Genomic DNA, 57,671 nt, shown 5'->3' on the forward strand with positions numbered 1-57,671 from the left:
AAACAGGTAAAGCCGATTTTGTCAATGGCAAAATGATTTTCTTGCAAGGAAGTCCGATTTTAGAAGAGAAAAACGGCATCAAACTGGGAAGACTTTCAGGAATTGTGGCTCATTATGTGCCAAACTATTTACTTAAAAATAGAATGCCTTCGTGGGAAACGAATTGTATTGACGATTGGGAAACCAAAGTCAATGCCATTGTAGAAGAAACTTTTCATGAAAATATGACGGTAATTTCAGGCATTCCAGCTTGGGTTCAAATGTATTTTGAAAAATTACAGCAAAAAGGAAATAAAAAAGTAGGCGACTTGTTTAAAAACTTTCAGTTATTTATTTACGGCGGCGTAAATTATGAACCTTATCGTGCTAAATTTGAAAATTTAATAGGAAGAAAAGTTGATTCCATTGAGCTTTTTCCAGCTTCTGAAGGTTTTTTTGCTTACCAAGACAAACAAACTGAAAAAGGAATGTTACTTTTATTAAATTCAGGTATGTTTTATGAATTCATTAAAGCAGATGAATTCATATCAAGTTCGGAAACGTCAGAATCCAAACGGTATACCATTGGTGAAGTAGAATTAGGGGTGAATTATGTACTTATAATTTCGTCTAACGCTGGGCTTTGGGCTTATAATATTGGTGATACGATACAATTTACAAGTCTAAAACCGTATCGCATTATCGTTTCTGGTCGAATTAAGCATTTTATTTCTGCTTTTGGCGAACATGTTATTGGAAAAGAAGTGGAACAAGCTTTAAAAGAGGCGATGCAAAACACAGCAATTCGTATCAATGAATTTACGGTGGCACCTCAAATTGCTCCAGAAACGGGTTTACCTTATCATGAATGGTTTATTGAATTTCAAAATGAACCTGCTGATTTGGAAGAATTTGCTTTAAAAATTGACCAAGCCATGCGAATTCAAAACGCATACTATGAAGATTTAATCGTCGGAAAAGTGCTTCGAACGGTTGTCATCACCAAAGTGGAAACGAATGGTTTTCAAAAATATATGAAATCCATCGGTAAATTAGGCGGTCAAAACAAACTGCCCCGATTGAGTAATGATAGAAAAATGGTTGAGAAATTAATGCAATGATAAAAATTGTACCTTTGCGGGTTATAAATTAGAATTTAATGAAAGAAATTAAAAATATATCGCGTTCACGAGCTCAAGAATCTTCTGCAGCAATCGAACGATTATACATTACGATACGGCATTTGTTTAACCGAGGTTTTTATAAACCAATGGGAATTTCTGGCGAAACCTTGCGAGAGGCTTTACTACAATTACGACCGGAAATTTATGGCTCTATTGCTGGAGAGAAAGTAGAACTCAATGGTTTATTATATGTAATTGAACGTTTACCTGTTGGAATTGAAGAATGTCGATACATTAATTTAACGTCTGACGAAGGTTATTCAAAATCGCATTTTCAAGCTATTGTTCCTCCAAAAAGAAGAAGAAATTGTTACCGTATTGACGAAGAACAAATGAATATTGAAATCACTAGAGGTCGCTCAGATATCTATGATATTTTAACGCATTTGACCTTTATTTTTATCGAATCGCATAAAATTAAAGACAGAATCTTATTAGATGAAAATCAATACGAAGTAACGAGAGATTGGCAAAAAGTTGAATATTATGCTTTACAATCAAAAAAACTAAGTCAAATTGATAAGGAAAAAGCTATTTCTCACGCTTCAAATGTATTAGGTCGAAGTTTTTCAGAAGTTTTGGCCATCTATGATTCGTTTGGAACAACCGATAAACCAGACCGTTTTTTACACGTGATTTATTGGTTAGGAAAATTAGCCTTAGAAGAGATTGTAGAAAACAATAAACGAACCATTACGTTCAGTCCGATTTTACGAGAACGACTTGGGCATCACATTCACGGAGAAATTTGGGCTACTCAAATTAAAGATATTTTAAAGAAAAACGATTTATTAGAACGTCCCATTCACATTATCAGCGCAAATATGCACAGTGTGATGAATTCTATTTTTGCAACTCATGTTTTAAAAACTAAATTTAAAGAAAAATCAGATTTCTTTATTTTTGAGGAATTAAGCAAATCAGGTGCAAATGATGTGCGAAATAAAGTGGAAGAAGTGGCCTTAAAATCAGGAATGATTTCGGTTTTAGATCAATCAGGAACTAATATTGATGTGCAAATTTTTGACACCGCAAAAATAGATTTTTCTAAAACAGCATTTCCATCCGCACAACTTGTCGACCAAAAACCAGTGCTTATCGTAATGGATTATGCTTTTGGCGAACAAGCTTATGAAACGATTGATGAATTATTAAAACCGTATAAAGAAGGTAAAAGTAAAGTAACATTTTTAAACGTCGCTTCCGTTTCTATTATGGGAAAAGCAGGTATTTTGCAAGGTGGAAAAGGCGATATAATGATTCCATCTGCACATATTAATGAAGGAACAGGCGATAATTATCCATTTCAAAATGAATTAAATGCAGCCATGTTTGAAGGAAATGGAATTCCTGTTTTTGCAGGACCTATGGTTACAGTTTTGGGAACTTCGTTACAAAATAAAGATTTGCTAAAATTCTTTCACGAATCTACTTGGGGCGTAATCGGATTAGAAATGGAAGGTGCATATTATCAAAAAGCAATACAGTCGGCTTCTAAAATTAGAAAAAGTATACCAGAACATGTTAAGGTTCGCTATGCTTATTATGCTTCAGATAATCCGTTAGAAACAGGCAGCACGCTAGCTTCAGGCGGTTTAGGAACTACCGGAGTTAAGCCTACTTATTTGATTACAATTAAAATATTAGAACAAATTTTTAATTCAAAATAGAAAATTATGAGCTCAAACTCATCTGCTGACCAGGAAATTGATTTAGGTCAAGTATCCAGAAAAATTGGAAAAACGTATAATTCTTTTTTAAATTGGATTTTTAGAGGGATATTATTTGTTAAACGAAACCTTATTTTGATTGTCATTTTGTTTGTAATTGGAGCAGCTTTAGGCTTTTATTTAGATAAGAAAAGCAATTCGTATGACCATCAAATTATTGTCAATCCAAATTTTGGAAGTACCGATTATGTCTATGCCAAAATTGATTTATTGCAATCTAAAATTAAAGAAAATGATACTGTTTTCTTAAAAGGAATAGGAATTCAAGATACAAAAAAAATCAAGACAATTAAGATTGAACCAATTGTAGATGTTTATCGGTTTATTGGGAATAGTACCGAGAATTTTGATATGATTAAATTATTAGCAGAAAATGGCAACATTGACAAAATTGTTGAAAATAAAGTAACGAGTAAAAACTATCCTTACCATACGATTTCTTTTTCCACGTCTAAACTTTCATCTAACGAAAAAACAGTTAATCCTATTTTAAATTTTTTGAATGACAGCGATTTTTATCAAGCCGTTCAAAAAGAATATGTCAATAATGTTAATGAAAAAATGAAAGCAAATGATTCTATTATTTCTCAAATTGATGCGTTAATGAATCAGTTTAAAAATAGAATTAGTGGCAGTCAAAGCGATAAATTAGTCTATTATAATGAAAATACGCAACTTAACGATGTGATTCAAACCAAAGATAAACTAGTTCGTGAACAGGGTTTATTGCGAATTGATTTAGTAAGTATTGATAAAATAGTGAAAGCAAACAGTTCTATTTTAAACAATAAAAATACAGAAGGAGCAAATGGTAAAATGAAACTAATCTTACCTATTTTCTTTATTTTATTGCTAATGATTTTCACTCGATTTAAACGTTTTTATCTAAATCAATTGACAAAAACAGTCTAAACTTAGAAGTTATTCGAATAAAACAGCAAAGCATGAAAGGAATTATCTTAGCCGGCGGATCGGGCACACGGTTACACCCGTTAACCTTAGCAGTAAGTAAACAACTGATGCCGATTTATGACAAACCCATGATTTATTATCCATTGTCCACGTTAATGTGGTCTGGAATTCATGAGATTTTAATCATTTCTACGCCGCATGATTTGCCTTTGTTTCGCCAGTTATTAGGCGATGGCAGTCAATTGGGCTGTCGTTTTGAGTATGCCGTTCAAGAACATCCTAACGGTTTAGCAGAAGCCTTTATTATTGGCAAAGAATTTGTTGGCAACGATAAAGTTGCTTTGATTTTGGGCGATAACATTTTTTACGGAACAGGTTTGGCCGAACTACTTCAAAACAATAGCAATCCAGAGGGCGGAATTATTTATGCTTATCATGTGCATGATCCTGAACGCTACGGCGTGGTCGATTTTGATAAAGACGGAAAGGTACTTTCAATAGAAGAAAAACCACTAAAACCGAAATCGAATTTTGCGGTACCTGGAATTTATTTTTATGATAATTCGGTACTTGAAATTGCAGCTAATATCCAACCAAGTCCTCGTGGTGAATTGGAAATTACCGACGTCAATAGAGCCTACCTAAAGAATGGAAATTTAAAAGTAAGTATTTTAGATAGAGGAACCGCTTGGTTAGACACTGGTACTTTTCAATCGCTAATGCAAGCTGGGCAATTTGTACAAGTAATTGAAGAACGTCAAGGATTGAAAATAGGAGCGATTGAAGAAGCCGCTTACAAGATGGGTTTTATTGATGCAAAACAATTGCAAAAAATAGCCGAACCGTTATTGAAAAGCGGTTATGGAAACCACTTAATGAGCCTGATAAAAGAAATAAACTAGAAATAAGAAAAATTCCTTTTTTTGCAAATGAGATTTACAGAAACCAAATTGAAAGGTTGTTTTATTCTTGAACCTAAAATAATACAGGATGAAAGAGGTTATTTTATGGAAAGTTTTAACGAAAAAGCTTTTCAAAATGCAATTGGAGCACCCATTCATTTTGTGCAAGACAATCAATCTTTTTCTACCAAAGGTGTTTTACGCGGACTTCATTATCAAACGGGAGAGTATGCTCAAGCTAAATTAGTTCGGGTTTTACAAGGAGAAGTTTTAGACCTAGCCGTTGATATTCGACCAGAATCTGCAACCTTTGGTCAATATGAAGCTGTTGTTTTGTCTGCAGAAAATCAGAAGCAATTCTTTGTGCCAAGAGGATTTGCTCATGGCTTTTTGGTTTTGAGTGACACCGCTACTTTTTTCTATAAATGTGATAATTTTTATAATAAAGAATCCGAAGGAGGAATCATTTATAATGATGAATCCATTGGCATCGATTGGTTATTTAAAACGGATGAACTACTCATTTCCGAAAAAGATAAGCACTTGCCTAACTTACAACAAGCAAAAAGAGCATGGTAGTTTTAGTAACAGGAGCCAAAGGACAATTAGGACAAAGTTTACAATTTATTGCATCCAATCATCCTGAAATTCAATTTGTTTTTACTGATGCGACTGAATTAGACATTACCAATAGCGAAAACTGTGAAAAGGTTTTTGAACAGTACAAACCCAATTTTTGTATTAATACAGCCGCATATACTGCGGTAGATAAAGCGGAAAGCGAACCCGAAAAAGCCTATTTAATTAATGTGGTAGGAGCTCAAAATGTAGCAGCGGTTTGCAAAAAACACGATACGATATTACTTCATATTTCTACCGATTTTGTTTTTGATGGCGATTACTCGAAACTCGGAACGACAACAGGTTACAAAGAGACCGATGTACCAAATCCAACCGGCGTTTATGGACAAACAAAATTAGACGGTGAAATTGCTATTCAGCAAACCTGGAAAAAACATTTTATCATTCGAACATCTTGGGTTTATTCGCAATTTGGCAATAATTTTATGAAAACCATCTTGCGTCTTGCTTCTGAACGCGATAAAGTATCGGTTGTAAACGACCAAATTGGAACCCCAACAAACGCTATAGATTTAGCAGAAGTTCTTTTAAAAATCATCATAACCTACAACCTGCAACCTACAACCTACAACCATTTTGGAATTTACAACTTCAGTAACGAAGGACAATGCAGTTGGTATTTCTTTGCCAAAAAAATAGTTGAATACAATGGAATAAAAATTAATTTAGAACCTATTCCAACTACGAGTTTTCCAACACCAGCCAAAAGACCAGCGTACAGTGTTTTGGATAAACATAAAATAAAAACTACTTTTGGAATCCAAATCAACTATTGGGAAACGAGTTTGAATAAAATTTGATTTTTATTTATCAAACCGTTTTTAGTTATAGTTTTATGATTTTTTTAATTTCTTTTTTACCATCAACTTCCAATTGAAGAATATATAGTCCTTTTTGAAGGGTGCTTATATTTATTTTTAAACCAGTTAAAGTCCCACTTTCTACTAATTTTCCATCAATAGAAAAGAGTTTGAAATCGACTGTTGGATAACTGTGAACAATATATAAGATTTCTGAGACCGGGTTTGGATATACATTAAATTTTAATGGAAGATTATCCGGTATTTTAAACGTGTAGGTACTTCCTTTTACGCTAAAATTATTGAAAGTTACCCTATCACCATTATCTAGTGTCATATTCTCACCATCAAAACGAAGACGCATTTTAAAATTCTGATTGTTATTAACCCCATCAATAGCTGAGAAGTCTATTTCATAGGTTTGGTAGTCATCTGACAAACTAAATGAAGAATTTTCAAGTCCGGCAGTTGTCCATTCTGTTGTGTTTTCAGTTATAGAATAATCAACCAAAATGGTATGAGCTGCATTTTCATTTTTGGCTGCAAATCCCATCAAAATATCCTGATAGGCAGTTGTTGATAATTCAAAAATAAGTTGGTTTTCAAAACCGTCATTTTGGAATGGTTGTTTGATTTGTAAACCTCGCATATTAGACAATTCAAATGGAATTTCATTATTTGCTTCTGGAATATAATTTAAATCGGTAGGACTATTTCTTCGTTCCATTGATGCTTTTCGCCAATTTGGGTGAGTGTTATCAAAAGGATAGCCAGCTAAACAAGACTCGTAACGAAGTAGACCTTGAGAAGCGAGATCAAAAGTAGAATAAATTTCGGTTAGAGCTTCGTTGTTAGGAACATTACTGTCAATTGTCCAAAAATAAATAGGTATATCTTCTACTACATCTTGAGAAGAGACAAAATGAGCCGTTATTTCAAAATCAGTAGCTGGAGTCAGTGTAATTTCCGATTCAGGACTAATAGAAGCTCCTGTCCAATGACTAAAAACATAACCGGGTTTGGCAATGGCTTTTAAAGTAATCGGAATATTTTTAAAATAGACACCATTCCAAGGATAGGGGTTTTCTTGAACGCCTGGAGTAGTAGCAAGAATTTCGATCGTATTGATTTGGATAAAACCTTGCGTTTCATCTAGTACATTTAAGTGAGCTTGTAGGGTAGAATCAATATTAAATTTTTCTAGAATATGATTTCTTTGGTAAGTTGGTCTCTCATTTGAAAATTCTATCATTACATCGATGTTAGACTGCCATTCTTCCATGGAGCCAATCGTGCTCCAACGAAAGCGGTGCTCTTGAATTTCTGCCTCTATACCACTTTTCATTTCATAGATAACACCCACTACGCGTTCAGGTAGAAAAGTAGTATTTAACATATCCGCAAACCGATTTATAAAACTGTTTTTAAAAGTAGTGTTTTCTAATAATTTTCTTAAAACTAAGGTTGACCATTCGGGGTTAAGGATTTCATCGCCACCTGTTGAGGTTGCAAAAGCTAGTGTGTTGTCCTCATAAGATTGTGGCACACCAGTACCACCAAAACCAAAATCAGTATCCTTTAAAACCCAACGCCATCTACCATCTTGCCCATAGGGTGCATCAGGTTGATATTGATCGGTTCTTTTCCGCCAAAATTCAATATTATTGTGCGGCCAATCGGTATTTGCCGCATATATATTAGCAATAAAATGGTCGATGAAATTATCAGGGTCCATTTGTGTTTTTACATAATTATAATGGTCAGTTTCTACAAGATTATGAGTTGAAATATAATCAAACATTGCCATATAATGTTCAGAATCGCCTTCTTCAACAATAGTACCATTATATTCTAAAAAGTCTAAATCGCCATCAATAATTCCAAAAACACGTTCAAAATAATGACGATCAAAACGTTCTCGCATATTTAAAATTCCCCAATATTCTCCATTTAAAAGCGTAATTACAGGTTGGTAGGCTTGGGTTTCAAAATTCATGTGCTTTACCATTCGCTGTATAAAAGCATCTCTAAAATAAGTGGAAGAAACATCATTTCCTGAGTTTCTGAGGATTAATCGTTTAAAACTTGAATAGGAAGATTCATCAAAAAAAGCATGATTAAAACTCCCGCTTCCATATTCTGAACGAGCATATAAACGCAAGGATTTATTGGGAGAAATACGGGTAAAATTACCGTTGAGTCGTATACCAATATCTTGGTTTAGAATTTCATTTCCATTTTCAAAAAAACTCAAATTAGCTTTTTTTTCAGTTATTTCCCCTTTTTGTTTATAATTTGCATCCGCCCAAACGGCGTCACCGTCAGGATTTTCTAATCGCCAATCGTCAAAGTCTTTGCCTGCTACATAGATTCCGTTATCATAATTAAAAAATTGTGATTCGTCTAAACTGATTGAAACTACTGGAATTGAAAACCGATTTGCTTCTTCGGGCGAAATAAAATAACTGCGAGTAATGGTTTCGCTAGAAAGTGTTCCTTCTTTAAGAGCTTTTGTTCGCACAACGGTTCCTTTAAAAATCGGATTAGTAGGAATGTAAAAAGGAACTTGATGAAAAGTAGAAGAGATGGATGCAATTTTATTAGGCAAGTTACTGCGATCTATAATTTCAATTGGTTCTTCATAAAGCTGCGTAGCATAAGATTGTTCTAGTAATTCTCCAGAAGATTGACCCGGAAATTCTTCATATTGATTTTTATAGAAATAGGATTTTCCATTCAAATTTTCTAGTGTTGGTTCTGAGCCATCTAAGGTATAAATAAGGGTAACTTCAGGGTCAGGATGAGTAAGTGTAAGGGTAAAACCTTCTGAATAAAATCCGGAATCAACGGATAATTCAGGTGGACTTAGAGTATCTGGAGCTCCATCAATTGAATTAAGAAATCCGGGAGTTGGTTCTTGAAAAATTGAAAAGGTAAGCGAACCACTCGGAGCTCTTCCATAGGAAAAATTTGGCGGAATAACGATAGCTGGAATTTGGTCCATCACCGTTCCGTCGGGATGGGTTAATGTGATGGTTTCTCCTCCAGAGCTAATACCAAAGTTGGTATGCAAAGGGAATTCTGGATTTGATCGGTTTTTACTAGAACACCAAACCAAAAGATGTTCACCAGGTTGCATTATAAAATCAGGAAAAACCCACTTAAAGAGGTTTGTGTTGTCTGATAATCCGTAACCCGAAAGGTTTATATTTGCAGCACTCGTATTATAAAGTTCAATCCAATCTTCATAACTACCATCCTCGTCAGTATTTACAGTTGAATTGGAAGTGACAAACTCGTTTATCACGACGTTTTGGGCCTTTGTACTTAAAAAAAGGAATAAAAAGCCAATTAAAAAATATTTTTTATGTGTTTTCATACGTAGATTGTTCAGTCTAAGAATTTTGCAAAAATAAGTAATTTTTTTATAATCAGTTTAATTACAATTAAATATATCCTAGAACTATGCCAAATAGCTTTAAAATGAATACATTTAACTAAGAATATCTTTGCCCTACATTGGTTTTTTTATAGCTAATTCAAAAATTATTCATACGATTTTTAAGTAGGAAAAAAATAAAAATAAGTATATATTTGGGTCATCAAATTAATTTTTATAAACCAGTATCAATCTTGAAATTATCAATAGTTTCTCCTGTTTACAGAGCTGAAAAAGAGCTTGAAGAACTTGTTACAAGAATAAAAAATGCAACACCAACTTCGGTTTTAGCTCTTGAGATTATTCTTGTAGACGATTATAGTCCAGATGAATCTTGGAGAGAAATAGAAAGGCTTTCCAGAATTTATCCAGAAATTATTGGGGTTAAATTAAGTAGAAATTTTGGTCAGCATTATGCCATTACAGCGGGATTAGATCAAGCAACAGGCGATTATATTGTAGTGATGGATTGTGATTTGCAAGACAAACCAGAAGAAATTTCTAAACTATTACAAAAAGCTCAAGAAGGTTATGATATTGTTTTGGCTAGACGTTTTAACAGACAAGATTCTTTCATGAAGAAATTGTTTTCAAAAACCTTTTATAAAACCTTGGGCTACTTAACGGGCTCTAAACAAGACGCAACTGTTGCTAATTTTGGAATTTATAAAAAGAATGTAATCAAAGAAGTTAGTAGCCTTAGAGAAAGTATTCGTTATTTTCCTACGATGGTTAAATGGGTTGGGTTTAAAACGGCTTATGTTGATGTAGAACACGCATCTAGGCAGCAAGGAGAATCTAACTATAACTTAAAAAAGATGCTTAACCTGGCGTTGGATATCATATTGGCATTTAGCGATAAACCACTGCGGTTAATTATCAAATTAGGAATGTCCATTGCCTTTATTTCTATTTTAATGGCGATTTATGCGATTTACAGTAAAATGACAGGCGAAGTTTCCGTTTCTGGTTATGCAAGTTTAATCACGAGTATATGGTTTTTAAGCGGTTGTATTTTAATAACGTTAGGTGTTATTGGTTTATATGTGGGTAAGATATTTGAAGGCGTTAAAAACAGACCACTTTATATTGTTGAAAAAAAAGTGAATTCGCAAGAAAATGACTGAGATTAAAAGATTAGATTGGGATTCGGATTTTTTTGGAATTGAAGTAGGTGAGTTATTCACAAATTCAACAAATTTTGTGGTTAATTCTGATTTTGATTTAATTTATGTAAAATCAGACATTAAAACGGATGTTGAAATTACAAGTTTTGAAAAATCGTTTACCGAAAACAAAGTAGTTTACCAAAAGGATTTAGTACTAGTAAACGATTCAAATTCAGCAATCAAAGAAATTTCAGAAATAGAGTATTCCATCGAAGAACTTTATGAACTAGCTTTTGAAAGCGGAAAACACAGCCGATTCAAATTAGATTATAAAATAGAGAAGCATAAGTTTTTTGAATTATATGAATTATGGGTAGTCAATTCGTTGAATAAAAAGTTTGCCGATGAAGTTTTGATTTATAAAGAAGATTCAAAAATCATTGGTTTTGTTTCTTATAAAATAACCGATACTTTTGCCACCATTGGTTTAATTGCAGTTAATCTGAACCATCAAGGTAAAGGAATTGGCAAAGGATTAATTCACCAAGTAGAAAATAAATTAATTCAAAAAAACATTTTCGAATTACGAATACCAACTCAAGAATCAAATGTACAAGCCTGTTTTTTTTATGAAAAATTGGGTTATGAAAAATTTCAAATAACAATTATAAACCATTTTTGGAAAAGATGATTCCATTTAACAAACCTTACTTAACCGGAAACGAAACGCATTATATTGAAGATGCTGTAAAATCAGGCAAAATTTCTGGCAATGGAAAATATACCCAAAAATGTCAACAATTTTTTGAAGATAAATACGGTTTCAAAAAAACGTTGTTAACCACTTCTTGTACCGATGCACTCGAAATGGCAGCCATTTTGATAAACATTAAAGAAGGAGATGAAGTAATTATGCCTTCTTACACTTTTGTTTCTACAGCCAATGCTTTTGTGCTACGTGGAGCCAAAATAGTTTTTGCAGACAGCAAAAAAGACCATCCTAATATAGATGAAACCAAAATAGAATCATTAATTACATCCAAAACAAAAGCCATTGTCCCCGTTCATTATGCAGGCGTTGCCTGTGAGATGGATACGATTATGGATTTGGCTGCAACGTATAATTTGTTTGTGATAGAAGATGCCGCTCAAGCCATCGATAGTTTTTATATTGGTGAAGATGGCGTAAAAAAAGCATTGGGTTCTATCGGACACTTGGCTGCTTTTTCATTTCATGAAACTAAAAATATTATTTCAGGTGAAGGTGGATTATTAGCAATAAACGATGAACAATTTATCAATAGAGCAGAAAGTATTTGGGAAAAAGGAACCAATCGTTCTTCGTTTTTTAGAGGAGAAGTAGATAAATACGGCTGGGTTGATGTGGGAAGTTCTTTTCTTCCTTCAGAAATTATTGCGGCTTTCTTATGGGCACAATTAGAAAATTTGGATAAAATTCAAAACCGAAGAAAAGAAATTTGGGAAAATTATCACAAAAATCTAAAGGAATGGGCCGCAAAAAACGAGATAAGCCTTCCAATTATTCCAAAATATGCAACCAATAATGCCCACATGTTTTACTTAGTTTGTAAAAATTTAGAACAACGAACAAGCTTAATTGAACACCTAAAAAAGAACGATATTTTAGCGGTTTTTCATTACATCAGCTTGCACGAAAGTCCTTTTTATGCTTCAAAATATGAGGGTGAACCATTGAAGGAAACAGATAGGTATACAGACACTTTGGTTAGATTACCTCTTTTTTATGAATTAAATTTTGATAAAGTAATCGAAGTACTTATTAAATCAGCACTTTAATTTCAATGGATATTTTCTAATTCGTTTATTCAAAATAAAGCCGCGAACCTTTTTCATTTCCTAGTTTTACCACAACCACATCATTAAACATTTTAATAGATTCTTGGTTGGGCCATATTGGCATTTTATTGATTGAATCTTTAAACGTATCAAACTTTTCTTTTGAGTCAATCATTTTATATTCTGCAACATCTGCACCTTTAAAAAAGTTAACAATTCGGTAATTATTACCATTATCCCACATAAAAATAGAACCACCAAAAATTTCAGATTTTCTCAGCCTAAATTTTTCGTGATATTCATATGGAAAATAGCCATAGAAGTAAATTACTTTTTCTGTTGTAAAAAATTCAGGATATTTAGTTTGAATAATAGCATCTATTTTCTCTGCTATTTTTTTATCGTGTTTAAATATTTTATTAGCAGAATAAAAAAGATTTGTAACAAAGTAAATATTAGTAATTACAATTAATATAACCACAATTTTAGAAGCTAATAAAGAGTTTAGTTTGAAATTATTAATTGAAAAAACAAGAATAAAAGCAAAAACTAAATTTGATGTTAGATATAAACGAGGAGGATGATAGCCATTTGTGATAATGGAAGACATTAAAAACGGCAAAATTAGTAGAATTATAAGTGAAATTAAACGAACAAATAGTAGTTTTTTATTAAATACAAATGATGCAATTAAAACTAGACTTGAAATTAAAATTAAAACAAAGGTTTGTGAACCATAATAAAAATTTCCCACAAGATTTTTTAGCCAAATGGAACAAAAATCTAGAAATTGATTGTTTGATTCTCCAGAAATAAAAGAAGAAAGATAGCCACTTCCTTCAATTGGAGGACAAATAATTTTGACAGATAAATAATATAATAATAAGGAAAGTAATATAATTCCCCCAAAAAGGATAAGATTTTTAAATTCATATTTAAAATTAAAGGAATCTTGAAAAGTGCTTTGAAAAAAAAGAAGTATGGCAATTACTACCGGTACAAATATAAATGCTTGATACATTGACAAGGTAAACATTAATAGTAATGCTACAGATAAAAAAACAAACCCTTTTTTTACAATTGATTTTTCATTTATACTTTTCAAAAATAACTCTACGCTCAAAACAGATAATAAAACTCCCAAAGCGGCAATATCGGCCATCATACCAAAAACGACTTGATAAGAGATTTGTGGGAAAGTGATAAATAAAGCACAAAAAAAGTAAGCTTGAATACCCTTAAATTTAAACAAATTAGATAGCCGAATCGCAGCTAAACTAAAAATAAAAAGACTTAGTAAAAGCGAAAAATACTGTAAATGTCCTTTAAACAAATGGTATCTAATTAAATTTTGTCCCCATCTTCCCAGATCTAATCCATAATCAGGAAAAATAGGAATTTCATTGTCAATAGTTAAGGTAAAATTTGTTAAAGCAAAACCATAGGTAATTATGGCTAACAAAAAAGAAAAAGAAAATAATTTATAAAAATAAGTGTCTTTTGCAATTGATGTTGTAATCATGATTATTAAATTTAGATAAATTTGCTATTGAGTTGAATAATTATTTTCTTTGTGCAAGATATAAATTAAGTCTTAACTAAGTTATTTAAAAATAAATGAAAATTAAAAAAATATTTTTTTTATCATTGACTGTAATTACCGCAATAAGCTGTAAAAATGATACCAAATCAAATGACACTATTTCTTCAGATTCAGAACAAAACATTATTTCTGCAAAAGTTTTCAAAGTAACACTAAATGCAATTTCAAAGAAAGATGATGATTTCTGTTTTTTATATACAGAAGACAGTTCTATTGATTTTAAAGAAGGTGTTTGGAAAGAAGTAAAAGGATCTTTAGATGAACAATCAATTGAGTTTCTTTTTCCTGCAAAAGTGCAACCAACCCAACTAAGGTTAGATTTAGGACAAAATCTAGACCAAGAAGATATTGTCATTAAATCGATAAAGTTCGAGTATAATGGAAACGAAAGAGAAATTAAAGGATTTGAAATGGGTGTTTTTTTTAGAGCAGATGATTCAAAGTGTACTTTTGACCCTATAACAGGAGTTGTTAAAGCTACTTCTAAAGAAGGTGTTAGACAAACACCTTCTCTTTATCCGCATGAATCTGTTCAAGCAGCAGAACTTCCAAAGTTATTTCAATAATATATTTTGTGGTTTTATAATTAAGAACTACTTTATTAATAGTGTTTAAAACCCTAAACCATTAATTTTCAACTTGAAATTTAATGGTTTTTTCTTTTTAAATCAACTCAATTAAAAGTATTTTTACCATTCAATCAAAAGAGGTGAAAACTTTTCATAATTTAAAAAACAATAAGCAGGTTCAAAACTTCTCCATTTATGGAATTGGTCAATTGTTTAATTTGCTCACTCCATTACTGGTTGCTCCTTATGTCATTATAATATGTGGTGAAGAAGGATTTGGAAAAGCGGGTATTGGACTTTCCTTTGTTTTTATTCTAACCGTACTTGTTGATTTTGCCTCTGGAATTAATGGTGTAAAAGATGTTTCGGTCTATCGAGAAGAGCTTAAGAAGGTACAGAAAATCGCCAATACGTTATTTTCCATCAAACTCTTTGCGTTACTTTTTATTCTTTTGCTCGCAAGCGGCTTTATCGTTTTTGTTCCGTTTTTAAATCAAGAAAAAGAATTGTACTTTTTGAGTCTCGTTTTTTTGGTTTCACAAGCGTTTAATCCTACTTGGTTTTTACAAGGAATTGAAAAGTTCAAAATCATATCTTTCCTCTCTATTACTGGAAAAATAATGTATATCGTATTAGTACTTCTACTAGTAACTAAAAAAGAAGATTATATTTTTGTCAATTTTTATTTTGGAATAAGTGCTTTATTCGTTCATTTAATCGGAATGGGTTGGTTAATAAGAAACAAATTTTTAGTTTTAAAAAAACCAGCTAAAGCAGACGTTTTGTCAATTTTTAGTCGTGATTATAAACTCACGTTATCTCAATTGTTATTGTCGTTACAACAATATTCACCTATTTTGATTGTAGGTTTTTTTGGCAACAGTAGCTTAGCCGGACAGTATAAAATCATCGAACAAATCATCATGATTTTTAGAACTTATTTACAAGTTTTATTTAACTTTATTTTTCCAAGGGTTTGCTTTTTGTTAGCTAAAGACCATAAAATTGGAATTAAGAATTGGAAGATTTTTAATGGAGCTAATTTTTTATTAATTCTTTTAGCGTGTATCGTTTTATTTGTCTTTACACCAGAAGTGCTGGGCTTTTTTAATGCTTCGTCTATCGTAGAACTCACTTTTTATTTGCGTTTTGCTGCTTTTTTACCCTTGCTTTATGCCGTGAGTATACCGTTGCAACAATTGATTTTAGGTTACAGTTATCAAAAACAATATGTCAACATCACCACGGGAGCAGCAGTTTTTTTAATTGTTACCATTATTGCCATGTTTTCATTTTGGCAATTAATGGGTGTGTTCTCCATTTTAATACTCACCGAAGTGATGGTCATAATAATGTATCTTTACACCCTTAGAACTAAATTTTTTAATAAACCGATTTCATAAATAGTAATGCCGATACGGATTTCAAAAAATAGTTTATATCAAATTCTCTTTGCACTTTGCGTCGCGGTTCCCTATTTAAATAATTATGAACTCACTTTTTTAGTTTGGGGATTTACTGTTTTAGTGACGATACAACGGAGCTACTCCATTGCATTTTTTTTGCAAATTTTGCTTTTCAGCGGAATTTTTATCCTAGCTTTTTTTAGTAGTTTTTTTAATGAATGGACAACCTATAATTTTATTCGGGATGCAACTTATTTAGTAAAACCCGTATTAGGCTTATTAATTGGTTATCAATTGTGTAAGTCTAAATTAGAAAATCCACTTAAAACAGTTATTTACACCGGAATTCTTTTAGCCATCATTCATTTATGGATAGTGTTTTACGGAATTACCTTTGTGGGTTTTAGAAACATACATCAAATTCGTACGTATTCTGGCTATTTTAGTGATTATGAGGTTTATGTGATAATTCTTGTGATTTTTCACCGTGATTTTAATTTGGAAATTTCACCAACGCAAAAAAGATGGTTTCTTACAATCCTTGTGTTTTCTTCTTTGTTTTATCTTTCACGAACCAATTTTATCCAATTCGGAATTTTATATTTGGCTCTCAAAGGATTTTTTATCCTTGACAAAAGAAAACTAGTTGCGTTGATTTCGGTTATTTTTATGGGTTTGCTAACCTATTCTGCAATTGTTTATTATAATCCCAAAAGAAACGGTAAAGGAATTGAAGCCTTTTTATACAAAGTTAAAATTGCACCTACAGAACCGTTTAAAACCAGAATCAACACCGAAGATTATAAAGATTTTAACGATAATTATCGTTCCGTTGAAAACATAAATACCGTTAACCAAATGACGAACGATGGTTGGTTTTCGGTACTTTTCGGAAATGGTTTAGGCTCAAGAGTTGACCTTAAAAAAGAAGTTTGGCTAGACGATACCAAATTGCGTTTTATCTCCATTTTGCATAATGGATTTATGACTGTTTTTTTAAAAGCTGGATTAATAGGCGTTTTCATTCTCTTTGCTTCTATTTTTCTGTTGTTTAGAAAGCAAAAATCAGAACCACTTTTAATTAATAAAATCAATTATTTATTAACAGGAACCGCCTTGTTCTTATTTATTTCGTATTGGGTTTTCATGGGGTTTTATTTTAAAGCAGATACCAAATCTATTTTGGTCGGCTTACTTTTGGCTTATGCCGAAAAAATAAAACGTGAAAACACTATTGCTTTAAAATAGTTTTAATTTTCTCGCTAGTCGTGCCATCTCCATATGGGTTTGATGACGAAGCAATAGTTTGATAATAAGCCTCTTCTTCTAGTAACCGATTAGCTTCTGTCACAATTTTTGTTTGATTAGAACCAACTAAAATAGCTGTTCCAGCATCAACACCTTCTGTGCGTTCGGTAACTTCTCGTAAAACCAAAACGGGTTTGCCTAAACTAGGTGCTTCTTCCTGAATTCCACCCGAATCCGTCAAAATCAAATAGCTTTTATCCATCATCCAAATTAATTCTGGATAATCAAGCGGTGCAATAAGCTTTATATTCGCTGCAACAAGTCGTTGATGTGCAATTTCTTTTACATTTGGATTTAGATGAACAGGATAAACAATCTCAATCGTATCTTGATGTTTTTGAGCAATTTCCATTAACGAATCACAAATCGCTTCAAATGGTTTTCCAAAATTTTCTCTACGGTGACACGTTACTAAGACTATTTTTTTAGAAAAATCAATAGACTCAAATTGTTTTAAGAAATGACTTTCATCTGTGTTTTTTATTTTGGATAAGCCCATCAAAAGGGCATCAATAACCGTATTTCCAACTACGAAAACATTATTTTTGATGTTTTCCTTATAAAGATTTTCTGCCGATTTAATAGTCGGACAAAAATGATAAGTTGCCAATCGTGACGTGAGCACACGATTCATTTCTTCTGGAAAAGGCGAGTACATATCGTCGCTTCGAAGACCAGCTTCAATATGAATGATTTTTATTTTTTGATAAAAAGCAGCTAACGAAGCCGCCAATACGGTAGCAGTATCACCTTGCACAAAAACCGCATCAAATTTATCTTTAAGCAGAATCTCATCCGTAATTCGAGCAACCAAATTAGCAGTTAATTCGTGCAAAGATTGATTTGGTTTCATGATATTCAAATCATAATCAACCTGAATTTCAAAAAAGCTTAACACTTGATCTAACATTTCACGATGTTGAGCCGTAACCGCAATTTTTACTTCAAAAAAAGAATCAGAAGCAAAATGCTTAATCAAAGGAGCCATTTTGATTGCTTCTGGACGTGTTCCGAAAATAAAGAGAACTTTTTTCATAAGGAAGGTAAAGAGTAATTATAAAGAAATGTAAAACTACTAATAAAAACTATATTTGCAAGGTAGAAAATCACTTATGAAAGTATTATTTCAAACCAGAACAAATTTATTTGAAGCTCCCGGGGGCGACATGATTCAAATGTTGAAAACGAAAGAGTTTCTTGAAAAAAAAGGAATTCAAGTTGATATTTCATTGGCTTTTGAACCCGATTTAAAAGAGTATGATTTGGTTCATCTTTTTAACTTGATGGAGCCACAAGACATTTATCGACAAATGATAAACGCAAAAAAGCAAAATAAACAAATTGTATTATCAACTATTTATGGTTTATATACCGAGTTTGAACGAAAAGCCCGCGGCGGATTATTTCAAAAAGTAGCTAATTTTTTAACGCCATATCAAATAGGTTATATCAAAACAATGGTCAAACATTCCAAAGAAAAACGAATGCACAAAGGGGTTTACCAAATGATGTATAAGCGATATTATGGGCTGATGAAAGAAATTGTTTCGCAAACAAGTGTGTTTTTGCCTAATTCAGATTCAGAAATGAAAAGAGTGGCAAAAGAATTCAAATTAAAAGACCCAAAATATATCAGTATTCCAAATGCCATTGACAAATCGGTATTTTCAGAGAACACTTCGCTTGATGGAAACCCATTTTTACAATACAAAGATTGTATCTTATGTGCAGCCCGAATTGAAGGTAGAAAATCCACGTTAAATTTGGTTCGTGCTGTTAAAAACACGCCGTATCATTTAGTTTTAGTGGGAAAAGAATCGCAAAATCAACAACACTATGTGAATCAAGTTCATGAAGAAGCGGGTGAAAATGTGACCTTTTTAGGAGCTATTACACACCAAGAATTAAAACAATTGTATCAAGTAGCCAAAGTTCATGCCTTAGTGAGTTGGATGGAAACACCGGGTTTGTCTTCGTTAGAAGCGGCCGCAATGGGAATTAATATTGTTGTTACCCCAAAAGGCGATACGTATGATTATTTTGAAGATTATGCTTTTTATTGTGAGCCAGATGATGTCAACTCAATTACAGCAGCCATTAAAAAAGCTTTTGAAACGCCCGTTAATCCAAAATTAAAAGAAAAAATTTTACAAAAGTATACCTGGGAACAAACCGCAGAAGAAACAATTAAAGCGTATAACCTCGCTCTTGAGAATAAGTAAAATATTAAAAACAAACACTAATTTTATTAGATTTCTTTCTGTTTGTTTGTTCTAAAATCCTATTTTTGCCAACCGAACAACTAAGTGAATCGAATGAAAATAGCCATTTTAGGAACAAGAGGCATCCCCAACTATTATGGAGGTTTTGAACAATTTGCCGAATTTTTCTCTGTTTTTTTAGTAGAAAAAGGGCACGAAGTATATTGTTATAATTCACATAATCACAAGTTTCAAGAAACAATGTTTAATGGTGTGCACATTCTTCATCAGCACGATCCAGAATATAAATACGGCACGTTTGGGCAATTTATTTATGATTACAATTGTATCTTAGATGCTCGTAAACGTGATTTTGACATCATTTTACAATTAGGTTATACTAGCAATTCCGTTTGGTTTTTTCTATTACCCAAAAAACCAATTATCATTACGAACATGGATGGAATCGAGTGGAAACGTTCCAAATACAGTCGACCGGTGCAACAATTCTTGCGTTTTGCCGAGCGTTTAGCAGCAAAAAGTAGTGATTATTTGGTTTCAGATTCTATTGGTATTCAAAATTTCTTAAAAAAACGATACGCTAAAGAATCGACCTATATTGCCTATGGAGCACATCCGTTTAACGAACCGAACGAAGACATTCTAAAAGAATATGAGGTGAGAAAAGAAAATTTCAATATGATTATGGCTCGATTTGAGCCAGAAAATAATTTTGAAATGGTTTTAGACGGCGTGGTAAAAAGTGCGGATAAAACACCGATTTTAGTTATTGGAAATCACAATACAAAATATGGAGAAGTGCTTAAAAATAAGTATAAAAACCAAACTTCTATTCGGTTTTTAGGGGCTATTTATAACTTAGAACACCTTAATAACCTGCGGTATTTTTCAAAATTATATTTTCACGGACATTCCGTTGGCGGAACAAATCCGTCTTTATTAGAAGCTATGGCATCGCAGGCTTTGGTATTGGCTCATAATAATGATTTTAACAGAGGGGTTTTAAAAGAAAACAGCTATTATTTTTCAGATGCAGAAGAAGTAAAAAATTTACTGCTCACAATCAAAAAAAATGATAACTTGCAATTCATTCAAAACAATTTTGAAGCCATTGTAAACGAATTTAACTGGGATAAAATTAATGGGGAATATCTTCAACTTTTTGAGCAATGTATGGCTAGACATCAAGCAGGAAAATAAATCACATTTTTCATTTATTCCTTTTTTGTTGGTGTTGTCAACCATTCCATTGTCGTATGGAATCAACAATATTTTCTTGGGATTGTTTGCCTTTTCTGTTTTTTTTCGTTTTAAAATTGCCGATTTTAATTTTCAAAAAAGTTTAGTATTACCACTCATTTTATTTGGATTAATGGCTGTTTCTTATTTTTGGAGCATTGATCAAGCAGCTACATTTAAAGCCATTCCTAAAGAAATAGCGTTACTACTTATTCCTCTTTTATTTATGATGATGAAACCGTTCTCTAAAGAGCAAATTCAAAAAATCATTAAATATTATAGTTATGTCATCGTACTTTATGTTTGTTTTTACCTCCTTCAAGCAGCTATTCGATTTTATTTGACTGGTGATACGGGCGTGTTTTTTTATCATGAATTAGTGACTAAAAAACTGAATGCAATTCACGTTTCGGTTTATGTGGCCATTGCTTTTTTCTATTTCTTTACCAAAGAAGTAAAAACAAAAACGGAAATGTTTAGTAGCTTTTTACTCTTCGGATTTGTCATTCTTTTGTCCTCTAAAAATATTATTTTAGTTTTTGTCCTGCTAATTTTAGTAGAATTTTTCTTCTTTTCTAAAGTTGCACATAAAATGCGATTACGCAACTTATTACTTTTCTCCGTTCTTTTAGTTTCTTTATTTTTTGTTGGTGCGATTAAAGATCGATTCTTGAACGAATTTAAATCGAATACAGAAAAAAGTTTAAGCTCTACCGTAATCGATAAAAATATGGTAGGTGTAAATGTACTGAGCGTGAAAGAAGCTTGGACAAACGAAAAATTTTCACCCAACGATTTCTTTCCAGGAACTGCTTTTAGAGCCTATCAAACCAGAATGTTTATTGAGCTTTTTCAAGTAGAAAATGTATTTTGGACTGGTTACGGATTAAATGCTTCATATAAAAAACTGGACGAAAAATCACTTCAATACAACGTATTCAGAGGAAATGAAACCCAAGAAGGATATCAAACTAAAAACTTTCACAATCAATATATTCAAAATTTTGCCGAACTAGGCGTGTTTGGTTTTCTACTTTTACTCCTAATTGTGATCATTTCCCTTAAAAAAAGCATAGAAAACAAAGATTTTGTTCAAATTGCTTTCTCAATTCTAATGATAAGTTTATTTTTGACAGAATCTTTTTTATGGAGACAACGCGGGGTGGTGTTTTTCACCTTGCTTTTTTGTTTGTTTTGTAAAGAAGAAGTAGTTGCCCCAAAAAAAACTAATGTATGAAAAGAATTTTAATAACAGGTGCTGCAGGTTTCTTAGGCTCGCATCTTTGTGACCGTTTTATTGCAGAAGGCTATTATGTTATCGGAATGGATAACTTAATAACAGGCGATTTAAAAAACATTCAACATTTGTTTAAGTTAGAAAACTTTGAGTTTTATCATCATGATGTAACTAAATTCGTCTATGTTCCTGATAAATTAGATTATATTTTGCACTTTGCTTCTCCAGCAAGCCCAATAGATTATTTAAAAATTCCTATTCAAACCTTAAAAGTCGGTTCATTGGGAACACATAACTTATTAGGCTTGGCTCGCGTTAAAAAAGCTAGAATTTTAATTGCTTCCACCTCTGAAGTTTACGGAGATCCGCTGATTCATCCACAAACGGAAGAATATTACGGCAACGTTAATACGATTGGCCCAAGAGGCGTTTATGATGAAGCCAAGCGGTTTCAAGAGTCTATCACGATGGCTTATCATACGTTTCATGGTTTAGAAACTAGAATTGTTCGTATTTTTAATACGTACGGACCACGGATGCGTTTAAATGACGGCCGTGTAATTCCTGCCTTTATTGGTCAAGCTCTGCGAGGAGAGGATTTAACTATTTTTGGAGACGGTATGCAAACACGTTCTTTTTGCTATGTGGATGATCAAGTAGAAGGAATTTATCGCTTATTACTTTCAGATTATAATTTGCCCGTAAATATTGGAAATCCAGACGAAATTACCATCAAAGATTTTGCCGAAGAAATTATTAAATTGACCGGCACTACTCAAAAAATAGTTTATAATCCGCTGCCAATGAATGATCCTTTACAAAGACAACCCGATATTACAAAAGCGAAAGCAATTTTAGATTGGGAACCAAAAGTATCTAGAGCAGAGGGAATGAAAATTACGTTTGACTATTTTAAAACACTTTCTACAGCAGAATTGTTGAAAGAAGAACACAAAGATTTCTCGGGTTTTATTCATTAGCATGGTAGCAACTCAAAAAGGAAGGTATTCTAAATTTATTAGACCAATAAGCATTTTACTTGACTTATTGGTGATAATTTTATTGGCCTCATTCTTTTTTGAAGAGCTAAAAATCGACTTCCTTTTATTTCATTCCTATCAAATCATCAGCTGGGTACTAATTGCTTTTTTTGTTGGTTTTTATGAGGTTTATCGCTTTACAACACCTGTAGAAATATTATCTAAAATTCTAAAACAAACAGTCGTTTTTTTACTAGTAATCATTGCTTATTTTCCTTTTGCAAAAGATTCTATTTTTAGTGGTACTGCAGTTGCATTATTTATGACTTCTAGTTTTGTCTTGATTTTATTTATTAAATACCTCTTGTTTTATTATTTAAAAAAATACAGAATCGTTACCGGAAGTAATTACAGAAATGCGATTATCATCGGTTATACTCAGGAAGCCATCAACCTTAAAAATTTATTTGAAAAAAGAAATGATTATGGCTATCGCTTTTTTGGATTTTTCTCTGATAAAAAAACGAATGAAAATATAAAAGGGAAAGTAGCGGAAATAAAAGAATTTGTGCTGAAAAACAAAATTGACGAAATCTATTGTTCTTTAAATGAAATCAGCAATGAACAGTTAAAAGATTTGGTAGAATTTTCTGATGAAAATAATAAAACCATTAAATTTATTCCTGACACTAAACAAATTTTTTCTAAAAATTTAAAAATTGATTATTACGAAATGTTTCCGGTTTTGTCATTGCAACGCACCTTGCTTCATGAACCAGTCACTAAAACGTTTAAACGAACTTTTGACATTCTCTTTTCTGCATTTGTCATTTTGTTTATCTTGTCATGGTTGGTACCAATCTTGGCGATACTGATCAAACTAGAATCAAAAGGACCGGTGTTTTTTAAACAAGGGAGACCGGGATTAGACGAAGAAGAATTTTCTTGTTATAAATTTCGTTCGATGAAGATGAATCAAACAACGGAAAGAGAAGCGTCAAAAAACGACCCTCGTGTAACTAAAATTGGGCGGTTTTTACGAAAAACAAGTTTAGATGAATTGCCACAATTTTTTAATGTTTTAGTGGGCGATATGTCGGTAGTAGGGCCAAGACCGCATTTGTGGTCACAAAATAGAGTCTACGGAAATCGTGTTAAAAAATACATGGTTCGACATTATGTAAAACCGGGCATAACTGGTTTAGCTCAAGTAAAAGGTTTTAGAGGAGAAATTGAAACCGATGACGACATGATTAATCGCATTAAATTAGACGTGTTTTATATTGAAAATTGGTCCTTTATATTAGATGTTAAAATCATCTTTCAAACGGTGATTAATATTTTTAAAGGAGAAGAAAAAGCGTATTAATGAAAGCTTTAGTTTCCATTATAACACCTGCTTACAATTCTGCAAAATTTATTGCCGAAACCATCCAATCGGTTCAAAATCAAACCTATCAAAATTGGGAAATGATTATTGTGGATGACGGTTCTTCCGATGAAACGGAATCCATCGTTTTAGCTATTTTAGTAAAGGATAGCCGAATCCAATTTTTTAAATTACCAACCAATGCTGGTCCAGCTGTGGCAAGAAATATTGGAATTGAAAAAGCCTCTGGAGATTTTATGACGTTTATTGATGCCGACGACATTTGGTTTCCAACATTTATTGAAAACAACATTAAAACCATTCAAGAAACCACTATTCCGTTTGTGTTCTCTTCCTATAAACGAAGTAATGAAAAACTTGATTTTATTTATTCCGACTTTAAAGTGCCGCTAAAAGTTACCTATACCGATATTCTAAAATCCAATTCCATAAGCTGTCTAACCGCTTTTTTGGACATTAAAATTCTTGGTAAAAAGCAAATGCCACTCATTCGGAAAAGACAAGATATGGGATTATGGCTTGCTTATTTGAAAGAAATTCCGTTTGCTTACGGAATTCAAGAAACCCAAGCAATTTATCGTATTAGAGAAAATTCGCTTTCCAGAAAAAAATCAGATTTACTAAAATACCAATGGCAATTTTACAGAGAAGTAGAAGCGTTATCTGTATTTCAATCAACTTACTATATGGTTCATTGGATGGTGAGAGGATTTTTAAAATATAGAAATTGATTTCCGCTTTTTTACCGTAATGGCGGTAAATCAGACTGAAATTGTTTTAGTTTTCCACGAGCAGTTCGTTTTAAAACGGTCATTCTGTTATAAGTAAAATGCAATCCAGGTTCCAAATAGGTGGCAATTGCCTTTTCAATTTCCAAAATTTGTTCAGGTGTTAAGGCTTCCGAACTCACATAATCAATTTCAAAGGTATCCAATTTGGTCTGACGCACGACGAATTCCTTTACATTGCCATCATCTTCGATTATACTTTTTGTGACGTAGTAAAAGGTTAATCCTGGAGCTTTTTTTCCACTCGGCAAAAGGGCAACATCGCTGGTTCTTCCGATTAATTTTTTTAAAATGGGCAACTTTACCGTGCTTTTTACATCTAAAATTCCAATATCACCAATTTCGTAACGAATAAAAGGATGGGCTTTATTGTATAGGGAAGTAATAACCACTTTCCCTTCGGTGCCATAAGGTACGGCTTGGTTATTTTCGTCTAAAATTTCTACAAATAAGGTTTCGGAATTCACTTGCCATTCGTCTTTTTTATTTTGAAAAGCAATTAAGTCTAACTCTGAGGCTCCGTATTCATTCACAACAGGAATGCCCAAGTGTTTTTCGAGCAGCACTTTATCTTCATCAAAAAGCATTTCTGAGGTTACCATGCATACCTTCAACGTTGGACAAAAATCAGTTAAGATGATATTTCGTGTTTGTAAATACTTTCCGAAAAGCACGATAGAACTGGTGTAACCATTGATATAATCAACCTTTTTTGTTTTAAAATGCTTCAAAACCCCATCTAAAACTCCATCCGATAAATCGAAAATAGGAAAGCGATATCTTTTACTCAAGAAATCTTTTAAACGTTCTTTTTGATAACCCACAAAATCTAGCGGAATTCCATAAAAACGAGCTTGATACGAATTGTTAAAGTCCACAGCATACCAACCAAAGCGGTGGATGATAGAAGCCCACGTCATTGCATGTGCTGCTTTATCTTTGGCAAATATAAAAGGATCGCCGCTAGAACCAGATGTTTTGTTTACAAAAACTGATTTTTCAGAATACCCATGAGAAAGCCGTTCTTTCAAAGGTTTTTGTAAATTTTTTTTTGTCAAAACGGGTAAGTTGTTCCATTCTGAGATAGCAAAATCAACTTGCTCTTGGCCAACTAAGTTTCTATAAAAAGGATTGTTTTTCAAATGATAATTAACAATTTCCAACTTTCTTTTTTCAATATAGTGAGGATAATCTTCCTCGGAAACTTTTAAAATTTCTTCAAAATCAACTTGTGCTTTCGCAATAGGAAAACCGCTTAGTTTTAACGAAAAATGAAACAAGTTGAACATAAAAACATTTTAATTCAAAAATATACATTCCGTATTCGATAAACTATTTAGCGTAAACTTTTTTTTAAAAATAAAACGAAGTATTTTTGTCAACCCACCTAAAATTTGGTTTATCATGACAATTTTACTTCTTGGTTCTGGCGGAAGAGAGCATGCTTTTGCATGGAAAATGCTTCAAAGCTCAAAATGCTCACAACTTTTTGTCGCTCCTGGTAATGCCGGCACGGCAACAATTGCAACTAATATTGCTATCAACCCAACCGATTTTGAAGCGATTAAGCAATTTGTGTTAGCTAAAAAAGTAGAAATGGTGGTCGTAGGGCCAGAAGACCCTTTAGTTCATGGTATTTATGATTTCTTTGGTAATGATGCTGATTTAAAAGATATTCCAGTTATCGGGCCGTCACAAGAAGGAGCAAAATTGGAAGGCAGTAAAGAATATGCAAAAGAATTTTTAATTAAACATCAAATTCCAACCGCGGCTTATGCTAGTTTTACGGCAGAAACAGTGGAAGAAGGATTTGCATTTTTAGAAACCTTATCGCCTCCTTATGTATTAAAAGCAGACGGATTAGCTGCCGGAAAAGGTGTTGTGATTTTGGCTGATTTATCCGAAGCTAAAAACGAATTGAAAAGCATGTTGGTTGACCAAAAGTTTGGAAATGCCAGTGCAAAAGTAGTCATCGAAGAATTTTTAGACGGAATTGAATTGAGTTGTTTTGTGTTGACCGATGGAAAAAATTACAAAATTCTTCCAACAGCCAAAGATTATAAACGAATTGGCGAAGGTGATACCGGCTTGAATACCGGCGGAATGGGAGCGGTTTCTCCTGTTTCTTTTGCAGATGCTGCTTTGATGGAAAAAATTGAAACGCGAATTGTCATCCCAACCATAAATGGGCTTCAAGAAGACGGAATTGTGTATAAAGGTTTTATTTTCATTGGTTTAATTAATGTCAAAGGCGAACCAATGGTCATCGAATACAACGTTCGGATGGGTGATCCTGAAACAGAAGTAGTTTTACCGCGAATTCAATCAGATTTGGTAGTCTTATTTCAAGCGGTGGCGGAAGAAAAGTTAAACACCATTTCATTACAAATTGACCAACGAAGTGCTGCCACGATTATGTTAGTATCGGGCGGTTATCCTGAAAATTTTGAAAAGGGAAAAGTAATTTCAGGAATTGAAACCGTCACGGATTCACTTGTTTTTCATGCAGGAACAAAAATAGAAAACAATACGATTGTTTCTAATGGTGGCCGGGTTTTAGCGGTAACTTCTTTTGGGATTGATTTTGATGAAGCCATAAAAAAATCCTATCAAAATATAGCAAAACTAAATTTTGATAAGATGTATTATAGAAAAGATATTGGCTTTGACTTATAAAATAAAACGAGTTAGAGAACGTTTTACTTTAAGAAAGAGTGAGCGGTAGTATCTTGTTTTTCTTCGTTGTTTTTTTGGTGCGTTCTAAGTTGTAAAACCCAATAAACAAGGGCAGAAAAACAAATAAGCATGAATACAAAATTAAATATATTGGCTCCCCACCAGCTAGACAATTCCAGGTTTCTGAAAAAGTCGTATGGAAGAAGTAAAAGATCTACAAACAAGGTTTGAATTGCTTCGAAAAATGCTTTCATAGTATAAAGTATTATATTTACATTCGCAAAAGTATAAAATATCCTTATGATAGCAAGTCTTTTTAGTAAATCTAGACCATTTAATTATGTTTTACTTACTTTTTTATTGGTTTTATGCTATTTACTATATCAAATTAAGCACAATTTTAGTAGTCCAACCGAAGAATTTATGGTTTTTGGATTAATTGAAAAAGGTTTCGTTTTAATTTTATTGGTTGCTTCCATTTTTATTACAAACTTTATTGCCAAGAAAAATGGATTGAGTAAAGACAGTAGTTTTTCATTTCTCTTCTTTTTTCTTTTTATTTTGTTTATTCCTTCCGTTTTTGATAACGTCAAGCTAATACTTTCTTCCTTTTTTATATTATTGGCTTTGCGAAGATTGATTTCAATGAAATCGATGATTACACCAAAAGAAAAAATTTTTGATGCATCTTTTTGGATTTTTATGGCTACTCTTTTTCATTTTTGGAGTATTTTATTTATTGTCATAGTATTTGTTTCGATTATCCTCCATGTTTCTAACGATTATAGAAATTGGATTATTCCTTTCATTGCTTTATTTACCGTCTTTATACTTTTTTTATTCTTCTCGCTTATCATTGATAAACAGTGGATTACTATAGTGTGGAATCAAATGCAACTGGATTTTGAATTTTATTACTTTACGAATTCTATTGAAAACTTGTCTTTGTCTATTTGGGTATTATTTTCTGTGTTTTTTCTTTTCGCAATGATTTTTACGTTGTCAAAACGGCCAATAATTTTACACGCTTCTTTTCAAAAGATACTTTTTTCAATGATTATTGCAGTATTGGTTTACGTTTTTTCTTCAGATAAAAGCAACGACCTATTAATTTTCGGGTTGATGCCCTTGTCCATTTTAGCCACGGCTTACATAGAACAACTTCGTGATGCGGTTGCTAAAGAAGTGATAACAGCAAGTATTGCAATTTTAGGATTACTTCTTTTTGTATTTCAATTATAATTTAATGCCATAAGCCAAATCACCTGCATCGCCTAAGCCAGGTATAATATAGTTTTTTTCATTCAAACCATCGTCTAGAGCAGCAACCCAAAGATGGCAAGTAGGCGGTAAGTTTTCTTCTAAATAAGCGATTCCTTCAGGCGTAGCAATAACCACTGCAATGTGAATTTCTTTTGGATTTTGCTCTAAGTGAAGTTTTTGTAAAACGGCAACCATCGATTGACCAGTGGCCAACATTGGATCAATTAAAATAAGCGTTTTATTTTCAAACGAAGGAGCCGCTTGATATTCAACCAAAATTTCAAAATAATCATCGTTGTTTGGATGATGACGATAAGCCGAGACAAAACCGTTTTCAGCATTATCAAAAATGGACATAAAACCAGTATGCAATGCTAAACCAGCTCTTAAAATGGAACACAAAACCACATGATCTGCAATGGCCGTTGTTTTTTTTATTCCAAGTGGTGTTTGCACCTCGATAGGCTCATAAGCTAGGGTTTTACTCAATTCATAAGCCATAATTTCGCCAATGCGTTCGATATTTTTCCGAAATCGCATACTGTCTTTTTGTATATGAACATCGCGAATTTGGGCTAAAAAATGATTCAAAACACTGTTTTGGTCTGAGATAAAATGAAGTTGCATAAACCTTTTGTATTGGAATTAGTTTGATAAAGGTATAAAAAGTATATTTGTATTTTAAACTCTAGAGCTATGTTTTCACAAACTGCATTTTCTGTTTTCGAACAAAGTATTATCGATTATCACATTCATAACGATGTAAATCAGACGATTAACAACCCATTTCCAAAAGATAAAATTGAGCATTTATTGTATGCTAAAAACTGGGTAGATACTGTTCAATGGCATTATGAAGATATTATTCGTGATCCACAAATTGACCCTGTTGCCGCCTTAACGTTAAAGCGAAAAATCGATGCTTCCAATCAGGTTCGTACCGATATGGTGGAATATATAGACAGTTATTTTCTCCAAAAATACAGTGATGTCAACGTAAAATCGGATGCTACCATCAACACCGAAAGTCCAGCTTGGGCTTTTGACCGCTTATCTATTTTAGCTCTGAAAATTTATCACATGAATGAAGAGGCCACGCGTATAGAAGCATCGGCAGAACACCGTGCAAAATGTCAAGAAAAATTAAATGTACTTCTTGAGCAAAAAAGCGATATGTTTTCTGCTATAGATCAATTGTTAAAAGACATTGAAAATGGCAATAAGTATATGAAAGTGTACAAGCAAATGAAAATGTACAATGATGAGGAGTTAAATCCGGTATTATATCAAAATAAAAAATAAACATTTTTGAACCAGTAAGCGATAAAGAAAATTAAGTACCAAAGCTTAAAGACCTTCATCTCTTACTGGTTTTTAATTTTTAAAAGTCGCTAATTGCCTCAGAAATCCAAACACATCCTTGTAATTCGTTTATCAGCAATGGGCGATGTGGCCATGACCGCTCCTGTTTTGCGAGCTTTGGTTTTACAAAATCCCGAAGTAAAAATCACCATTGTTTCCCGTCCTTTTTTTAAACCAATCTTTGATGATATTCCAAATCTTACTTTTTTTGAAGTTGATTTAAAAAAACGGCACAAAGGTTTTTTAGGTTTAATCCGATTATTTTTAGATTTGAACAAACTCGGAATTTCTCACGTAGCCGATTTACATAATGTTTTACGTTCGAAAATAGTTCGCAGTTTCTTCGCCTTAAGCGGAAAAAAAGTTGCAGCAACCGATAAGGGAAGAGCTGATAAAAAAGCGTTAACTCGCACTGCCAATAAAGTTTTTAAACCCACCAAATCCATGTTTGAACGTCACGTGGAAACTTTTACTAAATTAGGTTTTCAAATTGATTTGTCAAAGCCACAATTTCCCGAAAAAGCGATTTTATCAAACGAGATTTTGAGCAAAACTGGAGAAGTTTCAAACCTGAAACTAATTGCAATTGCTCCCTTTGCTCAGTATGAAGGCAAGGTTTATCCTTTAGATTTAATGCAAAAAGTGGTTGATGCATTGGCCCAGCATCCAAACTATAAAATTTTGCTTTTTGGCGGCGGAAATGAGGAAATTAAAAAATTAATTCAATTGCAAAACCATCATGAAAATGTGGTTGTTGTTGCCGGAAAAATTAATTTTAAAGAAGAACTTCAACTTATTTCAAATGTAAAGGTGATGCTTTCTATGGATTCTGGAAATGCTCATTTGGCTGCAATGCTTGGCGTAAAAGTTATTACGCTTTGGGGAGTAACGCATCCGTTTTTGGGCTTTAAACCGTTTAATCAACCGTTGGAAAATTGTTTGGTTTCAGATAGAACAACTTATCCATTACTACCAACATCGGTTTACGGAAACAAAACGGTTCCTGGATATGAAGATGCCATGCGAAGCATTTTACCTCAAAAAGTGATTGAAAAAATTAACACAATTCTTAGAGATTAATTGTAGGATAGTCGTTGCTTTTCAAACTAGGATTCAGTTATCTTCCCTAAATGCAATTTATTTATCTTTCAACCAATCACTAGTCACTAACCACTATACATCATCATAATCAATCACTAATTCGGAAGAAGTAGGATGAGCTTGACACGTTAAAATTAATCCGTCTGCAATTTCTTTATCCGTTAAAATCGTGTTCTTTTTCATTTCTGCCGTTCCTTTTTTAATTCGGCCTAAGCAACTGCTACAAATACCGCCTTGACAAGAATAAGGAGCGTCTAAACCTTGTTTTAAAGCAGCTTCTAACACATTTTGTTTTTGCGACATTTCAAACGAAGTTTCATCACTATCTAATAAAATCGTGATTTTTGTGTGTCCTTCTAACGATTGACTAATCTCATTTTCGCTAGTTGTGGTCGAAAACAATTCAAATTTGATGTCTTTTTCTTTAACATTGTTTTCTTTAAGTGTTTGACTCACTAGATTAATCATTTCTTCTGGTCCGCACAAATAGAATTTATCAAATTCTTTTTCTTTATGCTTATTTTTCAAAATAAAATTAATGGTAGATTTTTCAATGCGTCCGAATAAGTGATCTTCTATATTTTGTTGGCTAAAAACATAATGTACAAAAAACCGGCCAATATATTTTTGTTGTAAATCGTGTAATTGATTGTAAAAAATCGTGTCTTCGGGTTTTTTATTGCCATAAACCAATACAAAAGTGCTGTTTGGTTCTTTCTCTAAAACGGTTTTAAGAATTGATAAAACGGGAGTGATTCCGCTACCGGCCACAAAAGCAGCATAATTCTTAATCCGAGCAGCATCGGGTTCAAAAGTAAATTTTCCTTCGGGAGTTCCTACTTCTAGTACTTTCCCAACGGTTAATTGTTCGTTGGCAAACTTTGAAAAATAGCCGTTTTTTACCGCTTTGATTGCAATTCGAAGTTCCTTACTTTCAGGTGAAGAACAAATAGAATAAGCTCGACGAATTTCAATCCCATCAAGGGTTAATTTTAAATTAATATATTGGCCCGCAATAAATCGGAAGTTATCTTCGATTTCTACAGGAATATGAAATTGAACAGAAACAGCTTCTGGCGTTTCTCTTTTAACTTCTTTTACAGCTAATTTAAAAAAAGTAGACATGGTGTTTTTTTTGACAAAGTTACAAATATGAACTAGTATCCTCTCAATTCAACACTAATTTTTATTTTTACATGTAACAAATTAACGATATTGGTTACTAACTTTACAATCATAAATCACAACTTGTTTATGTTCAAACACTTTATTTCTCTTGAATGGAAATCTTTTTTTAGAGCCGCCTCGTTTCAAACCAACATGGCTTTAAAAATACTGATGCTTTTTGTTGCCCTCTATTTTATTGTCATGTTTTTGGCATTAGGGGCGGGTTCTTATTTTATTATAGAAAAAGCAACATCCGAAGAACCTTTTGGGTTTATTAACAAATTCATTATTTATTATTTTGTTTTTGATTTGGTTTTCCGATTCTTTTTTCAAAAAACACCAGTACTTAATATTAAACCGCTTTTGTATATTAATATTAAGAAAAGCACCATCGTAAATTATACACTCGGAAAAACAGTTTTGTCCTTTTTTAACCTTGTACATCTGTTTTTTTTCATACCACTCGCGGTTGTTTTACTAATTGAAAACTTTGAGGTCTTGGGTGTTTTCTCGTGGTTGTTTTCGATGCTTCTATTGGTGTTTAGCTTTAATTTTCTAAACATTTTAATTGATAAAAGAGATGCCGTTTTTTATGCAGTGGTTGTTTTATTTTTGATATTTGGCAGTTTGCAATATTTTAATTTATTTGATGTAACCTTTTATACGCAAGCTTTTTTTTACAGTTTGTATGAAATGCCTTGGATGGTTATTTTGCCTATCGCATTCCTTTTAATTATTTTTAAAATTACGCATTCCTTTTTTAAACAAAATCTATATTTAGATGCCGGATTAGCTATTAAACAAGAAGAAGCGAAAACCCAAAATCTAGACTGGCTCAGTCAATTTGGAACTTTAGGTACTTTTTTAAAAAACGACATCAAATTAATTACCCGAAATAAACGAGCCAAAACCGTCATTTTAATGAGTGTTTTGTTTCTGTTTTACGGTTTGCTTTTTATGACTGGAGCAATTGAAGCCTACAAAGGACCCGTTTGGACCATTTTTGGCGGGATTTTTGTTTCAGGAGGGTTTTTATTCAGTTTTGGACAATTTGTGCCAAGCTGGGATAGTTCTTACTACAATTTAATGATGAGTCAAAACATTCAATACCGCGAATATATTAGTTCAAAATGGTGGTTAATGGTTATCGTAACGTTGATTTCTACCTTAATTGCTTCTTTTTATTTGTTTTTTGGATGGAAAGTTTATTTGGCAGTCTTGGCTGCAGCGGTTTACAACATCGGAATAAACGCTTACATCGTTCTTTTGGCAGGAGCTTATACTAAAACACCTATTGATTTAATGAGTAATCGCAATGCGTTTGGCGATAAAAAAGCCTTTAATGTTAAAACGTTGTTGCTCATTATCCCACAATTAGTTATTCCTCTTGGGTTGTATTATGCTGGTATCACTTGGTTCAATGACTTGACGGGCTTTGCCTTTGTCGCTCTTGCCGGTGTTGCTGGATTTGCCTTAAGAAACAAAGCTTTTGATAGCATCGAAAAAATATATAAAACCAAGAAATACGAAACAATTGCAGCGTATAAACAAAAAAATTAATCAACACAATTGATATGATACAAGTTCAACAGCTTACAAAAACATATAACGGCACAACCGTTTTAAATATTGAACACTTAGAAATTCCAAAAGGGCAAAGTTTTGGGTTAGTGGGAAACAATGGAGCCGGAAAAACAACTTTTTTCAGTTTGTTGTTAGATTTAATTCAGCCTACAACGGGTTTAATTACAAGCAATTCCATTCAAATTAATACAAGTGAAAAATGGAAACCGTTTACATCTGCCTTTATTGACGAAAGTTTTTTGATTGGTTATTTAACTCCAGAAGAATATTTTTATTTTATCGGCGAATTGCGTGGATGGAATAAAGCTGATGTGGATAGTTTTTTAATGAATTACGAAGATTTTTTTAATGGCGAAATTCTAAAAAATAAAAAATATTTACGTGATTTATCCAAAGGAAACTCTAAAAAAGTAGGGATTGTGGCCGCTTTAATTGGCGAACCAGAAGTTATTATTTTAGATGAGCCGTTTGCTAATTTGGATCCAACAACTCAAATTCGGTTAAAAAAGATTATTAAAGAATTAGCCGAAAGTAAAAGTGTAACCATATTAGTATCCAGTCATGATTTGCAACATACTGTTGAGGTTTCTAATCGCATTGTGGCACTTCAAAAAGGCGAAGTTGTATTAGATTTAATTCCCTCCTCTGAAACCTTGAAGGAATTAGAAGCTTTTTTTGCGGCTTAAAGGAGCCGATTTTGCGATTTATTTCACCTCGAGAGGGGCAGATAACGAATTTCTGTTTAAAAAAACGGCATTATTTTTCTCTATTTCAAAAAGAAACGTATTTTTACCCTTGCGATATACTAAAAACGGGAGTTTTTAGTTATGCCTTTAAATGTTTTTTATTTTGAAACCCACTATCTTTCGCTATTTACTTGCTTTTGTTTTCGTTGCTTTTTTGATAGCTTGTTCTACCAAAAAGGACAGGTTGATTAATCGAAAATTTCAAGCTCTCAATACAGAATTCAATGTTTTGCATAACGGAAACCTCTCTTTAGAGGCGGGTTTAAAAGACATTGTAGTCAATTACGGCGACAATTATTGGGAAACACTTCCTATTGAACGCATGCAGCCGGAAGAAGAAGAAATTTTGCCTGGACAAAATAAAAATGCCAATTTTGAAAAAGCCGAAGAAAAAGCAACCAAAGCCATTCAGAAACGCTCCATGTTAATTGGCGGAAGCGAGAAAAACCCTCAAATGGACGAAGCTTATTTGTTACTTGGAAAAGCAAGGTATTATGACCGCCGTTATGTTCCCGCTTTAGAGGCTTTTAATTATATCTTATATAAAAATCCAGACAGCGATAAAATTTATGAAGCCAAAATTTGGCGTGAGAAAACAAATGTTCGTCTAGAAAATGATGGATTAGCCATTAACAATCTTACTAAATTATTAAATGACATTAAGTTTAAAGATCAAACTTTTGCCGATGCAAATGCAACGTTGGCTCAGGCTTATTTAAATTTAGAACAAAAAGACAGTGCTATTTCTAAGTTAAAACAAGCGATAAGTTTTACAAAAAAGAACGAAGAAAAAGCTCGATACCGATTTATTTTAGGACAATTATTTGAAACAGTAGAGCAAAAAGACAGTGCTTTTCAAGCCTATCAATCCGTGATTGACATGAAACGAAAATCACCAAGGCAATATGTGGTTCACGCTCAAATTAAACAAGCACAACAATTTGATTATGCCAAAGGCGATACCCTTTTATTTATAACTGAATATAACAAACTCATTGACGACCGTGAAAACAGACCGTATTTAGACTTTTTATTTCACCAAAAAGCACTGTATTATGATGTACAAGGAAACGATCAACAAGCGGTTTTTAACTATAATAATTCATTAGATTACCAAAGTAACGATAAGTATTTAATGGCTTCTAATTATAGAAACATGGCCGAAATTTACTTTGATCAAGCTGCTTATCAAACTTCTGGAAAGTATTTAGACAGCACACTTGTTTTGCTCAACCAACGTACTAGAGAGTTTAAAAGTATAAAGAAGAAAAGAGATAACCTTGAAGACGTAATTAAGTATGAAGGAATTGCTCAACGTAATGATAGCATCATTAACATTGTTTCACTTTCATCAGAAGACAAAACCGCTTATTTTGAGGATTATATTGCCAGTATTAAAAAACAAGATGCCATTGCAATAGAAAGAGAGAAATCCCTAAAAGAAGGAAGAGAAAACGAAGCAAACAACCTAAGTTCAACGGGACAAAATCAGATGGCTTTTAAAAACCAAGCTAGTTTTGGTCAATCAAATCCAAAAGCCTCAACGTTTTATTTTTATAATCCAAGTTCAGTTGAATTTGGTAAAATTGAGTTTGCTAAACGATGGGGAAAAAGAAGTGCGGAAGGAAATTGGCGATTGGCGAAAGGAAAAAAAGTTTATCTAGTTGATGAAGAATCAATTGCAGAAAACGACGATGAAAAAACAGAAGATAAAAAAGTAGATTTACGCTATACGGTTGATTTCTACCTTGGCCAATTACCAACAAGTCAAAAAGAAATTGACAGCATTGCCAAAGAACGCAACTATGCATATTATCAATTGGGTGTAATTTATAAAGAGAAATTTAAAGAATACCAATTAGCTGCCGATCGGTTAGAAATCTTACTCAAAAGCAGGCCAGAAGAACGTTTAATCTTGCCGGCGATGTATAATTTATATAAAATTTATGAAATCATTGACCCCGCAAAAGCAGTGGCGATGAAAGATAGTATTGTTACCCAGTTTCCAGATTCTCGTTATGCTCAAATCTTAGGCAAAACGGGCACTTCTGCAGAAAATTTAATTGACGACCCGGATATTGTTTACAATAACATCTTTAAAGAATATGAAGCAGGAGATTATCGAAAAGTTTTTGCAGCTGTTGAACCCGCAATAGAAAAATTTACTGGCGAAGAAACCTTGCCTAAATTTGAATTGCTTAAAGCAAGTGTTACTGGAAAAATTAAAGGTGTTTTTGAATATAAAAAAGGACTTAATTACGTGGCTTTAACCTACCCAAATTCTGAAGAAGGAAAAGAGGCAGAATTATTACTTTCAGACAATATTCCGTATTTAGAAAGTTTATATTTTGACCAAGAAGAACCTACCAGTTTTAAAATTTTATACAAAGCAGACAATCTAGACGACAAGAAAACCAAAGCGGTTATTGAAAAAGTCACTAAATTCATAAAAGAAAGAAATCAAAGCCAATTAACTACTTCTATTGATTTGTATTTAATAGATAAAAATTTCTTTGTCATTCATGGTCTTCGAGATGAAGAATATGCAAATGGAGTTGTTTCTATTTTGAAAGAATTCAAGGATTATAAAATTGCAGAACCAACCATTATTATTTCTTCAGAAAATTATAAAATAATTCAAATCAGAAAAAATCTAGAAGAGTATTTAGATCCTTCATTACGAGTAATTCCACCACCTTATGTGGCTAAGCCAAAACAACCCAAACGAGCAGAGACCAGACAAGAAATCGTGATTCCTACTAAAAACAAGAACAACCCGAAACAGTCGCAAGGAAACAATAGTATGCGTCCGCCAGATGGAAGTGATGAGAAAAATTCTTCAAAAGGAAATCCGAATAGTAGCCAAAATCCGCAATCGCAAATGTTGCCACCGTCTCCTGCCAACCCCAAAAAAGGATAACCATGAGCATGTTTAAAAAAGATTCAAAATCGTATACAGAATTATTAGGAAAAACCAATCGAATTGTAGAAAGCACGATAATTAAAGGAGATATTTCTTCTTCTGCAGATTTTCGATTAGACGGACAATTAATTGGAAATTTTCAATCTAAAGGAAAATTAGTTGTTGGTCCCGCCGGAAGTATCAAAGGAGATATTAGTTGTAAAAGTGCCGATATTGAAGGAAAATTTGAAGGAAAAATTCAAGTTTCGGAATTGCTAACCATCAAATCCAAAGCGAGTATTCATGGTGAAGTGGTTTGTGGAAAATTAGCGGTAGAACCAGGAGCCGATTTTAGTGCCACTTGCGTGATGAAGCCCAATATAAAATTACTATTACCCCACAATAATGGAGCAGGAACCGAAGAAAAAACCGCCTAATAAGTGGCTCGTTTTTATGAATATCCCGTTTCAAATGGGGATTATTATCTTTGCAGGTGTTTATTTTGGTCGTTGGCTCGATGAAAAACAGCAAAATGATAAGGCTCTATTCACAATAATTTTTTCGTTATTAGCTGTTTTTATAGCTCTTTATAACGTCATCCAACAAGTAAAAAATATTAATAAAGAATAAAGGAATGAAAAATAAATTACTTCCATTTTTAAAACAATTCATCCCTTTTTCAATCCTATTATTCACAATTCAATTTCTACTAACCCATTATTTGTTTGCAGAAACTCCTTTTTTTTATTCGTTGTACAGTATTTATGCTTTTCATTTTATACTGACTTTTCTATTCTTTTTATTCCTAGTTTTTGTAAATTTAACTTTCTTTGATAAAACAGGCTATGCTTTTTTAGCGACAGGGATTTTAAAAATGATGGCTTCTGTGGTGTTTTTGATACCCTTGATTAAATCGAATTTTGAAAATAAAATTCCAGATGTTGGAGCTTTTTTTATTCCTTTTTTTCTGTTTTTATTGTTTGAAACTATTCATTCGGTTCAGCTTTTAAACTCGAATTAATTAAACATTCTTTATAAAACACATCTGAATCAATCATTTCTTTAAAAATAGTTTAGATATATTTCCATATAATAATTAAATATGTACCTTTGCACGAAATTTTAATGACATTAAATTCTGGTCAATTTAAAAATGAGAATAGCAAAAAGTACCATTCAGTTCGTAGCGGTTTTAGTAATAACTCTATTTTCTTATAGTAGTTTCGCAAATCAACCGCATTCAGAAGATAAAGAGTTTAGTGCCACAGACTTAATCAATTCGCATATTGGTGATTCGCATGAATTTCATATTGCAGATTGGAACGGCCATCCGATTTCACTTTATTTACCCGTAATTTTATGGACAGAAAACGGATTAAAAGTGTTTTCTTCTTCAAGATTCCATCATGATAATGCTGGTGTAGAAATTGTGGAAGTAGATGGTGAACAATTTGTTCGCTATAAAGAAGTGATTTATTATGCTGACAAATATGCTCAAATCACTGATGAAAAAGACAAATCCGGATTAAATTTTGCAGCAAGACCACTTAATTTTTCTATAACGAAATTGGTTTTTTCCATGATGTTATCCGTTATTATTTTATTCTTATTGTTTACGGCAGTAGCACGATCTTATAGAAAAAATAAAATGGCACCTAAAGGGTTAGCCGGATTTCTGGAACCATTAGTTATTTATGTACGTGATGAAATTGCTATTCCGAATATCGGAACAAAACAATATGCTAAGTTTATGCCTTATTTATTAACCGTCTTTTTCTTTGTTTGGATTAATAATATGATGGGCCTAATTCCTTTCTTTCCATTTAGTTCAAATTTAACAGGTAATATCTATTTCACTTTTGTATTGGCGTTTATTACGTTTGCAATTACAACTTTAAACGCAAATAAAGCCTATTGGGGTCACATTTTTGCACCGCCAGTACCAAAGGCATTATATCCTATTATGTGGCCAGTAGAGATTATTGGAATGTTTACAAAGCCATTTGCATTGATGATTCGTCTTTTTGCAAATATTACAGCAGGACATATTATTATATTGAGTTTAATCTCATTAATCTATATTTTTAAAACCGCTATGATATCACCAGTTTCTATTGGGTTTGTATTATTCATGAGTGTCTTAGAAATGTTAGTAGCAGCTCTTCAAGCGTATGTATTTACTTTGTTGTCTGCTTTGTTTATTGGTCAGGCTGTTGCCGAACATGACCACCACTAAAAAGAGTTTTTTTAATTATTAACTATATAAATTTAACATTATGGTATTAGCTGGAATCGGTGCTGGATTAGCTGTTATTGGAGCAGGAATTGGTATTGGAAAAATTGGTGGATCTGCTATGGACGCTATGGCAAGACAACCAGAAGCTGCTGGAAAAATTCAAACTGCTATGATTATTGCTGCTGCTCTTATTGAGGGTGTAGCTCTTTTCGCAGTGGTAGTTGCATTAATTGCATAGTAATTTTAAGAAAGAACAAGTTTCGCAACGGTTGGTTGCGAAACTGTTTTTAAAAAACAAAAAACAATTTAATCTATATAAAACATGAACTTAACTTCACCGGAAAGTTTAATATTTTGGACGACATTAATATTTGTTGTTTTCTTCTTTTTGATGGCAAAATTTGCCTGGAAACCTATTCTAGGAGCTGTTAAAAGCAGAGAAGAGTCAATCAATAATGCCTTAGCATCTGCTGAAACGGCTAAGCTAGAAATGCAAAACCTAACGGCTTCAAACGAACGTTTGTTAGCTGAAGCTCGTGCTGAACGTGATGCAATGATGAAAGATGCTCGTGAAATCAAAGAAAAAATGATTAACGATGCTAAATTAGAAGCTCAGGTTCAAGGTGAGAAAATGATTGCACAAGCAAAATCAGCTATTGAAAGCGAGAAAAACGCAGCTATGGCAGAATTGAAAAATCAAGTGTCTTCATTATCTTTAGAGATTGCAGAAAAAGTATTGAAAAGTGAATTATCTAACAACGAAGCTCAAACCAAATTGGTTGAGAAAATGTTAGGCGATGCTAAATTAAATTAATTCCTATGTCAAGAGCTGCCATAAGATATGCTAAAGCAATTTTAGAGACCGCTGTTTCTAGCGGAAAAGCTGAATCAGTGAATCAAGACATGAAAATGATTTTGGATACCGTAAACAGCAATGCTGAATTGCATGCGTTTTTAAAAAGTCCCGTAGTAAAACCTGCTGAAAAATATGCTGCTATTTCAGAAATTTTCTCAAACGTTCAGCCAGATACAAAAGGATTATTTCTTTTGCTTCAAGCTAATAAACGATTTGAAATTTTAGACGGAATTGCTCAACAATATAATGCACAACACGATGTGTTAAACGGAATTGAAGTGGCATATGTTACAACAGCCTTTCCAATAACTGCCGAGTTAGAATCAAAAGTACTTGCGAAAATTAAAGAATTTTCAACAAGTAAAATCACCTTAATTAATCAAGTAGACGAAGCCATAATTGGTGGGTTTATTTTGAGAATAGGCGATAAACAATACAATGCTTCTGTGGCCAACAGGTTACAGGAATTAAAAAGAGAGTTAAGTAATTAATATTCCAATAAAGATATAAGACAATGGCGGAAATTAAACCTGCTGAAATTTCAGCAATATTAAAGAAACAATTATCTGGTTTTGAATCAGGTGCATCGTTAGAAGAAGTAGGAACAGTACTTCAAGTAGGTGATGGTATTGCTCGTGTTTACGGGTTGTCCAATGCACAATACGGAGAGTTAGTACAATTCGACAACGGGTTGGAAGCAATCGTTTTGAACTTGGAAGAAGACAATGTTGGGGTGGTATTATTAGGCCCTTCAACAGGAATTAGAGAAGGTTCTAACGTAAAAAGAACGCAACGTATTGCTTCCCTTAAAGTAGGAGAACAAATCGTTGGTCGTGTGGTTAATACATTAGGTGAACCAATCGATGGTAAAGGCCCTATCGGTGGCGAATTATATGAAATGCCATTAGAAAGAAAAGCTCCAGGAGTTATCTTTCGTCAACCAGTAACGGAGCCATTACAAACAGGAATCAAATCTATTGATGCGATGATTCCAGTTGGACGTGGACAACGTGAGTTGGTAATTGGTGACCGTCAAACGGGAAAAACAACCGTTTGTATCGATACTATTTTAAATCAAAAAGAATTCTATGATGCAGGTCAACCTGTATTTTGTATCTATGTTGCCATTGGACAAAAAGCGTCAACGGTGGCATTAATTGCAAAAACGTTAGAAGAAAAAGGAGCCATGGCATATACTACAATTGTAGCAGCCAATGCTTCTGATCCAGCACCAATGCAAGTTTATGCACCAATGGCTGGAGCTGCAATCGGAGAGTATTTCCGTGATTCAGGTCGTCCTGCTTTAATTATCTATGATGATTTATCAAAGCAAGCAGTTGCTTACCGTGAGGTGTCTCTTTTATTAAGAAGACCACCAGGACGTGAGGCTTATCCTGGAGACGTTTTTTACTTGCACTCTCGTTTATTAGAAAGAGCGTGTAAAGTAATTGCTGATGATGGTATTGCTAAAAACATGAACGATTTACCTGATAATTTAAAAGGTATCGTAAAAGGTGGAGGTTCGTTAACTGCATTGCCAATTATTGAAACACAAGCGGGCGACGTTTCTGCCTATATTCCAACTAACGTAATTTCGATTACAGATGGTCAGATTTTCTTAGATGGAGATTTATTTAATTCAGGTGTTCGTCCAGCAATTAACGTAGGTATTTCGGTATCACGTGTTGGAGGTAATGCTCAAATTAAATCGATGAAAAAAGTAGCTGGAACTTTAAAATTAGACCAAGCACAATTCCGTGAATTGGAAGCGTTTGCTAAGTTTGGTTCTGACTTAGATGCCGTTACTTTAAACGTAATTGAAAAAGGAAGAAGAAACGTTGAAATCTTAAAGCAAGCTGTAAACGATCCTTACAAAGTGGAAGACCAAGTAGCAATTATCTATGCGGGTTCTAAAAACTTATTGAGAAACGTTCCAGTTGTAAAAGTAAAAGAATTCGAAAGAGATTTCTTAGAATACTTAAACAACAAGCATAAAGACACCTTGAATGCTTTAAAAGCGGGTAAATTCTCAGATGAAATTACAGACGTTTTAGATAAAGTAGCGAAAGAAGTTTCAGCAAAATATAATTAATTAGAAAATTAGAAAATTTGAAGATTGGAAAATAACATTTTTTTTAATCTTCAAATTTCCAAATTTCCAAATTTCCAAATTGAAAAATGGCAAACTTAAAGGAAATACGTAATAGAATAACCTCCGTTTCATCTACGATGCAAATCACATCGGCAATGAAAATGGTTTCTGCTGCTAAACTGAAAAAAGCACAAGATGCAATTACAGCAATGCGACCTTATGCCGAAAAACTAACTGAAATTCTACAGAGCTTAAGTGCTTCTATGGAAGGTGAAATAGGCGGAGATTATACTACGCAGCGAGAAGTAAAGAAAGTTTTAATTGTTGCCATTACTTCAAATAGAGGTTTGTGTGGTGCTTTTAATACCAACGTAATTAAGCAAACGAAAGTTTTAGTCGATTCTTATCGTGGAAAACAAGTGGATGTTTTTGCGATTGGAAAAAAAGGAAATGACGTTTTACGTAAAACATGCACGATTGTTGATAATAAAAGTGACGTTTTTGATCACTTGTCATTTGACAACGTAGCTGTAATTTCAGACCTTTTAGCAGCTAAATTTATTGCAGGTGATTACGATAAAATCGAAATTGTTTATAATCAGTTTAAAAATGCGGCGACTCAAATCGTTCAAACAGAACAATTTTTGCCATTAGCCCCTGTTGTAGGTGCTGCAGCAAATGCTTCTGATTATATTTTTGAGCCATCCAAAGAAGAAATTGTGATGACCTTGATTCCAAAATCATTGAAAACACAATTATATAAATCAATTCGTGATTCTTTTGCTTCAGAACATGGTGCTCGTATGACCGCAATGCATAAAGCAACCGATAATGCAACCGAATTAAGAAATCAATTAAAATTAACCTATAACAAAGCTCGTCAAGCAGCGATTACCAATGAGATTTTAGAAATCGTTGGTGGAGCAGAAGCGTTGAAAGGATAAGTAAAACATACCTTTACATTAAAAAGAGTCAAACATTAGTTTGGCTTTTTTTATTAAATGTAAAAGTTAAACATTTTTTCGTTAGATTTGAAATGCTAATCCACTTATTTCTAATCACATGAAATTAACTCTACCTTCAATCACGCAATACGCAATACGCAATACGCAATACGCAATACGCAATACGCAATACGCAACAATTAAAGTTTGTTAAGTTACTTATTTTTACTTTCTGTTTAATGAATTATTTAATTCACGCACAAGTACCCCAACCAAACCATTTTACACCAGGTGGTGTGATGGATACTATTTTTGATAAAAGCGGAAATCAATATACATTTAATGATATTCTAATAAATACACAAAGTAATGCACAAAGTAGAGTAACTTTATTATCCTGTTCAAACAATTCCATTTTTAATTTGTATTTTGAAGAAGGAAGTGGTTGTGAAGATAATTCAATTATTGAACATAATTTAAGGCGACAAGTTATTTGTAATGTATTTGAGGATTTATCTGCTTTTTTAACAACATCGTCTTCTGCATTACAACCAACTTCAACCACAAAAGTAAATATATGGGTTAGAAATATTGCTAATATACCAGACATATCACCACAAGCATTAGGTTTAGCAAGTGGTTTTTATAATTTTCCTGCAAGTGCTACTACAGGAGGAATAACGGACAATGAAATTTGGAAAACAATTCACAATGGAATAGATTCTTACACAAATGTTGTGAATCCTTTAATTACTGCTGGTAGTGGATCAAACTCTTCTGGAATATTTTTTCACGGTTATATGGCTTTTAACTTTGATGCATCAATTAATTGGAATTTAGACACTTCTGTATTTGCAAGTACAACAGAAAAAGATCTTTATACCGTAGTACTCCATGAAATAACTCACGCATTAGGTTTTAATAGTTTAATTGATGTTGATGGAAGCTCAAAATTTTCTGACGATTTTAATTATTTTTCCCGATATGATTTGTTTTTAAAAAGCGATACAAATGTTCCTTTACTTTCTACAAATTCAACTATAAATTTATATAATAATACTTTCAATTCATCCTTATTGTCAAGTACTATTTTACACCCCAATTGTACTATAAGTGGAAATGTCAATACAGGAAGTACCATAAACACTACGGTTTGTTACAATGCGGTTAAATATTTTGGAGCGGTTTCTACTGTTCCTGTTTATACGCCAACTTGTTACGAGAGCGGAAGTAGTTTAAGTCATTTTGAAGATGAACTCTATCCCAGTTGCAGCACTGCTTATGGTAATGATAGTTATTTTGTAATGAGTAATGCCAATGGAAATGGTGTAACAAAACGTTTTTTAAAACCAGAAGAAAGAAATGCTTTATGCGATTTAGGCTATGCTGTGAATACTACCTATGGTGTAAGTGGTACAATAATTAATGTAGTTGATACTTTTTACGATTATGGAGGCTCAATATGTGATGGTATAATGGTTGCAGGAATTAATGATGGAATTACTTTTGGAGCAAATAATTCTGTTAATTTTACTTTTTTAGGAAATACTAGTATGTTTCCCAATATTAATATTTATAATATTTTGCAAAATGATCAAAACGCAACGGGATTTGAGGGTTTAGAAGATATTACTGGTAATGCTACTTTGTCTGTAACTTCCGGAGATGCTTCAACCGTTATTGAATTTAATAGCACAAGCGTTGGCTTGCATTTACTACGTTATGTACCAACTTACGGGGCACAAAAAGGAAATATAACATATATTTATGTTTATGTGATACCAAATAATCCTGAAGGATTATCTACTTGTGTTCCTTTACCAAACCCATGTGATTTAATTTTGAATGGTGATTTTGAACAAAATTCATCTATTCCAAATAACTGGGGAAATTTGAATTTGGCCTGTGGTTGGTGGGAAGATGGTATTGCAGGCCCTGATTATTTTCACATTGATTCACCAATTCAAATAGGAAGCCCCTCAATCCCTTGTAATGGTGCTGGAAATCAAAACCCAACAAATTTAGCAAGTAAAGGTCATGCCGGATTTTATGCTTTAAAACATATTAATTCAAGTGAACTAAATGTATATGAAACAATTACTTCAAAATTATCTTTTCCTTTAGAGCCTAATACAGCCTATCAGTTAAGTTTCAACATTTCACTATCAGAAATGACAAGTGCCAATCCAATTAAAGTGCAAGCTTTTCTAAGTTCAGATTATATTCCAAGAGCATACCCAAATAATCATGACATTAGTAATGGTATTTTTCTAGAAAATGCAACTTTTACAATTAATTCTGTTGATAATCAGTGGGATACTGTCGTGTTCAATTTTACAACTACTAGTGGAGGTGAACAATATTTATACTTGGGAGGAATTAATAATGTCCAATTTTCGACAAATACTATTATTTCTTCTCCTTCAAATGGTTGTTCTTTTATTGAACAGAATGAAATTATTGATAATTATATTCATTCTTATAACTTTATAGATAATATCTCTTTAATTCCAACAAATGGTGCCACATTTATTCTTCCAGAGTCAATCACGTGTACTTCATCCATTATTGAGGATTTACATGCTTTTTTAGATGTAACACCTTTAGATGGTTATTTTTCGGGACTAGGTGTTTCAAACTCTATATCAACACCAGGAACTTATTCTTTTAACCCCGCTTTAGCCGGAGTAGGAACAATAGCAATTACCTATCATTATCAAAATAGTTCGGGTTGCCCGATTGAATTAATTAGAAATATTTTAGTGACTGGTGCCGAAATTATTCCGCTATTCTCATCAATTGACCCAATTTGTATTGGTGCAGCCTATACTTTACCTTCAGAATCAAATAACGGTTTCGCAGGAACTTGGAGTCCTGATTTTAACAGTCAGTCAACCACAACTTATACGTTTACACCAAATGCAAATTCGTGTGCAATTCCCACAACACTCACTGTGGAAGTTACCAATACAAATGCTCTTACACCCATTTTTACGAGTTTAGCCCCCGTTTGTGCCGGTGCTACATTTACCTTACCGACTGTCTCTAATAATAGTTTTACAGGCACTTGGTCGCCAGAGATAAACATTGATCTTTCAACACAATATATTTTTACACCAGATAATGGTCAATGTGCAACTCTTGCCCAAATGAACGTAGAAATAATTAACCCTGAAATTAATATAAATGGAAGATTAAATGTCTGCACGGGACAAAATCCAAGTTACTACTCCAATATTCTTGGCGGCTTGTGGTCTAGTTCTGACATTTCAATAGCAACAATTACTCCTGAAACTGGTAAACTTACAACGGTTAATACAGGTACAGTAACCTTATCATACACGCTTTCTGACTCTTGTTCATCATCTTCTAGTATAATTGTTAATATTATAGACCGATACGTAATCCCAGAGTTTAGTTTTCTAACTACTATTTGCAAAGGTTCTATTCCTCCAAGATTGCCTGGTATTTCTGATAATAATTTAAATGGTGTATGGATACCAGCTATTATTAATAATGTTGAAACAGGGGATTATACTTTTTTTGCAGATGGCAATTGTATTGAACCAATAACAATAACAGTTACTGTAATTACTTCAGGTGAACTAATGGCTAACGAAGATTATTTTTATTTACCTTACATGCCTGAACCCCATTTATCTCCAAGTATTTTAAATAATGATTTGTTTAATGGAGAACCAATTACATCAAATTTTTTAGGACTAACGATTTCATTAATTGGGTTTACTCACAATATTACAGTAAATAATGATGGTACTTTAAATTTACCACCAGATTTACCCCCTGGGTTATACTCCTTTGATTATATATTAGAAAATAGATGTTTACATAGCGAAAATAAAAGAATAACACTTAACATTTTTGACGGTGCATTAAATGCAAAAGTAAAGTTTTTGGTAGATGTATGCTATAAACCTGATGCTTATATAACGGAACAATCCTTTTTAAGCGGTGTAGCCTATGGCGAAATTCGTGCCACCTCAGAAAATGTGACTTTTAGCAATATTATTGCTCCCGCAGGATTTTCGATTAACCCCGATGGCACTGTTAATGTACCTGCAAATGCTTTGCCAGGTGATTATATTTTTACCTACACACTTTGCCCAACAGGAAGCACAACGGGTTGTGTGTATGATATTATAGTGAGTTTTACAATTTATAACACAGTTCGAGCAGTAACAGATGTTTTTAATTTTGATACCAGCGGTACATTTTTAGGCTCAAACCATGACGACCCTACAAGCTTCAACATTTTAACAAACGATGGCTATGCCGCTGATTGTGGGTTTTCTGCTCCTAATAGTTTTGTGGGTGCCGTTTTGAATAATAATGTCACAATTTCCACTATTAATCAAACTGAATTAGCTGGGAATTTTAATATTTTAAACAATGGAACTGTAATCCCACTAAATAATAATATCCCCACAGGATATTATAACTTTACGTATGAAATTTGTGATTATATTTTTCCGAATGCTTGTTCCACTACTTATGGTTGGATAAATGTAATGAGCACAGCAAAAAGTGCCTCTACAAATATAAAAGAAAAACTAGATGACAATTTAGTGTCTATATATCCTAATCCTTCAAAAGATATTTTTACAGTTTCTTTTCAAAACACAATTGATAAAGGCAATATTAAGGTGTTTTCTGCATTAGGTCAAGTCCTTTTTAGTAATTCCATTCAACAAACTAATGAAGAAATAATTGATTTAAGTCGTTTTTCAAATGGCACTTATTTAATTCAAATTATTTTAATTGATAATGTGGTCAATAAGAGAATAATTAAAAATTAAGGTTATGAAAAGCATATTTATATTTTTTATTTGTGTTATTTCAAATGCCCAAGTAATAAACATTCCGGACCAAAATTTCAAGAATAAGTTGCTTCAAGCAAACACTACCAATCTAACAGCTGCGGGTGCTATTATTGACACCAATGCTAATGGAGAAATTGAAATTAGTGAAGCGTTGATGGTTAACTACTTGTTTGTAGCGGTTTCAAATATTAGTGATTTAACGGGTATTGAATATTTTACAAATTTGCAATATTTATATATTAATGTGAATCAAATTACAAGTGTAAACTTATCAACTTTGACTAATTTAATTCAATTTAGATGCGATAACAATAATTTATCAGATTTAGATTTAACGGGTTTAATTAATTTGGTGGGTTTAAATTTTTCTAATAATAATATTACAGAAATTAATTTTTCTTTGCTACCAAATATTAACCAAGTTGTATGTAATAATAATTTATTATCTGAACTAGATTTTAGTAGTAATCCATTATTTACAAAATTATATTGTAGTAATAACAATCTTACTTCTTTAACTATAAAAAACGGCATCAATCAAGATTTTAGTAATGTAAATTTTAACGACTGTTGGAAAACAGGCAACCCCAACCTAACCACCATTTGTGCTGATGAAAGTGAACTAGTTGCCGTACAAAATTTCCTTGATAACTGCGGTTCAGCTCAAACTATAACTGTTAACAGCGATTGCAATTTAAGCAATCAAGAGTTCAAAAAAAGTAAAGTTGCGATTTACCCAAACCCTGTAAACGATGTTCTAAACATCAATTTAGAAAACAGTATTATTTCATCGGTTACAATTTTTAATACATTGGGTCAAAAAGTGTATTTTAGTTATTCAACGACCAGCCAAATAAATGTTTCAAAACTCGAGGCCGGAGCTTATTTTTTAAAAGTAGATGGTTTGGAGGGTGAGTATTATGGTAGGTTTGTGAAGAAGTAAATGAAAAGAGAGTCAAACTAATGAGTAACTTTTTTATTTTATATCTTTGAACAAATAAAAATTGATTTCATTTTCATGTTAACCCTACTAGAACTCCATTCTAAAGAAGAAATGCTCAACCAATTGCATTTAATTCAGCAATTATATCCTGATTATACCGTAGAAATTTATGCTAATTTACTCCAAGAAATGCTTCCAAACAACTACAAACAAGTTGTGGTTTTTGAAAAAGACCAAGCTATTGGTTTATCTGGTTTTTGGGTTGGAACAAAATTGTGGTGCGGAAAATATTTAGAGTTAGATAACGTTATTGTTCATCCTGACCACCGCTCGAAAGGTGTTGGAAAATTATTAACCGAGTATTTGGTAAACAAAGCGAAAGAATTAGATTGCAAATCCGTAGCTTTAGATGCTTATACACATAATTTCCCAGCTCACAAATTCTATTACAATCATGGATTTGAACCGAAAGGATTTCATTTTGTAAGGTTTTTTGAAGAATAAAATATGAGAAAAATTTTCGTTTTAATAGTTTTGTTTTTAGTAAGTTGTGCTCCAAAAGAGAGCTTTCAACAAACTTTCCCTATTCCAATTAAAGATTATTTTTATAGTAAAAGCGAAAATCAACTCGTTTTTACAGTCGAATTTGAAAAAGCAATTCCATCAACATTTGTTTTTGAGAAGCTCTACTTTCGAGGAAAAACAGCAACAAATCCGGAACTAAAATTCAACCAAGTTCAATTTAAAATTGATACAAAAGCCTTAGTTTTAGATGGCGATGTGTCTAATGAATACGGAAATCAACCTCCATTAGAACAAAATTTACCATTCAATTTAACTCCAGCAGAAGCGGTATTGACTTATAAAATTAATAATCAAGTTCAGCATTATAAATTTAAAAAAGTAGTAGAGAGAGCAAACTTCTAATAACGTAGCGTTTTATTCTATTTTGTTTCTTGATTAAGTTTAGAATAATTCAGTGAATCAGTGGCATTCCATTTTTTTTGAGCTAAATTTGAACCGTTAAAAAAAACTCACTTGAGCATCTATAAATCACTATTTAAACAAACTGCCATTTACGGTCTCGCTACGGTGTTGCCTAGAATGTTTAGTTTTATTTTAGTGCCGCTTTATACTAATCCAAAAGTGCTAAACGTGCAAGAATATGGCGAAGTTTCCGTTATTTTTTCGTGGATGGTTTTGCTCAATGTGCTTTTGGCTTATGGCATGGAAACTGCTTTTTTTCGATTTTATCATAGCGATACGAGCAAAAAAACGGTTATCGGGACAGCAACCGTTTCCATCTTTTGGACTACCTTACTTTTTTTAATTGTTTCTCTATTATTTCGAAATACACTCGCAGAACTGACTAATATCGAGGTAGAATACATTACGTATACCATTTGGATTTTAGTGTTAGATGCTTTGGTGATTATCCCGTTTTCCAAACTGAGAGTCTATCAAAAACCAATGACTTATGCACTTGTCAAAGTTGGAAATGTAGCAGTTAATTTATCTTTAAACATTTTCTTTTTATTGTATTTACCTCAAATAGCGATAGACCATCCCGATGGGTTTATGGCGAGTTTATACATTGAAAATTTTCAAATTGGTTATATTTTTGTAGCCAATATTATTGCCAGTTTAATAACGTTATTGGTTCTATTGCCTAATTATTTGCATATTCAATGGTATTTTGATTTTAAGCTTTGGAAAAAAATGATGAACTATGCTCTTCCAATTTTAGTCGCCGGAATTGCTTTTGCCATCAATGAAACCTTTGATCGTATTTTGTTAGATTATTTGTTGCCTCAAAATATCGCTAAAATTGATATTGGAGCTTACTCTGCTTGTTACAAATTAGCATTGTTTATGACCTTATTTGCAACCGCATTCCGTTTAGGAGTAGAACCTTTTTTCTTTAGCCATGCTAATAATGAAGACGCTCCAAAAACCTATGCCATGATTACGCATTATTTTATCATTTTTGGTTCGGTTATTTTATTGGCGGTTATTGTATTTGCCGATTTGCTCAAAGTACTTATCATTCGAGATGAATCCTATTGGGAAGCCATGAAAGTGGTACCGTTAATTATTTTGGCCAACTTTTTCTTAGGAATTTATCACAACTTATCGGTTTGGTATAAATTGACCGATAAAACCAAAATGGGAGCCTATATTTCGATTGTGGGTGCCATCATTACCTTGGCACTTAACTTTCTCTTGATTTCAAAATTTAGTTATGTGGGTTCTGCCATTGCAACTATTGCTGCTTACGGAAGCATGATGGTTTTGTCTTATTATTTAGGAAATCGCTATTATCCAATTCCGTATGATTTAAAAAAAATCGGAAGTTATTTGGGAATTTCCACCTTATTTTCGGTAGTTTATTTTTACGGATTTAGAGAAAATTATGCAATTGGAATTGGTCTTTTAATTCTTTTCGTTTATTTTGTATTTCGGAACGAAAAAGGAACAATTTTACAACTTTTGAAAAAAACGACATAAATGCAAATTAAAATCATCAATACATCCGCACATCCGTTACCAAACTATGAAACCATAGCATCAGCCGGAATGGATTTAAGAGCTAATTTAGCTGAACCAATCACGTTAAAATCGTTAGAAAGAACCATTGTTAAAACTGGCTTGTTTATCGAATTACCAATTGGATATGAAGCACAAGTTCGTCCGAGAAGCGGATTGGCAGCCAAAAAAGGAATTACAGTATTAAATTCACCAGGAACCGTTGATGCAGATTATCGAGGAGAAATTGGTGTAATTTTAGTAAATTTATCCAAAGATGATTTTATCATTGAAAACGGCGAACGAATTGCCCAATTAATCCTTGCCAAACATGAACGTGCAGAATGGCTAGAAGTAACAGAATTATCTGAGACATCAAGAGGAGCCGGTGGTTTTGGAAGCACAGGAGTAAAATAAATAAATTTAATAATTCAAAGTTTTAAAGATAAGTTTACTCTTTAAATTTTTTAATCTTTCAATTAAATATGAAAATAATCGTACCCATGGCCGGCAGAGGCTCAAGACTAAGACCACATACCTTAACCATTCCCAAACCTTTAATTCCTATTGCTGGAAAACCTATCGTTCACCGTTTGGTGGAAGATATCGCAGGCGTTTTAAATCAAGCGATTGAGGAAGTGGCTTTTATTATTCACGAAAGTTTTGGAAAAACAGTGGAGTCTGAATTAATTGCTATTGCCGAAAAATTAGGAGCAAAAGGAACCATTTATTATCAAAATGAAGCATTAGGAACAGGTCACGCCATTATGTGTGCTAAAGATTCGTTAAGTGGACCTGCGGTGATTGCGTATGCCGATACATTAATTCGAGCTGATTTTGATTTAGATAAATCCGCGGATAGCGTTATTTGGGTGAAACAAGTAGACCAACCCGAAGCTTTTGGCGTTATTAATTTAAACGAAGCTAATGAGATAGTAGAATTAGTCGAAAAACCGAAAGAATTTGTATCTGACTTGGCGGTGATTGGAATTTACTATTTCAAAGATGTTGCCGTCTTAAAAAATGAATTGCAATTGGTGTTAGATAATAATATCATTCACGGAGGGGAATATCAAATTAATGACGGAATTAAACAAATGATGGCAAAAGGCATGAAATTTGTACCAGGTCAGGTAGATGAATGGATGGATTGCGGAAATAAAGACGTTACAGTGGATACCAACAACAGAATGTTAGGTTTCTTACACCATGATGGTGAACATTTAATTGATGAACACGTAAAATTAGAAAACGCAACAATTATTCCACCTTGTTATATTGGTGAAGGGGTTGTTTTAAGCAACGCTACCATTGGTCCAAATGTATCGTTAGGAAAAGGTTGTCGTGTTTCTAACAGCACCATTTCTAACAGTTTGATTCAGACACATACAACGATTAAAAATGCCAAGTTAACTAATGCGATGATTGGAAATCATGTTTCTTATGATGGCGATTTTACAAAAGTGAGCATTGGCGATTATTCCGTTTTAGAATAAAATATAAATGAAACAAAATATCTTTTTCTATTTACTTTTTCTTGGCTTGCTAGGCCAACCGATTGGTCTTTGGGCTCAACAAGAACCTGAAGATATTGCGTTAGAAAATGATGCCTTTCAAATTTCATTCTACGAATCGCTGAAAGAAAAAGGAATAGAAAATTATGATAAAGCCATCGCCGCTTTAGAAAAATGTTTACAATTAGAACCTAATAATCCGGTTATTCACTTTGAATTTGGTAAAAATTATTTTTATCAAAAAGAATATACAAAAGCCTATCAAAGTTTTGAACGAGCAACCGAGCTAGATCCTTCTAACCGATGGTATTGGGTGGGTTTGTATGATGTTTCATATGCTACTCGGAATTATGAAAATGCCATCGTCAATATTCAAAAACTCATTGCGTTTAAAAAAGAATATAAAGAAGATTTAGTGTCGCTTTACATGTTTACACAACAATACGATAAAGCCTTAGCTTTGATTGATGAATTGACGGAAACTGTTGGCAAAACAGAAGTTCGAGAGCAATTTCGACAACAAATCATGTCAACAACTCGCTACCAAGGTCAAAAAGCAACTATTTTATTGCAAGCAATCGATAAAAACCCAAAAGAAGAATCAAATTATGTTGCATTAATTTATTTATATTCAGAAAGCAACGAAGAAGATAAAGCGATTGAAATAGCTAAACGCTTAGAAAAACAAATTCCAACCTCGGATTGGGCACAAGTGAGTTTATTTAAATTTGCAATAGACAAAGAAGAAGGGGCTAAAGCAGCAGAAAGCTTACACAAAATTTTGGCCAGTCCAAAAATTGACAAAAAAATTAAACATCGGGTTTTCAACGAGTTTCTCATTTTTGCCAAAAACAGGCCCGAATTGACGAGCGATTTAGATAGAGCCATGACTTTTTTTAATGATGATTCTGAAGTGAAAGTTGCTAAAGAAGTGGGTAAGTTTTATCAAAATAAACAAGATTGGATAAATGCAATCAAGTATTACGAACGCTATACTAAAACCAATCCCGAAGATATAGAAAACGTGCTTTTGTTGCTTTACAGCTATTCTCAAACCACTCAATGGGAAATGCAATCTAAAAAAGCCGAAAATTACATCGAATTATATCCGTTACAACCTGAATTTTATTATTATGCCGGATGGGCAAATAATCAATTAACACAGTTTAAAAAAGCAAAAGATCAACTTGAAACAGGTCTCGATTATATTATAGAAAATCAATTATTAGAAGCAAATTTTTATCTTCAACTAAGCGAAGCATATCAGGGTTTAGGTGATGAGAAGAAGAAAGAAAACTATTTTATTAAAGCACAAAAATTAATAAAAGGAACAAATCCATGAAGCAATTTTTAATCGTAGTAGTTCTTTTATTTTCTTTAATAGGATGTAAATCCACAAAAGGAGTTTTTGACGGTAAAGCTACCAAGAACATGGAGGCTAATAAAATCATTCAAAATCATTATGATTTAAAAGAATCTTTTTCAACGCTTTATATCCGTGCAAATGCAAAATATAAAGACGACAAACAATCGATGAGCTTTACGGCAGAAATAAAAATGCAAAAAGACGAACAAATTTTAGTCAGCATTCGTTTTGTCGGAATCACGATGGCCAAAGCATTAATTACGCCAACAGAAGTGAAATATTATGAAAAAAACGGCAACAATTATTTTGAAGGAGATTATTCGACGCTAAGCAATTGGCTTGGAACCGATTTAGATTTTTATAAAATCCAAAACTTATTATTGGGTCAGGCTATTGACGATTTAAGGCAAAAATCATATACAGCAAGTATTGAAGATAAAATGTATAAAGTGGAAGAAATGGGCAATACTGAAAATCAAAAAGCCTTTTTTTTTGAATCATCAAAATTTGTTTTAAAAAAACAAGTGATTCAGCAGCCCAAAAAAAACAGATCATTTCAGGTTTCTTATCCAAATCATAACGAATATAATGAAGCTCTTTTGCCTTTAACTATTTTGATTGAAGCCGCTCAAGAAAAGGGAAAAAGCACCATTTTATTAAATTATAATACGATAACATTTAACGAAGCGTTATCTTTTCCATATAGTGTTCCAGGTAATTATGACAGAATTTACATTGAAAACTAAACCTCAATCCATGAACAAAATAGTTTATACTTTTTTCCTTCTTCTCTTTATGTCCATCGCTTGGGCCCAACCTAATTCGCAACAAAAACTAGAAGAACGTAAAGAAAAATTACTAGAAGAGATTCGGGTCAATGAGCGTGTTTTACAGGAAACTAGAAAAAAGGAAAAGTCAATTGTAGTGGTTATTCAACAGCAAAATGCCAAAATTGACTTACGCGAAAAACTAATCAACACCACAGAAAAGCAAGCCAAATTGCTCAGTGATGATATTTATACCAATCAACTAAAAATTAATAAACTTAAAAAAGAATTAGAGGTTTTAAAAGAGGATTACGCCAATATGATTGTCAAGTCCTATAAAAGCCGTTCAGAACGCAGTAGAGTGATGTTTTTGTTGTCGTCGCAAAACTTTATGCAGGCATACAAACGCGTGCAATATATGAAGCAATATGCGGGTTATCGAAAAAGTCAAGGAGATGAAATCAATATCAAATCAAGTGAATTAGCCGTTTATAATGAAAAGCTCAATGGGTTAAAATCTGAAAAAGTGAAACTGATTGCAGAGCAAGAGCAAGAAAAATTAGCATTAGTTCAAGAAAAACAAGAACAAGAAAAGCTAGTTAAATCAATCAAAAAAGACCAAAAGAAGATTTTAGCAGAAATTAAAAAGAAGCAACAAGAAGCAAATGAAATTGATAAAAAAATACAGCGAATTATCCGAGAAGCTATTGCTGCAGAGAATAAAAAAACCGAGAAGAAAAGTGGAACCAAAACGAAATCAACGGGAACATCGGCTACTAAAATTCTTTTAACAGAAGAAGGGAAAATTGAATCCAATAATTTTAAAACAAATAAAGGAAAATTACCCTGGCCGGTAGAAAAAGGATTTGTTTCTCAAAAATTTGGCGATCAGCCGCATCCGATACAGCCAAAGTTAACGGTGCATAGTAATGGCGTAGAAATCACCACAGAATCTGGGTCTTCTGCTCGTGCCGTTTTTGCTGGTGAAGTGTATTCTATTCAGATTTTATCGCCTATCAATACCCTTGTTATGATCCGTCACGGAGATTTTATTACCGTTTATCAAAACTTAACTTCCGTTTCTGTTTCCAAAGGCGACAAAGTGAGTATTAAACAAACCATCGGAAAAATTAGAACAAATGATTCTACGGGTAAAACGTCACTAAAGTTTTCTGTCCTTCAAAATGATACATTTCTAAATCCGCAAGGTTGGCTATATAATATGTAAAAAATAAAATCCGAAGTTTTAATAGCTTCGGATTTTTTTTATTTAAATAATGCTTTTAATTCGGTTGCGTCACTAGGTTTCATTTTTCCTGCTAACACTAAGCTCAATTGTTTTCTACGCAAAGCGGCATCAAAACGTTGCTTTTCCAACTCTGTTTGTGGATTCACTTGATGTACAGCCACCGGAGATCCTGTTTCATCTACTGCTACAAAAGTATAAATTCCTTCATTGGCTTTGCTTTTAACGCCAGATTGAATGTCTTCTATCCAAACATCTAGGTAAATCTCCATAGAGGTGTTA

At 32.8% G+C, this 57,671-nt stretch carries 52 protein-coding genes (2 of these 52 cut by a window edge); 44 read left to right on the plus strand and 8 right to left on the minus strand.

The annotated features are described in order from the left end of the window. The 6 genes in view from PHR76_RS00835 to rfbD are tightly spaced (at most 38 nt apart) and all read left to right on the plus strand, a layout consistent with a single transcriptional unit that may run on beyond the window. On the plus strand, window positions 1–1,100 hold the 3' portion of the coding sequence (locus PHR76_RS00835) for a GH3 auxin-responsive promoter family protein (protein ID WP_300057292.1). 397 nt of this gene lie to the left of the window's left edge; only the last 1,100 of its 1,497 coding nucleotides appear in the window; the start codon falls outside the window, past its left edge; the stop codon is at window positions 1,098–1,100. A 38-nt stretch (window positions 1,101–1,138) separates the two neighbouring features. Next, window positions 1,139–2,833 (plus strand): hypothetical protein, encoded by a 1,695-nt coding sequence (locus PHR76_RS00840; RefSeq protein WP_300057295.1) that lies wholly within the window; start codon window positions 1,139–1,141, stop codon window positions 2,831–2,833. 6 nt (window positions 2,834–2,839) lie between these two features. Then, a complete protein-coding gene (locus PHR76_RS00845) occupies window positions 2,840–3,805 on the plus strand; it encodes a hypothetical protein (RefSeq protein ID WP_300057298.1) in 966 nt (321 codons plus the stop codon). 32 nt (window positions 3,806–3,837) lie between these two features. Then, entirely contained in the window at window positions 3,838–4,707 is an 870-nt protein-coding gene (gene rfbA, locus PHR76_RS00850) for a glucose-1-phosphate thymidylyltransferase RfbA (protein ID WP_300057301.1), read from the plus strand. Between the two features lie 27 nt (window positions 4,708–4,734). Further along, window positions 4,735–5,286 (plus strand): dTDP-4-dehydrorhamnose 3,5-epimerase, encoded by a 552-nt coding sequence (gene rfbC, locus PHR76_RS00855; RefSeq protein ID WP_300057305.1) that lies wholly within the window; start codon window positions 4,735–4,737, stop codon window positions 5,284–5,286. Beyond that, entirely contained in the window at window positions 5,280–6,149 is an 870-nt protein-coding gene (gene rfbD, locus PHR76_RS00860) for a dTDP-4-dehydrorhamnose reductase (RefSeq protein ID WP_300057308.1), read from the plus strand. The genes rfbC and rfbD overlap by 7 nt, the downstream gene beginning before the upstream one ends. A gap of 25 nt (window positions 6,150–6,174) precedes the next feature. Here rfbD and PHR76_RS00865 read toward each other — a convergent pair whose 3' ends face one another. Further along, entirely contained in the window at window positions 6,175–9,528 is a 3,354-nt protein-coding gene (locus PHR76_RS00865) for a CotH kinase family protein (protein ID WP_300057310.1), read from the minus strand. Between the two features lie 254 nt (window positions 9,529–9,782). On the opposite strand from PHR76_RS00865, the gene PHR76_RS00870 reads away from it, so the two are divergent. From PHR76_RS00870 to rffA, 3 genes are read left to right on the plus strand one after another with little or no spacing between them, the layout of a single operon-like run. Then, window positions 9,783–10,715 (plus strand): glycosyltransferase family 2 protein, encoded by a 933-nt coding sequence (locus PHR76_RS00870; RefSeq protein WP_300057313.1) that lies wholly within the window; start codon window positions 9,783–9,785, stop codon window positions 10,713–10,715. Further along, on the plus strand, window positions 10,708–11,388 hold the full coding sequence (locus tag PHR76_RS00875; protein WP_300057317.1) for a GNAT family N-acetyltransferase: 681 nt from the start codon (window positions 10,708–10,710) through the stop codon (window positions 11,386–11,388). Before PHR76_RS00870 ends, PHR76_RS00875 begins: the two co-directional genes overlap by 8 nt. Next, the gene (gene rffA / locus PHR76_RS00880) at window positions 11,385–12,515 is read left to right on the plus strand and encodes a dTDP-4-amino-4,6-dideoxygalactose transaminase (protein WP_300057320.1); all 1,131 of its coding nucleotides are present in this window, start codon (window positions 11,385–11,387) and stop codon (window positions 12,513–12,515) included. The genes PHR76_RS00875 and rffA overlap by 4 nt, the downstream gene beginning before the upstream one ends. A gap of 25 nt (window positions 12,516–12,540) precedes the next feature. Here the strand turns inward: rffA and PHR76_RS00885 are convergent, their stop codons facing one another. Next, a complete protein-coding gene (locus PHR76_RS00885; RefSeq protein ID WP_300057323.1) occupies window positions 12,541–14,037 on the minus strand; it encodes a glucosyltransferase domain-containing protein in 1,497 nt (498 codons plus the stop codon). Between the two features lie 95 nt (window positions 14,038–14,132). Here PHR76_RS00885 and PHR76_RS00890 point away from each other — a divergent pair, with 95 nt between their 5' ends. The 3 genes from PHR76_RS00890 (at window position 14,133) to PHR76_RS00900 (ending at window position 17,341) form a co-directional block, all read left to right on the plus strand. Next, the gene (locus PHR76_RS00890; RefSeq protein ID WP_300057326.1) at window positions 14,133–14,684 is read left to right on the plus strand and encodes a hypothetical protein; all 552 of its coding nucleotides are present in this window, start codon (window positions 14,133–14,135) and stop codon (window positions 14,682–14,684) included. Window positions 14,685–14,827: 143 nt separating this feature from the next. Beyond that, window positions 14,828–16,090: a lipopolysaccharide biosynthesis protein gene (locus tag PHR76_RS00895; RefSeq protein WP_300057328.1), complete on the plus strand. Its 1,263-nt coding sequence runs from the start codon at window positions 14,828–14,830 to the stop codon at window positions 16,088–16,090. Between the two features lie 6 nt (window positions 16,091–16,096). Next, window positions 16,097–17,341 carry a hypothetical protein gene (locus PHR76_RS00900; protein ID WP_300057331.1) on the plus strand — a complete coding sequence of 415 codons (1,245 nt, stop codon included), beginning with the start codon at window positions 16,097–16,099 and terminating at the stop codon, window positions 17,339–17,341. Here PHR76_RS00900 and wecB read toward each other — a convergent pair. Beyond that, entirely contained in the window at window positions 17,325–18,437 is a 1,113-nt protein-coding gene (gene wecB / locus PHR76_RS00905) for a UDP-N-acetylglucosamine 2-epimerase (non-hydrolyzing) (RefSeq protein WP_300057333.1), read from the minus strand. The genes PHR76_RS00900 and wecB overlap by 17 nt on opposite strands. A gap of 76 nt (window positions 18,438–18,513) precedes the next feature. Between wecB and PHR76_RS00910 the strand changes: the two genes are divergently transcribed. The 6 genes from PHR76_RS00910 to PHR76_RS00935 all read left to right on the plus strand — a co-directional run bounded on the left by PHR76_RS00910 (window position 18,514) and on the right by PHR76_RS00935 (window position 25,200). Further along, a complete protein-coding gene (locus tag PHR76_RS00910; RefSeq protein WP_300057335.1) occupies window positions 18,514–19,623 on the plus strand; it encodes a glycosyltransferase family 4 protein in 1,110 nt (369 codons plus the stop codon). Window positions 19,624–19,716: 93 nt separating this feature from the next. Continuing rightward, window positions 19,717–20,823: a DUF1972 domain-containing protein gene (locus tag PHR76_RS00915; protein WP_300057337.1), complete on the plus strand. Its 1,107-nt coding sequence runs from the start codon at window positions 19,717–19,719 to the stop codon at window positions 20,821–20,823. Further along, complete coding sequence (locus PHR76_RS00920; protein ID WP_300057338.1) at window positions 20,765–22,099, plus strand: O-antigen ligase family protein; 1,335 nt, start codon at window positions 20,765–20,767, stop codon at window positions 22,097–22,099. The genes PHR76_RS00915 and PHR76_RS00920 overlap by 59 nt, the downstream gene beginning before the upstream one ends. Further along, window positions 22,096–23,079, plus strand: a complete 984-nt coding sequence (locus tag PHR76_RS00925) for a UDP-glucuronic acid decarboxylase family protein (protein ID WP_300057340.1) — start codon at window positions 22,096–22,098, stop codon at window positions 23,077–23,079. The genes PHR76_RS00920 and PHR76_RS00925 overlap by 4 nt, the downstream gene beginning before the upstream one ends. A 1-nt stretch (window position 23,080) precedes the next feature. Then, complete coding sequence (locus PHR76_RS00930; RefSeq protein WP_300057343.1) at window positions 23,081–24,448, plus strand: undecaprenyl-phosphate glucose phosphotransferase; 1,368 nt, start codon at window positions 23,081–23,083, stop codon at window positions 24,446–24,448. Beyond that, window positions 24,448–25,200 (plus strand): glycosyltransferase family 2 protein, encoded by a 753-nt coding sequence (locus tag PHR76_RS00935; protein ID WP_300057345.1) that lies wholly within the window; start codon window positions 24,448–24,450, stop codon window positions 25,198–25,200. Before PHR76_RS00930 ends, PHR76_RS00935 begins: the two co-directional genes overlap by 1 nt. An 11-nt stretch (window positions 25,201–25,211) precedes the next feature. Here PHR76_RS00935 and PHR76_RS00940 read toward each other — a convergent pair whose 3' ends face one another. Further along, a complete protein-coding gene (locus PHR76_RS00940; protein WP_300057347.1) occupies window positions 25,212–26,546 on the minus strand; it encodes a phenylacetate--CoA ligase family protein in 1,335 nt (444 codons plus the stop codon). A 115-nt stretch (window positions 26,547–26,661) separates the two neighbouring features. Between PHR76_RS00940 and purD the strand changes: the two genes are divergently transcribed. Next, on the plus strand, window positions 26,662–27,933 hold the full coding sequence (purD, locus tag PHR76_RS00945) for a phosphoribosylamine--glycine ligase (protein ID WP_300057348.1): 1,272 nt from the start codon (window positions 26,662–26,664) through the stop codon (window positions 27,931–27,933). Between the two features lie 23 nt (window positions 27,934–27,956). Here the strand turns inward: purD and PHR76_RS00950 are convergent, their stop codons facing one another. Further along, window positions 27,957–28,187 carry a uracil phosphoribosyltransferase gene (locus PHR76_RS00950; protein ID WP_300057350.1) on the minus strand — a complete coding sequence of 77 codons (231 nt, stop codon included), beginning with the start codon at window positions 28,185–28,187 and terminating at the stop codon, window positions 27,957–27,959. 46 nt (window positions 28,188–28,233) lie between these two features. Between PHR76_RS00950 and PHR76_RS00955 the strand changes: the two genes are divergently transcribed. Further along, entirely contained in the window at window positions 28,234–29,175 is a 942-nt protein-coding gene (locus tag PHR76_RS00955; RefSeq protein WP_300057352.1) for a hypothetical protein, read from the plus strand. Here the strand turns inward: PHR76_RS00955 and upp are convergent. After that, window positions 29,170–29,823 carry a uracil phosphoribosyltransferase gene (gene upp / locus PHR76_RS00960; RefSeq protein WP_300057354.1) on the minus strand — a complete coding sequence of 218 codons (654 nt, stop codon included), beginning with the start codon at window positions 29,821–29,823 and terminating at the stop codon, window positions 29,170–29,172. The genes PHR76_RS00955 and upp overlap by 6 nt on opposite strands. A gap of 69 nt (window positions 29,824–29,892) precedes the next feature. Here upp and PHR76_RS00965 point away from each other — a divergent pair, with 69 nt between their 5' ends. After that, entirely contained in the window at window positions 29,893–30,498 is a 606-nt protein-coding gene (locus PHR76_RS00965) for a DUF4254 domain-containing protein (protein WP_300057357.1), read from the plus strand. Between the two features lie 138 nt (window positions 30,499–30,636). Continuing rightward, the gene (locus PHR76_RS00970; RefSeq protein ID WP_300057517.1) at window positions 30,637–31,638 is read left to right on the plus strand and encodes a glycosyltransferase family 9 protein; all 1,002 of its coding nucleotides are present in this window, start codon (window positions 30,637–30,639) and stop codon (window positions 31,636–31,638) included. 93 nt (window positions 31,639–31,731) lie between these two features. Here the strand turns inward: PHR76_RS00970 and PHR76_RS00975 are convergent, their stop codons facing one another. Continuing rightward, complete coding sequence (locus PHR76_RS00975; protein ID WP_300057360.1) at window positions 31,732–32,784, minus strand: 2Fe-2S iron-sulfur cluster-binding protein; 1,053 nt, start codon at window positions 32,782–32,784, stop codon at window positions 31,732–31,734. Window positions 32,785–32,913: 129 nt separating this feature from the next. On the opposite strand from PHR76_RS00975, the gene PHR76_RS00980 reads away from it, so the two are divergent. From PHR76_RS00980 to PHR76_RS01085, 22 genes are all read left to right on the plus strand, one after another. Beyond that, window positions 32,914–34,386, plus strand: a complete 1,473-nt coding sequence (locus tag PHR76_RS00980) for a DUF5687 family protein (RefSeq protein ID WP_300057362.1) — start codon at window positions 32,914–32,916, stop codon at window positions 34,384–34,386. 14 nt (window positions 34,387–34,400) lie between these two features. Then, window positions 34,401–35,096, plus strand: coding sequence for an ABC transporter ATP-binding protein (locus PHR76_RS00985; protein WP_300057365.1), 696 nt, complete (start codon window positions 34,401–34,403; stop codon window positions 35,094–35,096). A 163-nt stretch (window positions 35,097–35,259) separates the two neighbouring features. Next, window positions 35,260–38,076: a tetratricopeptide repeat protein gene (locus PHR76_RS00990; RefSeq protein ID WP_300057367.1), complete on the plus strand. Its 2,817-nt coding sequence runs from the start codon at window positions 35,260–35,262 to the stop codon at window positions 38,074–38,076. 8 nt (window positions 38,077–38,084) lie between these two features. After that, window positions 38,085–38,495, plus strand: a complete 411-nt coding sequence (locus PHR76_RS00995; protein ID WP_300057520.1) for a polymer-forming cytoskeletal protein — start codon at window positions 38,085–38,087, stop codon at window positions 38,493–38,495. Between the two features lie 16 nt (window positions 38,496–38,511). Next, window positions 38,512–38,688 (plus strand): AtpZ/AtpI family protein, encoded by a 177-nt coding sequence (locus PHR76_RS01000; protein ID WP_366143560.1) that lies wholly within the window; start codon window positions 38,512–38,514, stop codon window positions 38,686–38,688. 4 nt (window positions 38,689–38,692) lie between these two features. Then, entirely contained in the window at window positions 38,693–39,079 is a 387-nt protein-coding gene (locus tag PHR76_RS01005; protein WP_300057370.1) for a hypothetical protein, read from the plus strand. A gap of 132 nt (window positions 39,080–39,211) precedes the next feature. Next, entirely contained in the window at window positions 39,212–40,294 is a 1,083-nt protein-coding gene (atpB, locus tag PHR76_RS01010; RefSeq protein WP_300057373.1) for a F0F1 ATP synthase subunit A, read from the plus strand. Between the two features lie 40 nt (window positions 40,295–40,334). Continuing rightward, window positions 40,335–40,532, plus strand: coding sequence for an ATP synthase F0 subunit C (gene atpE / locus PHR76_RS01015; protein WP_300057376.1), 198 nt, complete (start codon window positions 40,335–40,337; stop codon window positions 40,530–40,532). An 84-nt stretch (window positions 40,533–40,616) separates the two neighbouring features. Further along, window positions 40,617–41,108, plus strand: coding sequence for a F0F1 ATP synthase subunit B (locus PHR76_RS01020; protein ID WP_300057379.1), 492 nt, complete (start codon window positions 40,617–40,619; stop codon window positions 41,106–41,108). Further along, window positions 41,108–41,641: an ATP synthase F1 subunit delta gene (atpH, locus tag PHR76_RS01025; RefSeq protein WP_300057523.1), complete on the plus strand. Its 534-nt coding sequence runs from the start codon at window positions 41,108–41,110 to the stop codon at window positions 41,639–41,641. Before PHR76_RS01020 ends, atpH begins: the two co-directional genes overlap by 1 nt. A gap of 23 nt (window positions 41,642–41,664) precedes the next feature. Next, complete coding sequence (gene atpA / locus PHR76_RS01030; RefSeq protein WP_300057381.1) at window positions 41,665–43,242, plus strand: F0F1 ATP synthase subunit alpha; 1,578 nt, start codon at window positions 41,665–41,667, stop codon at window positions 43,240–43,242. Between the two features lie 86 nt (window positions 43,243–43,328). Next, window positions 43,329–44,186, plus strand: coding sequence for an ATP synthase F1 subunit gamma (gene atpG, locus PHR76_RS01035; protein WP_300057384.1), 858 nt, complete (start codon window positions 43,329–43,331; stop codon window positions 44,184–44,186). Between the two features lie 239 nt (window positions 44,187–44,425). Next, window positions 44,426–49,003 carry a T9SS type A sorting domain-containing protein gene (locus tag PHR76_RS01040; RefSeq protein ID WP_300057387.1) on the plus strand — a complete coding sequence of 1,526 codons (4,578 nt, stop codon included), beginning with the start codon at window positions 44,426–44,428 and terminating at the stop codon, window positions 49,001–49,003. A 4-nt stretch (window positions 49,004–49,007) separates the two neighbouring features. After that, window positions 49,008–49,970 (plus strand): T9SS type A sorting domain-containing protein, encoded by a 963-nt coding sequence (locus PHR76_RS01045; RefSeq protein ID WP_300057389.1) that lies wholly within the window; start codon window positions 49,008–49,010, stop codon window positions 49,968–49,970. Between the two features lie 75 nt (window positions 49,971–50,045). Beyond that, complete coding sequence (locus tag PHR76_RS01050) at window positions 50,046–50,474, plus strand: GNAT family N-acetyltransferase (RefSeq protein WP_300057392.1); 429 nt, start codon at window positions 50,046–50,048, stop codon at window positions 50,472–50,474. Window positions 50,475–50,477: 3 nt separating this feature from the next. Continuing rightward, complete coding sequence (locus tag PHR76_RS01055) at window positions 50,478–50,897, plus strand: hypothetical protein (RefSeq protein WP_300057395.1); 420 nt, start codon at window positions 50,478–50,480, stop codon at window positions 50,895–50,897. 111 nt (window positions 50,898–51,008) lie between these two features. After that, window positions 51,009–52,478, plus strand: a complete 1,470-nt coding sequence (locus PHR76_RS01060; protein ID WP_300057398.1) for a polysaccharide biosynthesis C-terminal domain-containing protein — start codon at window positions 51,009–51,011, stop codon at window positions 52,476–52,478. Then, on the plus strand, window positions 52,479–52,913 hold the full coding sequence (dut, locus tag PHR76_RS01065) for a dUTP diphosphatase (protein WP_300057401.1): 435 nt from the start codon (window positions 52,479–52,481) through the stop codon (window positions 52,911–52,913). A gap of 68 nt (window positions 52,914–52,981) precedes the next feature. Then, a complete protein-coding gene (locus PHR76_RS01070; RefSeq protein WP_300057404.1) occupies window positions 52,982–53,992 on the plus strand; it encodes a sugar phosphate nucleotidyltransferase in 1,011 nt (336 codons plus the stop codon). Between the two features lie 7 nt (window positions 53,993–53,999). Then, window positions 54,000–55,352 (plus strand): tetratricopeptide repeat protein, encoded by a 1,353-nt coding sequence (locus PHR76_RS01075; protein WP_300057407.1) that lies wholly within the window; start codon window positions 54,000–54,002, stop codon window positions 55,350–55,352. Continuing rightward, window positions 55,349–56,122 (plus strand): DUF4292 domain-containing protein, encoded by a 774-nt coding sequence (locus PHR76_RS01080; RefSeq protein WP_300057410.1) that lies wholly within the window; start codon window positions 55,349–55,351, stop codon window positions 56,120–56,122. The genes PHR76_RS01075 and PHR76_RS01080 overlap by 4 nt, the downstream gene beginning before the upstream one ends. A gap of 10 nt (window positions 56,123–56,132) precedes the next feature. Beyond that, window positions 56,133–57,371 (plus strand): peptidoglycan DD-metalloendopeptidase family protein, encoded by a 1,239-nt coding sequence (locus PHR76_RS01085; protein WP_300057413.1) that lies wholly within the window; start codon window positions 56,133–56,135, stop codon window positions 57,369–57,371. Between the two features lie 38 nt (window positions 57,372–57,409). On the opposite strand, the gene PHR76_RS01090 is transcribed toward PHR76_RS01085, so the two are convergent. After that, window positions 57,410–57,671: the 3' portion of an acyl-CoA thioesterase gene (locus tag PHR76_RS01090; RefSeq protein WP_300057416.1), read on the minus strand. It continues 248 nt past the right edge of the window; only the last 262 of its 510 coding nucleotides appear in the window; its start codon lies off the right edge, out of view; the stop codon is at window positions 57,410–57,412.

Source organism: Flavobacterium sp. (assembly GCF_028689845.1).
Classification (GTDB): domain Bacteria; phylum Bacteroidota; class Bacteroidia; order Flavobacteriales; family Flavobacteriaceae; genus Flavobacterium.

Excerpts from the sequence above, each read along its gene's own strand:
- PHR76_RS00965 (WP_300057357.1), top strand. The coding sequence starts at position 29,893 with ATGTTTTCACAAACTGCATTTTCTGTTTTCGAACAAAGTATTATCGAT.
- PHR76_RS00995 (WP_300057520.1), top strand. The coding sequence starts at position 38,085 with ATGTTTAAAAAAGATTCAAAATCGTATACAGAATTATTAGGAAAAACC.
- upp (WP_300057354.1), bottom strand. The coding sequence starts at position 29,823 with ATGCAACTTCATTTTATCTCAGACCAAAACAGTGTTTTGAATCATTTT.
- PHR76_RS01005 (WP_300057370.1), top strand. The coding sequence starts at position 38,693 with ATGAAAAATAAATTACTTCCATTTTTAAAACAATTCATCCCTTTTTCA.
- PHR76_RS00845 (WP_300057298.1), top strand. The coding sequence starts at position 2,840 with ATGAGCTCAAACTCATCTGCTGACCAGGAAATTGATTTAGGTCAAGTA.
- PHR76_RS01085 (WP_300057413.1), top strand. The coding sequence starts at position 56,133 with ATGAACAAAATAGTTTATACTTTTTTCCTTCTTCTCTTTATGTCCATC.
- PHR76_RS01055 (WP_300057395.1), top strand. The coding sequence starts at position 50,478 with ATGAGAAAAATTTTCGTTTTAATAGTTTTGTTTTTAGTAAGTTGTGCT.
- atpG (WP_300057384.1), top strand. The coding sequence starts at position 43,329 with ATGGCAAACTTAAAGGAAATACGTAATAGAATAACCTCCGTTTCATCT.
- PHR76_RS00920 (WP_300057338.1), top strand. The coding sequence starts at position 20,765 with ATGGGGAATATCTTCAACTTTTTGAGCAATGTATGGCTAGACATCAAG.
- atpA (WP_300057381.1), top strand. The coding sequence starts at position 41,665 with ATGGCGGAAATTAAACCTGCTGAAATTTCAGCAATATTAAAGAAACAA.
- PHR76_RS00935 (WP_300057345.1), top strand. The coding sequence starts at position 24,448 with ATGAAAGCTTTAGTTTCCATTATAACACCTGCTTACAATTCTGCAAAA.
- wecB (WP_300057333.1), bottom strand. The coding sequence starts at position 18,437 with ATGAAAAAAGTTCTCTTTATTTTCGGAACACGTCCAGAAGCAATCAAA.
- PHR76_RS00925 (WP_300057340.1), top strand. The coding sequence starts at position 22,096 with ATGAAAAGAATTTTAATAACAGGTGCTGCAGGTTTCTTAGGCTCGCAT.
- PHR76_RS00980 (WP_300057362.1), top strand. The coding sequence starts at position 32,914 with ATGTTCAAACACTTTATTTCTCTTGAATGGAAATCTTTTTTTAGAGCC.
- purD (WP_300057348.1), top strand. The coding sequence starts at position 26,662 with ATGACAATTTTACTTCTTGGTTCTGGCGGAAGAGAGCATGCTTTTGCA.
- PHR76_RS01040 (WP_300057387.1), top strand. The coding sequence starts at position 44,426 with ATGAATTATTTAATTCACGCACAAGTACCCCAACCAAACCATTTTACA.
- PHR76_RS00985 (WP_300057365.1), top strand. The coding sequence starts at position 34,401 with ATGATACAAGTTCAACAGCTTACAAAAACATATAACGGCACAACCGTT.
- rfbD (WP_300057308.1), top strand. The coding sequence starts at position 5,280 with ATGGTAGTTTTAGTAACAGGAGCCAAAGGACAATTAGGACAAAGTTTA.
- PHR76_RS00910 (WP_300057335.1), top strand. The coding sequence starts at position 18,514 with ATGAAAGTATTATTTCAAACCAGAACAAATTTATTTGAAGCTCCCGGG.
- PHR76_RS01050 (WP_300057392.1), top strand. The coding sequence starts at position 50,046 with ATGTTAACCCTACTAGAACTCCATTCTAAAGAAGAAATGCTCAACCAA.
- dut (WP_300057401.1), top strand. The coding sequence starts at position 52,479 with ATGCAAATTAAAATCATCAATACATCCGCACATCCGTTACCAAACTAT.
- PHR76_RS00955 (WP_300057352.1), top strand. The coding sequence starts at position 28,234 with ATGATAGCAAGTCTTTTTAGTAAATCTAGACCATTTAATTATGTTTTA.
- PHR76_RS00885 (WP_300057323.1), bottom strand. The coding sequence starts at position 14,037 with ATGATTACAACATCAATTGCAAAAGACACTTATTTTTATAAATTATTT.
- PHR76_RS00940 (WP_300057347.1), bottom strand. The coding sequence starts at position 26,546 with ATGTTCAACTTGTTTCATTTTTCGTTAAAACTAAGCGGTTTTCCTATT.
- PHR76_RS00840 (WP_300057295.1), top strand. The coding sequence starts at position 1,139 with ATGAAAGAAATTAAAAATATATCGCGTTCACGAGCTCAAGAATCTTCT.
- PHR76_RS00915 (WP_300057337.1), top strand. The coding sequence starts at position 19,717 with ATGAAAATAGCCATTTTAGGAACAAGAGGCATCCCCAACTATTATGGA.
- PHR76_RS01075 (WP_300057407.1), top strand. The coding sequence starts at position 54,000 with ATGAAACAAAATATCTTTTTCTATTTACTTTTTCTTGGCTTGCTAGGC.
- PHR76_RS00875 (WP_300057317.1), top strand. The coding sequence starts at position 10,708 with ATGACTGAGATTAAAAGATTAGATTGGGATTCGGATTTTTTTGGAATT.
- PHR76_RS00865 (WP_300057310.1), bottom strand. The coding sequence starts at position 9,528 with ATGAAAACACATAAAAAATATTTTTTAATTGGCTTTTTATTCCTTTTT.
- PHR76_RS01070 (WP_300057404.1), top strand. The coding sequence starts at position 52,982 with ATGAAAATAATCGTACCCATGGCCGGCAGAGGCTCAAGACTAAGACCA.
- rffA (WP_300057320.1), top strand. The coding sequence starts at position 11,385 with ATGATTCCATTTAACAAACCTTACTTAACCGGAAACGAAACGCATTAT.
- PHR76_RS01000 (WP_366143560.1), top strand. The coding sequence starts at position 38,512 with ATGAATATCCCGTTTCAAATGGGGATTATTATCTTTGCAGGTGTTTAT.
- atpB (WP_300057373.1), top strand. The coding sequence starts at position 39,212 with ATGAGAATAGCAAAAAGTACCATTCAGTTCGTAGCGGTTTTAGTAATA.
- atpE (WP_300057376.1), top strand. The coding sequence starts at position 40,335 with ATGGTATTAGCTGGAATCGGTGCTGGATTAGCTGTTATTGGAGCAGGA.
- PHR76_RS01045 (WP_300057389.1), top strand. The coding sequence starts at position 49,008 with ATGAAAAGCATATTTATATTTTTTATTTGTGTTATTTCAAATGCCCAA.
- PHR76_RS00890 (WP_300057326.1), top strand. The coding sequence starts at position 14,133 with ATGAAAATTAAAAAAATATTTTTTTTATCATTGACTGTAATTACCGCA.
- rfbA (WP_300057301.1), top strand. The coding sequence starts at position 3,838 with ATGAAAGGAATTATCTTAGCCGGCGGATCGGGCACACGGTTACACCCG.
- PHR76_RS00900 (WP_300057331.1), top strand. The coding sequence starts at position 16,097 with ATGCCGATACGGATTTCAAAAAATAGTTTATATCAAATTCTCTTTGCA.
- PHR76_RS00930 (WP_300057343.1), top strand. The coding sequence starts at position 23,081 with ATGGTAGCAACTCAAAAAGGAAGGTATTCTAAATTTATTAGACCAATA.
- rfbC (WP_300057305.1), top strand. The coding sequence starts at position 4,735 with ATGAGATTTACAGAAACCAAATTGAAAGGTTGTTTTATTCTTGAACCT.
- PHR76_RS01080 (WP_300057410.1), top strand. The coding sequence starts at position 55,349 with ATGAAGCAATTTTTAATCGTAGTAGTTCTTTTATTTTCTTTAATAGGA.
- PHR76_RS00975 (WP_300057360.1), bottom strand. The coding sequence starts at position 32,784 with ATGTCTACTTTTTTTAAATTAGCTGTAAAAGAAGTTAAAAGAGAAACG.
- PHR76_RS00970 (WP_300057517.1), top strand. The coding sequence starts at position 30,637 with ATGGGCGATGTGGCCATGACCGCTCCTGTTTTGCGAGCTTTGGTTTTA.
- PHR76_RS00950 (WP_300057350.1), bottom strand. The coding sequence starts at position 28,187 with ATGAAAGCATTTTTCGAAGCAATTCAAACCTTGTTTGTAGATCTTTTA.
- PHR76_RS01020 (WP_300057379.1), top strand. The coding sequence starts at position 40,617 with ATGAACTTAACTTCACCGGAAAGTTTAATATTTTGGACGACATTAATA.